At 41.9% G+C, this 57,671-nt stretch carries 54 protein-coding genes and 1 pseudogene (1 of these 55 running past the window's edge); 29 read left to right on the plus strand and 26 right to left on the minus strand.

The genetic code is table 11. The annotated features are described in order from the left end of the window. The first annotated feature begins 277 nt into the window (after positions 1–277). Genes cruF through cruG form a run of 3 tightly spaced genes read left to right on the plus strand, consistent with a single transcriptional unit; the run spans position 278 to position 2,594 of the window. Complete coding sequence (cruF, locus tag V7K32_RS26705; RefSeq protein ID WP_334997640.1) at positions 278–1,189, plus strand: gamma-carotene 1'-hydroxylase CruF; 912 nt, start codon at positions 278–280, stop codon at positions 1,187–1,189. A gap of 30 nt (positions 1,190–1,219) precedes the next feature. Next, a complete protein-coding gene (locus tag V7K32_RS26710) occupies positions 1,220–1,345 on the plus strand; it encodes a hypothetical protein (protein ID WP_334997642.1) in 126 nt (41 codons plus the stop codon). A 52-nt stretch (positions 1,346–1,397) separates the two neighbouring features. After that, entirely contained in the window at positions 1,398–2,594 is a 1,197-nt protein-coding gene (gene cruG, locus V7K32_RS26715) for a 2'-O-glycosyltransferase CruG (protein ID WP_334997644.1), read from the plus strand. Positions 2,595–2,664: 70 nt separating this feature from the next. On the opposite strand, the gene rnhA is transcribed toward cruG, so the two are convergent. The 3 genes from rnhA to V7K32_RS26730 form a co-directional block, all read right to left on the minus strand. After that, positions 2,665–3,573, minus strand: coding sequence for a ribonuclease HI (rnhA, locus tag V7K32_RS26720; RefSeq protein ID WP_334997646.1), 909 nt, complete (start codon positions 3,571–3,573; stop codon positions 2,665–2,667). A 497-nt stretch (positions 3,574–4,070) separates the two neighbouring features. Continuing rightward, complete coding sequence (locus V7K32_RS26725; protein ID WP_334997928.1) at positions 4,071–6,269, minus strand: CHASE2 domain-containing protein; 2,199 nt, start codon at positions 6,267–6,269, stop codon at positions 4,071–4,073. 126 nt (positions 6,270–6,395) lie between these two features. Further along, positions 6,396–6,680, minus strand: a complete 285-nt coding sequence (locus V7K32_RS26730) for a hypothetical protein (RefSeq protein WP_334997648.1) — start codon at positions 6,678–6,680, stop codon at positions 6,396–6,398. 555 nt (positions 6,681–7,235) lie between these two features. Between V7K32_RS26730 and V7K32_RS26735 the strand changes: the two genes are divergently transcribed. Further along, the gene (locus tag V7K32_RS26735; RefSeq protein ID WP_334997650.1) at positions 7,236–11,096 is read left to right on the plus strand and encodes a hybrid sensor histidine kinase/response regulator; all 3,861 of its coding nucleotides are present in this window, start codon (positions 7,236–7,238) and stop codon (positions 11,094–11,096) included. Between the two features lie 71 nt (positions 11,097–11,167). Here the strand turns inward: V7K32_RS26735 and V7K32_RS26740 are convergent, their stop codons facing one another. The 3 genes from V7K32_RS26740 to V7K32_RS26750 all read right to left on the minus strand — a co-directional run bounded on the left by V7K32_RS26740 (position 11,168) and on the right by V7K32_RS26750 (position 13,287). Further along, a complete protein-coding gene (locus V7K32_RS26740) occupies positions 11,168–11,401 on the minus strand; it encodes a TauD/TfdA dioxygenase family protein (RefSeq protein ID WP_334997652.1) in 234 nt (77 codons plus the stop codon). 54 nt (positions 11,402–11,455) lie between these two features. Continuing rightward, positions 11,456–12,472 carry a glycosyltransferase family 2 protein gene (locus V7K32_RS26745; protein WP_334997654.1) on the minus strand — a complete coding sequence of 339 codons (1,017 nt, stop codon included), beginning with the start codon at positions 12,470–12,472 and terminating at the stop codon, positions 11,456–11,458. 107 nt (positions 12,473–12,579) lie between these two features. Next, positions 12,580–13,287 (minus strand): TVP38/TMEM64 family protein, encoded by a 708-nt coding sequence (locus V7K32_RS26750; protein WP_334997656.1) that lies wholly within the window; start codon positions 13,285–13,287, stop codon positions 12,580–12,582. A gap of 322 nt (positions 13,288–13,609) precedes the next feature. On the opposite strand from V7K32_RS26750, the gene V7K32_RS26755 reads away from it, so the two are divergent. The 3 genes from V7K32_RS26755 (at position 13,610) to V7K32_RS26765 (ending at position 17,925) form a co-directional block, all read left to right on the plus strand. Then, positions 13,610–14,560 (plus strand): D-2-hydroxyacid dehydrogenase, encoded by a 951-nt coding sequence (locus V7K32_RS26755; protein WP_334997658.1) that lies wholly within the window; start codon positions 13,610–13,612, stop codon positions 14,558–14,560. 97 nt (positions 14,561–14,657) lie between these two features. Beyond that, positions 14,658–14,834, plus strand: coding sequence for a hypothetical protein (locus V7K32_RS26760; RefSeq protein WP_334997956.1), 177 nt, complete (start codon positions 14,658–14,660; stop codon positions 14,832–14,834). 175 nt (positions 14,835–15,009) lie between these two features. Next, positions 15,010–17,925, plus strand: coding sequence for a glycerol-3-phosphate acyltransferase (locus tag V7K32_RS26765; protein WP_334997660.1), 2,916 nt, complete (start codon positions 15,010–15,012; stop codon positions 17,923–17,925). Positions 17,926–17,965: 40 nt separating this feature from the next. On the opposite strand, the gene V7K32_RS26770 is transcribed toward V7K32_RS26765, so the two are convergent. The 6 genes from V7K32_RS26770 to cobJ form a co-directional block, all read right to left on the minus strand. Next, positions 17,966–18,538, minus strand: coding sequence for a type I restriction-modification system subunit M (locus tag V7K32_RS26770; protein ID WP_334997662.1), 573 nt, complete (start codon positions 18,536–18,538; stop codon positions 17,966–17,968). A 30-nt stretch (positions 18,539–18,568) separates the two neighbouring features. Next, entirely contained in the window at positions 18,569–18,796 is a 228-nt protein-coding gene (locus V7K32_RS26775; RefSeq protein ID WP_334997663.1) for a hypothetical protein, read from the minus strand. Next, on the minus strand, positions 18,756–19,325 hold the full coding sequence (locus tag V7K32_RS26780) for a zeta toxin family protein (RefSeq protein ID WP_334997665.1): 570 nt from the start codon (positions 19,323–19,325) through the stop codon (positions 18,756–18,758). The genes V7K32_RS26775 and V7K32_RS26780 overlap by 41 nt, the downstream gene beginning before the upstream one ends. Continuing rightward, a complete protein-coding gene (locus V7K32_RS26785) occupies positions 19,325–19,783 on the minus strand; it encodes a restriction endonuclease subunit S (protein WP_334997930.1) in 459 nt (152 codons plus the stop codon). Before V7K32_RS26785 ends, V7K32_RS26780 begins: the two co-directional genes overlap by 1 nt. A gap of 141 nt (positions 19,784–19,924) precedes the next feature. Further along, on the minus strand, positions 19,925–20,170 hold the full coding sequence (locus V7K32_RS26790; protein WP_334997667.1) for a hypothetical protein: 246 nt from the start codon (positions 20,168–20,170) through the stop codon (positions 19,925–19,927). A gap of 264 nt (positions 20,171–20,434) precedes the next feature. After that, complete coding sequence (cobJ, locus tag V7K32_RS26795; protein WP_442938812.1) at positions 20,435–22,156, minus strand: precorrin-3B C(17)-methyltransferase; 1,722 nt, start codon at positions 22,154–22,156, stop codon at positions 20,435–20,437. 179 nt (positions 22,157–22,335) lie between these two features. On the opposite strand from cobJ, the gene V7K32_RS26800 reads away from it, so the two are divergent. After that, complete coding sequence (locus V7K32_RS26800; RefSeq protein WP_334997671.1) at positions 22,336–22,584, plus strand: helix-turn-helix domain-containing protein; 249 nt, start codon at positions 22,336–22,338, stop codon at positions 22,582–22,584. A gap of 44 nt (positions 22,585–22,628) precedes the next feature. Next, on the plus strand, positions 22,629–23,255 hold the full coding sequence (locus V7K32_RS26805; RefSeq protein ID WP_334997932.1) for a restriction endonuclease: 627 nt from the start codon (positions 22,629–22,631) through the stop codon (positions 23,253–23,255). Positions 23,256–23,266: 11 nt separating this feature from the next. On the opposite strand, the gene V7K32_RS26810 is transcribed toward V7K32_RS26805, so the two are convergent. The 4 genes from V7K32_RS26810 to V7K32_RS26825 all read right to left on the minus strand — a co-directional run bounded on the left by V7K32_RS26810 (position 23,267) and on the right by V7K32_RS26825 (position 26,870). Next, positions 23,267–24,280, minus strand: a complete 1,014-nt coding sequence (locus V7K32_RS26810; protein WP_334997934.1) for a DNA-methyltransferase — start codon at positions 24,278–24,280, stop codon at positions 23,267–23,269. A gap of 355 nt (positions 24,281–24,635) precedes the next feature. Beyond that, positions 24,636–24,857 (minus strand): type II toxin-antitoxin system HicB family antitoxin, encoded by a 222-nt coding sequence (locus tag V7K32_RS26815; RefSeq protein ID WP_334997673.1) that lies wholly within the window; start codon positions 24,855–24,857, stop codon positions 24,636–24,638. A gap of 83 nt (positions 24,858–24,940) precedes the next feature. Beyond that, the gene (locus V7K32_RS26820; protein WP_334997675.1) at positions 24,941–25,330 is read right to left on the minus strand and encodes a hypothetical protein; all 390 of its coding nucleotides are present in this window, start codon (positions 25,328–25,330) and stop codon (positions 24,941–24,943) included. A gap of 40 nt (positions 25,331–25,370) precedes the next feature. Then, positions 25,371–26,870 carry an acyl--CoA ligase gene (locus V7K32_RS26825; RefSeq protein ID WP_334997677.1) on the minus strand — a complete coding sequence of 500 codons (1,500 nt, stop codon included), beginning with the start codon at positions 26,868–26,870 and terminating at the stop codon, positions 25,371–25,373. A 224-nt stretch (positions 26,871–27,094) separates the two neighbouring features. Between V7K32_RS26825 and V7K32_RS26830 the strand changes: the two genes are divergently transcribed. The 6 genes from V7K32_RS26830 to V7K32_RS26855 all read left to right on the plus strand — a co-directional run bounded on the left by V7K32_RS26830 (position 27,095) and on the right by V7K32_RS26855 (position 35,520). After that, the gene (locus V7K32_RS26830) at positions 27,095–28,171 is read left to right on the plus strand and encodes a glycosyltransferase family 4 protein (protein ID WP_334997679.1); all 1,077 of its coding nucleotides are present in this window, start codon (positions 27,095–27,097) and stop codon (positions 28,169–28,171) included. 51 nt (positions 28,172–28,222) lie between these two features. Then, positions 28,223–29,011, plus strand: a complete 789-nt coding sequence (locus V7K32_RS26835) for a WecB/TagA/CpsF family glycosyltransferase (RefSeq protein WP_334997681.1) — start codon at positions 28,223–28,225, stop codon at positions 29,009–29,011. Between the two features lie 340 nt (positions 29,012–29,351). Beyond that, on the plus strand, positions 29,352–30,293 hold the full coding sequence (locus tag V7K32_RS26840) for a DNA polymerase III subunit delta' (protein WP_334997936.1): 942 nt from the start codon (positions 29,352–29,354) through the stop codon (positions 30,291–30,293). 408 nt (positions 30,294–30,701) lie between these two features. Next, positions 30,702–31,322: a hypothetical protein gene (locus V7K32_RS26845; RefSeq protein ID WP_334997683.1), complete on the plus strand. Its 621-nt coding sequence runs from the start codon at positions 30,702–30,704 to the stop codon at positions 31,320–31,322. A 620-nt stretch (positions 31,323–31,942) separates the two neighbouring features. Further along, entirely contained in the window at positions 31,943–33,508 is a 1,566-nt protein-coding gene (locus tag V7K32_RS26850; RefSeq protein WP_334997685.1) for a glucosaminidase domain-containing protein, read from the plus strand. An 806-nt stretch (positions 33,509–34,314) separates the two neighbouring features. Beyond that, on the plus strand, positions 34,315–35,520 hold the full coding sequence (locus V7K32_RS26855) for a glutathione S-transferase family protein (RefSeq protein WP_334997687.1): 1,206 nt from the start codon (positions 34,315–34,317) through the stop codon (positions 35,518–35,520). A 41-nt stretch (positions 35,521–35,561) separates the two neighbouring features. Here the strand turns inward: V7K32_RS26855 and V7K32_RS26860 are convergent, their stop codons facing one another. Then, positions 35,562–35,723 carry a hypothetical protein gene (locus V7K32_RS26860; protein ID WP_334997689.1) on the minus strand — a complete coding sequence of 54 codons (162 nt, stop codon included), beginning with the start codon at positions 35,721–35,723 and terminating at the stop codon, positions 35,562–35,564. A gap of 95 nt (positions 35,724–35,818) precedes the next feature. Here V7K32_RS26860 and V7K32_RS26865 point away from each other — a divergent pair, with 95 nt between their 5' ends. Continuing rightward, the gene (locus tag V7K32_RS26865; RefSeq protein ID WP_334997691.1) at positions 35,819–36,037 is read left to right on the plus strand and encodes a hypothetical protein; all 219 of its coding nucleotides are present in this window, start codon (positions 35,819–35,821) and stop codon (positions 36,035–36,037) included. Positions 36,038–36,169: 132 nt separating this feature from the next. On the opposite strand, the gene V7K32_RS26870 is transcribed toward V7K32_RS26865, so the two are convergent. Beyond that, positions 36,170–36,424 (minus strand): hypothetical protein, encoded by a 255-nt coding sequence (locus V7K32_RS26870; RefSeq protein ID WP_334997693.1) that lies wholly within the window; start codon positions 36,422–36,424, stop codon positions 36,170–36,172. Between the two features lie 57 nt (positions 36,425–36,481). Then, positions 36,482–36,865 (minus strand): hypothetical protein, encoded by a 384-nt coding sequence (locus V7K32_RS26875; RefSeq protein ID WP_334997695.1) that lies wholly within the window; start codon positions 36,863–36,865, stop codon positions 36,482–36,484. A gap of 769 nt (positions 36,866–37,634) precedes the next feature. Between V7K32_RS26875 and V7K32_RS26880 the strand changes: the two genes are divergently transcribed. The 3 genes from V7K32_RS26880 to V7K32_RS26890 all read left to right on the plus strand — a co-directional run bounded on the left by V7K32_RS26880 (position 37,635) and on the right by V7K32_RS26890 (position 38,868). Next, positions 37,635–37,898 (plus strand): hypothetical protein, encoded by a 264-nt coding sequence (locus V7K32_RS26880; protein ID WP_334997697.1) that lies wholly within the window; start codon positions 37,635–37,637, stop codon positions 37,896–37,898. Next, entirely contained in the window at positions 37,859–38,356 is a 498-nt protein-coding gene (locus V7K32_RS26885) for a hypothetical protein (RefSeq protein ID WP_334997699.1), read from the plus strand. The genes V7K32_RS26880 and V7K32_RS26885 overlap by 40 nt, the downstream gene beginning before the upstream one ends. A gap of 152 nt (positions 38,357–38,508) precedes the next feature. Further along, on the plus strand, positions 38,509–38,868 hold the full coding sequence (locus V7K32_RS26890) for a helicase-related protein (RefSeq protein ID WP_334997701.1): 360 nt from the start codon (positions 38,509–38,511) through the stop codon (positions 38,866–38,868). 508 nt (positions 38,869–39,376) lie between these two features. Here the strand turns inward: V7K32_RS26890 and V7K32_RS26895 are convergent. The 3 genes from V7K32_RS26895 to mnmG all read right to left on the minus strand — a co-directional run bounded on the left by V7K32_RS26895 (position 39,377) and on the right by mnmG (position 42,885). Next, complete coding sequence (locus V7K32_RS26895) at positions 39,377–40,732, minus strand: hypothetical protein (RefSeq protein ID WP_334997703.1); 1,356 nt, start codon at positions 40,730–40,732, stop codon at positions 39,377–39,379. A 60-nt stretch (positions 40,733–40,792) separates the two neighbouring features. Then, positions 40,793–40,915, minus strand: a complete 123-nt coding sequence (locus V7K32_RS26900) for a hypothetical protein (RefSeq protein ID WP_334997705.1) — start codon at positions 40,913–40,915, stop codon at positions 40,793–40,795. 68 nt (positions 40,916–40,983) lie between these two features. Beyond that, positions 40,984–42,885, minus strand: coding sequence for a tRNA uridine-5-carboxymethylaminomethyl(34) synthesis enzyme MnmG (gene mnmG / locus V7K32_RS26905; RefSeq protein WP_334997938.1), 1,902 nt, complete (start codon positions 42,883–42,885; stop codon positions 40,984–40,986). Positions 42,886–43,552: 667 nt separating this feature from the next. On the opposite strand from mnmG, the gene V7K32_RS26910 reads away from it, so the two are divergent. Together V7K32_RS26910 and V7K32_RS26915 are read left to right on the plus strand one after the other, a co-directional pair. Further along, positions 43,553–44,425: a D-alanyl-D-alanine carboxypeptidase family protein gene (locus V7K32_RS26910; RefSeq protein ID WP_334997707.1), complete on the plus strand. Its 873-nt coding sequence runs from the start codon at positions 43,553–43,555 to the stop codon at positions 44,423–44,425. 781 nt (positions 44,426–45,206) lie between these two features. Then, positions 45,207–45,866 carry a DUF2996 domain-containing protein gene (locus tag V7K32_RS26915; RefSeq protein WP_334997709.1) on the plus strand — a complete coding sequence of 220 codons (660 nt, stop codon included), beginning with the start codon at positions 45,207–45,209 and terminating at the stop codon, positions 45,864–45,866. 137 nt (positions 45,867–46,003) lie between these two features. On the opposite strand, the gene V7K32_RS26920 is transcribed toward V7K32_RS26915, so the two are convergent. Together V7K32_RS26920 and V7K32_RS26925 are read right to left on the minus strand one after the other, a co-directional pair. Continuing rightward, positions 46,004–46,396 carry a hypothetical protein gene (locus tag V7K32_RS26920; protein WP_334997711.1) on the minus strand — a complete coding sequence of 131 codons (393 nt, stop codon included), beginning with the start codon at positions 46,394–46,396 and terminating at the stop codon, positions 46,004–46,006. Positions 46,397–46,614: 218 nt separating this feature from the next. Next, positions 46,615–48,576: a CARDB domain-containing protein gene (locus V7K32_RS26925; protein ID WP_334997713.1), complete on the minus strand. Its 1,962-nt coding sequence runs from the start codon at positions 48,574–48,576 to the stop codon at positions 46,615–46,617. Between the two features lie 447 nt (positions 48,577–49,023). Here V7K32_RS26925 and acsF point away from each other — a divergent pair, with 447 nt between their 5' ends. Then, a complete protein-coding gene (gene acsF, locus V7K32_RS26930) occupies positions 49,024–50,100 on the plus strand; it encodes a magnesium-protoporphyrin IX monomethyl ester (oxidative) cyclase (protein ID WP_334997715.1) in 1,077 nt (358 codons plus the stop codon). A 390-nt stretch (positions 50,101–50,490) separates the two neighbouring features. On the opposite strand, the gene V7K32_RS26935 is transcribed toward acsF, so the two are convergent. Next, the gene (locus tag V7K32_RS26935; protein WP_334997717.1) at positions 50,491–50,937 is read right to left on the minus strand and encodes a hypothetical protein; all 447 of its coding nucleotides are present in this window, start codon (positions 50,935–50,937) and stop codon (positions 50,491–50,493) included. Between the two features lie 556 nt (positions 50,938–51,493). On the opposite strand from V7K32_RS26935, the gene V7K32_RS26940 reads away from it, so the two are divergent. From V7K32_RS26940 to speB, 3 genes are all read left to right on the plus strand, one after another. After that, positions 51,494–51,760: a Precorrin-3B methylase gene (locus V7K32_RS26940; RefSeq protein ID WP_334997719.1), complete on the plus strand. Its 267-nt coding sequence runs from the start codon at positions 51,494–51,496 to the stop codon at positions 51,758–51,760. A 560-nt stretch (positions 51,761–52,320) separates the two neighbouring features. After that, positions 52,321–52,806: a DUF6174 domain-containing protein gene (locus V7K32_RS26945; protein WP_334997720.1), complete on the plus strand. Its 486-nt coding sequence runs from the start codon at positions 52,321–52,323 to the stop codon at positions 52,804–52,806. Positions 52,807–53,065: 259 nt separating this feature from the next. Continuing rightward, the gene (speB, locus tag V7K32_RS26950) at positions 53,066–54,109 is read left to right on the plus strand and encodes an agmatinase SpeB (protein ID WP_334997722.1); all 1,044 of its coding nucleotides are present in this window, start codon (positions 53,066–53,068) and stop codon (positions 54,107–54,109) included. A 534-nt stretch (positions 54,110–54,643) separates the two neighbouring features. On the opposite strand, the pseudogene V7K32_RS26955 reads toward speB, so the two are convergent. Continuing rightward, positions 54,644–54,802 (minus strand): annotated as a pseudogene (locus tag V7K32_RS26955) (phosphoribosyltransferase); the annotation flags it as partial. Positions 54,803–55,514: 712 nt separating this feature from the next. Here V7K32_RS26955 and V7K32_RS26960 point away from each other — a divergent pair. The 4 genes from V7K32_RS26960 to V7K32_RS26975 form a co-directional block, all read left to right on the plus strand. Next, positions 55,515–56,018 (plus strand): hypothetical protein, encoded by a 504-nt coding sequence (locus tag V7K32_RS26960; RefSeq protein WP_334997724.1) that lies wholly within the window; start codon positions 55,515–55,517, stop codon positions 56,016–56,018. A gap of 68 nt (positions 56,019–56,086) precedes the next feature. After that, entirely contained in the window at positions 56,087–56,236 is a 150-nt protein-coding gene (locus V7K32_RS26965) for a hypothetical protein (RefSeq protein WP_334997726.1), read from the plus strand. Between the two features lie 302 nt (positions 56,237–56,538). Then, a complete protein-coding gene (locus V7K32_RS26970; RefSeq protein ID WP_334997728.1) occupies positions 56,539–57,498 on the plus strand; it encodes a hypothetical protein in 960 nt (319 codons plus the stop codon). 154 nt (positions 57,499–57,652) lie between these two features. Beyond that, positions 57,653–57,671, plus strand: the beginning of a protein-coding gene (locus V7K32_RS26975) for a glycoside hydrolase family 10 protein (RefSeq protein ID WP_334997730.1). 1,244 nt of this gene lie beyond the right edge of the window; 19 of the gene's 1,263 nt are visible here — the first part of the coding sequence; its start codon is at positions 57,653–57,655; its stop codon lies off the right edge, out of view.

Raw genomic sequence — 57,671 nt, forward strand, 5'->3', positions numbered from 1 at the left:
TGAGGCTGCTAGAGTATGGCATTACTACTTTATACAACTTTTGCGCTCACTTTACTTCAACACAGTAAAAGATGTCAAATGGGTTCTATATAGCTTAGACTAGTAAATCTATCATCATATTTCTTATAGCTTCAATCAATAAGCTGTTATGCTCTTCCCAAGAAAGCCAAACAAGTTTGTAGAGAATTGCGGCACAAAGTAGTTCAATATGTTGTTAAAGATTTGTAAACTGTTAGCAGCCGAGTAGCCGCGTGTCACATCTTGTTAAGGAATTATCATGAGACAACTTGTTATTGCTGAACGCGTATGCCTGATTGGTCATATCGTGTCAAAAGCCTTTGGACTGGTAGGGATGCTACTAGTCGTACCTAATGCCGAAATACTTTTCAACTTATCGCAGGTTGGAGAAACTGCCGTACAGTTAAGTATGGCAGGTGGCGGTGTAGTTGATATCATCTTGGGGACAATAGCTGTCTCTATTTATGCTTACCGGACGCTGGGATTGGGAACTTGGCTAGCATTTATGCTGCCGGCTATGTTTATCTCCTTGGGAAGTGAACTACTGGGAACCAGTACAGGTTTTCCATTTGGTGATTATAGCTACTTAAGTGGCTTGGGTTATAAGATTGGGGGGCTAGTTCCTTTCACAATTCCTTTATCTTGGTTCTATGTTGGGCTGTCGTCTTATTTAATTGCGAGAACTGGTTTGAAAGTAGCACAAAAACCTAGTTGGGGACGCCATATTGCGGCTATAGCCGTTGGTGCTTTACTCTTCACTTGCTGGGATTTTGCCCTTGAGCCAGCGATGAGTCAAACCTCTTTGCCTTTTTGGTATTGGGAACACCCAGGAGCTTTCTTTGGCACACCTTACCAGAACTATGCAGGTTGGTTTGGCACTAGCGCCCTGTTTATGAGTGTGGCAGGATTGTTGTGGAGAAACGCTTCGATTAAATTAGAGCGATCGCAACTCAATCTACCCTTAGTCGTTTATTTAACTAACTTTGCCTTCGCCGCCGGACTAAGCTTAGCCGCTGGGTTCTCCATTCCAGTGTTGCTCGGCTTATTGTTTGGTGTAACTCCTGCTGTGGCGCTGTGGTTAAGCAGTTCAACCACACCCACTCCAGTTGCTGTTGAACCAGCAAACAAGGAAGTCTCGGTGGCAATAAACGTTAAAGTTGCCTTGAAATAAGTCTATAGATTGGGGAGTGGGGAGTGGGGAGTGCGGAAGGCAGGGGAGGCAGGGGAGGCAGGGGGAGCAGGGGAGGCAGGGCAAGAAAAACTATTGCCCCATGCCCAATGCCCACTTGCTCTGAGCGAAGCCGAAGGGATGACCAATGACCAATGACTAATGACCAATCACTAATGACTAATGACTAATGACCAATGACCAATGACCAATGACCAATGACAACGCTTTGATGGTAGAGAGCGCCATCTCTCTTTTATTGCTAATTATCCAAGTACCAGCGACGGCGATTCTGTTTTCGCGTCTGGTAAAGGGGCCTAGACGGCTTCCTCCAATAGAACCGCAACAGCCGACACTGGAGCTTTTGGGTAAGGTTAGCGTCGTCGTTCCCACGCTGAACGAGGCGCTTCGCATTAGCCCTCTGTTGGCTGGTTTAAGCCAGCAAAGCTACGAAATTCGGGAAATTATTGTTGTAGACAGCAAGTCTGTTGATGGTACACCCGACTTGGTAAAAGCGACACAACAGAAAGATCCGCGCTTTCGCGTGATGACAGATGACCCCTTACCCTCTGGTTGGGTGGGGCGTCCTTGGGCGTTGCATAACGGTTTTCTATTTAGCTCTGAGGGTAGTCAGTGGTTTCTGGGGCTGGATGCTGATATTCAACCGCATCCTGGTTTGGTTGCTGGTTTGGTAAAGACAGCCGAAGCACAGGGCTATGATCTCGTTTCCCTTTCACCCCAGTTCATTCTAAAATATCCGGGAGAGTGCTGGCTACAACCGGCTTTGTTGATGACTCTGCTTTACCGATTTGATCCTGCTGGGATCAATACAGAGCAGCCAGAACGGGTGATGGCAAATGGGCAGTGTTTTTTGTGTCGCCGCTCCGTTTTAGCTGCTGTGGGTGGCTATAGCAGTGCGAGTAGTTCTTTTTGTGATGATGTCACTTTGGCACGAAATATTGCTGCTCAAGGGTATAAAGTAGGCTTTTTAGATGGCGCAAAAGTGCTGAAAGTACGGATGTATGAAGGGGCGATGGAGACGTGGAAGGAATGGGGGCGGAGTCTCGATCTCAAAGATGCAACTTCTCGTTCGCAGTTGTGGGGAGATTTATGGTTACTCACATCTGTTCAAGGTCTACCCCTTTTAATAGTCCTCACTTTTTTGTTGATTTCTCCCCCACACCCTTACTCCCTTACTCCCCCACTTCTCTTGCTGGGACTAAATTTATTGTTGGTGGTAATTCGCTTTGCTATGCTAATTGCGATCGCACCTTCCTACGATCGCAAAAGCGCAAAAGGCAGTTGGTTATTCTGGCTTTCCCCTTTTGCCGATCCCTTAGCTGTGCTACGAATCTTCTTATCTGCGTTCCGCAACCCACGCGAGTGGCGGGGACGCAAATATAGTTAGGAGTTATAAGTTATGAGTTATGAATTTTAAACTCCTAACTCCTCACTCCTAACTCCTAACTCTTCACTCCCTATTCCTCTTCACCTCCTACTTGATCCCCACGTTCTAGTTCCCAAAGAATTTGATTTCCTTCACGGCGTACCCGTGACACTATCCAGTTTCGCCAGCGCCATTGATCTCCCCGACTGGTAACAGCGCTGGCGTGGACATCCATCAAGTCTGCTAACTCAGAACTGGTGATTAAGTAGCCTTTTTCTGAAATTTCGTCAGCTATACGCAGAGTTTCGACCAAGCTGCGGAGTTGCGAAACCCTCATTTCTGGTGGTTTTTCATCGGTTGCGGCCGCAGTTGGCCCAGTTGATGGTTCCATAACGGTTATTTCTGGTGCAGAAGTACTGATTTGTTGCGGACTTTGGTTAATTATTCGAGATTTTTTTTCATAATCAGCTACTTTTGCTACATTTAGTTCATTGGTAGAAGGTAAAGATTTATAAAAATTTGTCGGAGTTAATTGTTGTAGCGAAGGAATTTTACCACTGGCATAAGTACGAGCGATCGCATCACAACGTTCGTTACCTATGTTACCAGAATGTCCCCTGACGTGTTGCCATTTTACCTGTTGGGTATTAAGTTCATCGAGAGTTTCCAAAAGCTCTTGGTTTTGGACGGGTTTACCATCTGACTTTTTCCAGCCTTTCTGTTTCCAGCCTTTCACCCACTTGGTAACGCAGTTAATTAGGTATTCGCTATCGGTATGCAGGGTGATGGGTTGGGTTTGAAGAGAAGTTTGCAAAAATTGGAGGGCTGCGATCGCTGCTTGCATTTCCATTTTATTATTAGTGGTATGAGCAGATGCATCGCCCATTTCATGGATAGAGCCATCGCTAAAATAGACGACAACTCCCCAACCACCAGGGCCAGGGTTTCCGGTGCAAGCACCATCGGTGTATATGCTTTGGATTATGGGTTGAGTGGACATGGTTAGGGTATCGAACCGCTAAGGACGCTAAGGACGCTAAGGCAAGAGTGATTAGCTGCGAATTTTTTAAAGAACATCCAGGCTATTATACTGGTTCGCACTCCGGCAACAACTCTCCACAACAAGGCTATTGTGGTCAAAAATAGTATTTTGCTATTCGGTGGGTAACGCTTACGCTTAACCGAACCTACGAATATTCTTCAGCACTTAGGCAAAAAGGCAGTGAAAGCCTTGATTTACCGTAGGAGCAATTTATGAATTGCCCCTGAGCGCGTTTACTTTTGCGTAAGTCCTATTCTTAACCAAAATGATACAAATACGCTAGTAAGGGCTTGTCTTTGCCATACCCCTACGATAAATCTATATGTATCAAGGTTTTCGTGAATTGCTATAAACCCTTGATATTACAGACAAAACCCGCAGAGGCGGGTTGTAAACTATTAATTTTTTGTTAGCCGCACGAAAGTATGTGGGGCCGCGATTTCTAATTGCCAGGGTTACATACGTTTTAAATCTTGTAAAACTGCGGCCACTGATTGATAGCGATCGCTAAAATGATAACAAACCATTTTATCTAAAATTGCGGCTAATTTTTCACTCACTTGCACCGTTTGCCGCCACATAATATTACCTGTTTCTGCATCTGGGTGGAGGTCTTGCGGTGCTATCCCTGTTATGGCTTGAATGGCAATCATTCCTAAAGCGTAAATGTCACTGCATAAGCGCGGATGACCGGCAAATTGTTCTGGAGGTGCATAACCCCGCGTCCCAATGGCTACTGTCGCTAATTCTGTTTGCTCACTACTTGGCGGTTGCATTAATTTGACAGCACCAAAATCAATCAATACTAGCCGATTATCTTCAGCGCATCTAATAATATTAGCCGGTTTGATATCACGATGAATCACTCGATGCTGGTGAACAAATTCTAGAACTTCTAAAACTTGTTTAAGCATCTCAATCACAAATGATTCATTCTGCACATTCCGCACAGGAGGTAATTCTTCACTTAGGGTATGTCCCTCGATATATTGTTGAATCAAATAAAATTCTTGGTCATCTTCAAAATAAGCAAGTAGTTCGGGAATCTGATGATGTTTACCCAAACATTGTAATATTTCAGCTTCACTATTAAACAACCTGCGAGCAATTTGCAAAAATCGTGTATCTTGACGGGCTGGCATTAACTTTTTAACTACGCAAATTGGATTACCTGGGCGTTGAGTATCCTGTGCTAAATAAGTACGGCCAAATCCACCTGCACCGAGAACTTGAGATATTTTGTAGCGTCCACTCAAAAGCAAATCACCCGATTTTATTTCTGGTGAATCAACTGGGGGAGGAAAATCAAGAGAAGAGTCGGGAAGTGCTGTTTTATCTTCTAAGAGTATATTTAACCCTGCGATCGCTTCTTGTTGTTTTTCAACTTGCAGAATAATCGCCTGAGTTTGTCGCTGATTTTGGTAGCTAGTATAAGCAATCACACAGATACTACTAATCACCAAAGCCAGGCCAGAAGGAACTAATGGTATCCATCCAGCTTGCAAAAACAAAGCAAGGCAGATTCCTACTAACCCAAGTAGAGTTATCCCGACCACCACTAGCAACAGCAACGGATTTTGCCACCGCCATGCTATAATTCCACCTAAGAGCGACCAGCACCACACCCAAATAAGCTCCGCCCAGTCTGGCCAATACCAAATTAGAGGTCGCCCATCCAACACTGTACTAATAAGTTGACTTGCTATTTGTGCATGAATAAACAGAGCAGGCATTCTGGCTGGTTGATCTGCCAAAGCACTGTAGGGTGTATAAAAGCTATTTTGAGGGAAATTAGCTGCTGTAGTGCCAATAATTACAAGGCGATCTTTGACTAAATTGGGGTTGACTTGACCACTGAGGACTTGTGTGAGGGTTACTTGGTCGGCGAGGCTATTGGGATGACGGTAATTTAACAGTATTTGATAGCCATAAGCATCCAAATTTTGGTAACTACCGGAATTAGCTCGTAAACGCAAAAAGAGAATTTTACCTAACTGAAAATCTCCTTTATTAGTAAAATTGTATTCAATACCTTGTTTATCCAGGTAATTAATTGCTATGAGCGCACCAAATGCAAATGATGTTGTACATTTTTTGTCTGGAGAGTAAACAAATAACAAACTCCGGCGGAGAATTTGCTCGTTTTCATTGTCAGTAACTACATTGCTAAACCCAACATTATCTATAGGAAAATTTGGCGGTGGTGGAATTTCATCTTTACCCAAGGTGCTGAACAAACAGGTGCTGAAGATGTTATCTTGATTTTGTAAATTAGCCGCCAAATAGTTGTTTTCTGGTTGAAAAAGATATAAACCAACAATTCGGGGTTGATAAGACTCTATTTTTTTTAATAGCTGATTGATTCTACGATCTGATATAGTCCCTTTATCTTGTTTAAGATCCTCGTCAGTGATTTTTACGAGCAAAATCCGCCGATCGGGTGCTTCTGGTGGACGCGATCGCAACATCTGATCGTAAACTCTCAACTCCCAAGACTGCAACCATTTGAGTTCCCGAACTCCCCAAATAAAGGCGGTGACTCCTACACTGGTAACTAAAATAATTTGCAACCAGCTTTTGCTCTGGGAAATTTCACGCGAATCCTGAACTTTGACAAAGGGGACACGGAGTTTTTCTAATAGTCCACTAATCACGGCGTTGCGGCGGTAGCCTGAATTGGGTAGATGTTGCAGACACAAAAGTTAATTTTCTGACTCTAAATTAAAAGCTGATTAACCTGAGCTTCTATATTAATGTACCAATTTACTTGTTGCTTAGAGCTAATCATCCGTTTGAGATATTTGAGCATCTTCAACAGCACTGGCAATTGGGAAAGAAATAGGATTAGTAGATGGGGTTAGGGAATCTAACTGGGGTTGTTCGAGTGATGCCTCGATGCTTGAATCCGCAAAATAAGAATCAAATATTTTATCATAGTTAGAAGCAATAGCTAAAAAAGCACCACCCAAAATATAGATAGGTAATGGCAGATTAAATTCTTGCAACCAGTCAAACAGTTCTGCTAAGGCAAATAGCACAAAAAAGCAGGCAAGCCAAACCCTCATATTTTTATTACCTGGATTGAAACAATTCTATTATTAGCTTAAATTAGGTTGCATAATAGTTGATGTAGTCCATAATCATCAACTGACAACCTCTATAACTTTAGATAGATGTAGTGAGACTTATAGCATCTGCTATATTCCAATATCTACTAGAAAAATAAAAATATATTTAGCTTATGCTGTAATCGAACAGCCAAAGATTGCAGAGTTGGTTCGTGATACTCGGCAGTGCCTACAAATCACAGGTAAAACTGGCAACGATGTTAGGGGTTTTGTTTCACAGTATACATGACTTACGCAAAAACTCTCTCAAACTCTTATTACTTCGTGTCCTTTGCACGGCAGTTCCTTCAAGTCGGGAAACCGCAAGGGCGCACTGCCTCGTCCTTTGCGGTTCGTTTTTTCATAAATTTGTGTAAGTCTTATATAAACCGATGAGAAAACGGATGGACACGTCGCCGGATTTTTGAAACCTCAGGTGTCTCGGTTGAGAAATAAAATTTTCCCCTTGTTAAAGATTTAATTGATCATCTAAAAGCTCAAGAGGTTACAGATTTGCGGCAATATTTGGGCGAACACCAGCAAGTAGAAGAAAATCTGCGTCATAGTGAAGCACGCTACCGCTCACTGGCAGAAGCAAGCGCATCCATCGTTTGGAGCGCGGGGCCTTGGGGCAACGTTGTTGACGAGATTCCAACTTGGGAGGCGTTCACTGGGCAAAGTCTTGAACAATACAAAGGATGGGGTTGGGTTGAGGCACTGCACCCAGATGACCGTCCATCTGTAGCTGCTATTTGGAGACAGGCTTTTTTTGGACGCAGCGTTGCAGTTGCCGAGTATCGTGTTCTGCGGCATGACGGTGAGTATCGTTACATGAAGATCCGCGGTGTGCCTATACTCGACGAAACAGGCGAAATCGAGGAATGGGTAGGAATGTGCGTCGATATCAGCGATAGCAAGCAAGCTGAGGCAGAACGTGAGCAATTGCTGGCGCTACTGAAAACAGAACAGACTCGCTTGGTTGAAGCTAATGTTCTGCTTGATACCCTCTTCAATAACGCGCCTATAGGTATTGGTCTATGGGATGAGAAATTGAGATACGTTAGGTTGAATGACGCTTTAGCTGAAATGAACGGTTTTTCCCAAGAGGTGCATATCGGTAAGACCGTTGTCCAAGTGCTACCTGGGGTAGATTCTACGGTCATGGAAGCTTTCCACCATGTAATCGAAACGGGAGAATATATTGCTCAAGAGTCCAGTGGAGAGACACCCGCCGCGCCTGGAAAGCTGCGGCAGTGGTCGGTAAATTACTATCCGATTAAACTACCAGATAATATTACTTGGGTGGGCGCAATCTGCGAAGAAATCACCGCTCGCAAGCAAGCAGAAGTCGAGCGTCAACAGCTATTTGAGCGGGAGCAAGCGGCTCGGTTTGAGGCTGAAGCTGCCAAAGAGCAAGTTACCAAGATTTTAGAAAGTATCACTGACGGCTTTGTTGCATTTGACAGTGAGTGGCGCTTCACCTACGTCAACGAGCAGGGAAGCAGAAATCTGGGGCGTTCCTGCGAGGATTTGCTCGGAAAAAATTTGTGGTCAGAGTTTCCAGAACTGGCTGATACTAGCTTTGGTCAGCTTTATCAAAGAGCAGTTGCTTTAGGAATGCCCCTTGAGCTTGAAGATTATTACCCACCCTTTGATGCATGGTTTGCGGTTCGCGCCTATCCTTCATCTACAGGCTTATCAGTTTATTTCCGTAACATTAATATACGCAAACAGGCAGAGGCAAAACTGCGTGAGAGTGAGGCGTGTTTTCGGCTGCTGGCTGAGAATTCAACTGATATTATTTCACGCCACAGAGTAGATGGAACTCTTGTGTACATTTCACCAGCTTGCTACACAGTATTGGGATATCAACCAGAAGAACTAGTAGGTCATCCCAGCCAGGAGTTAGTTCACCCTGACGATTTGGCAGAGATTGCCAAGAATTATCCAGTCAATGCCGATTTACCAGATATTTATACTATTACTCACCGTGGTCGTCATAAACACGGACATTATATTTGGTTAGAAACAACTATTCGAGCTATCCGCGATCGCCAAACTAAAGAAATTTTAGAGATCCAAGCCTCTTCGCGGGATATTACAGAGCGTAAGCAGGTAGAGTCGGAGCAGCGTTTTCTAGCTTCAGCTAGTGGGATTTTGGCTGCATCATTAGACTACGAGACAACCTTAGCTAGTTTAGCACGTTTGGTAGTGCCTGAAATAGCTGATTGGTGCTTAGTTGATATTATTTGTGACAATCAATTAGTCCGCCGGGTTGCAGCAGCCCATGCCGATCCAAAAAAACAAGAATTGGTAGAACAGTTACAAAATTATCCGCCTGATTTGACACTGAAAAAAGGTATTGCTGAGGTAATACGGACAGGTAGATATAAAATTACTGATTTTATTTCTGATGAACAGATACAAGCGATAAGCCAAAACGCCAGTCATCTAAAAATTTTGCAAGAATTAAATCCGACATCTGGCATTAGTGTACCGCTCATAGTTCGGGGACGGGTGCTGGGAGCTATGACTTTGGTATCTTCTTCAGGTCGTTGCTACCCTACCAATAGCCTAATGTTAGCCCAGGAGTTAGCTCGCCGTGCTGCCGTAGCCGTTGATAATGCTCGACTCTATACAGAAACCCAGCAATCTCAACAGGCGGCTTTACAGGCAGCATCTCGCACTGCGCGTCTGCAAGCCATTACCGCCGCACTTTCAGAATCTCTGACTCCGGCACAGGTTGCTGAAGTAATTGTAGAGCAAGGTATGGCAGCTTTGGGAGCTAGTTCTGCTTTAGTCGCACTAGTGACTAAAAGCGGCACTGAACTAGAAATTGTCCGTGCAGTAGGTTATGAACAGGAAACTGTCGATTCATGGCGTCGATTCTCTATTTATACATCCGTACCACTGGCAGAAGCAGTACAAACCAAACAGCCCATCTGGCAAGAGCCAACAACAACAAGGGTTTCTCGTTACCCACATCTAGCTCAGGAGTATGCACGGTATAATTACAGAGCTTGGATTTCGATTCCATTGATCGTTGAGGGACGAGCCATAGGTGGAATGTCTCTAGCTTTTGGTGAAATTCAGCAGTTTAATCAAGATGACCAATCCTTCATCCTAGCACTAGCACAGCAGTGCGCTCAAGCGATGGAACGGTCCCGCCTATACGAGGCAGAGCAAACGGCACGGGAAGCAGCAGAAAACGCTAACCGGATTAAAGACGAGTTTCTAGCAGTCCTTTCTCATGAATTGCGATCGCCACTCAACCCGATTTTAGGATGGTCTAAGCTACTCCAAACCAAAAAACTTGATGAAAAGACAATCCCTCAAGCGCTGAAGACTATTGAGCGAAATGCTAGGTTACAAGCTCAACTAATTGAAGATTTGCTGGATATCTCCCGAATTTTACAAGGTAAACTTAGCTTAAATATCTACCCAGTTGATTTGGCATCTGTGATTTTAGCAGCAATGGAAACAGTGCGGCTCTCAGCCGAAGCGAAGTCAATTGAGATGCACATCCACCTAGAACCACATTTGGGGCAAGTTTTAGGTGATTCTGGTCGATTGCAGCAAATCGTTTGGAACCTGCTCTCAAACGCAGTTAAGTTTACACCTGCTCTGGGACGGGTTGATATTCGATTGGAACAAGTAGGGAGTGGGGAGTGGGAAGTAGAGGGTAAAGAAATACCAAACCACTCCCCGGTTTCCGCTCAAATTATCGTCAGCGACACTGGGAAGGGCATCGATCCCAATTTTCTGCCTTACGTGTTTGAATATTTTCGCCAAGAGAACAGCAGCACCACCAGAAAATTTGGTGGATTGGGATTAGGGTTAGCGATCGTCCGTCACTTAGTCGAACTGCATGGCGGGACAGTGCAGGTAGAAAGCAGAGGCGAGGATCAGGGGGCAACTTTTACCGTGAGACTCCCGTTAATCCAAAATCAATCAGAGATTAAACAAGACATTAGCGACTCAGAGACATCCTCAAATTTAAATGGTGTCAATATTTTAGTAGTGGATGATGATGCAGATACGCGAGAATTTATTGCCTTCTTACTAGAGCAGTATGGGGCAAATGTGACAGCAGTGACATCAGCAAATGAGGCACTAGCCGCTTTAAGCCAATCTCTGCCAGATATACTTTTAAGCGATATTGGGATGCCAGAAGTGGATGGATGTATGTTCATGCGACAGTTGAGAACACTACCAGCAGAACAAGGAGGGCAAATTCGAGCGATCGCACTTACCGCCTATGCTGGAGAAATGAACGCCAAACAGGTACTTGCAGCCGGATTTCACAAGCATCTAGCAAAACCAATAGAACCAGCCGAATTAATAGATGCGATCGCTAACTTAATAGCTGATTAAACTCAACGACTCCCTCACGAGAGCCGTTGCCCGATCGTGATAAACCTGCCTCTACCGATCGCTTATAGAGGTTAAAATGGACGACTACCTGCAAGGCTAACCCGTTTCAATACCCTTCGCTGATTCGGATCAAATGCTTGACGGTAGTGTAAGGTAGCTTGATTATCCCAGTAGACAATATCACCTATAGACCATTTATGTTGGTAGTAGAATTTGGGTTGATTTAAATGCTTACGTAACTGTTCAACCAATTTAGATCCTTCTTCCGGCTCTAATCCGACAACTTCCACTTCTGTAGCGGCCAATGCACAGGCTCTTACCCCTCCTGTCCTCACCAACTGTCCTCTGCCTTTCTTAGGTCAATACTGGTCTAGATTTTGAGCAGTAGCATCTTCTAAATTATCTAGTTTGTCAGAATTTTTCGTTGATCTGGAAGATTTGGCATAGAACCCACCTACCTCTGCCAAAGTATAGAGGGGTCTGGCTTTAACTTCTTCATAGATGCGCCCTATATATTCGCCTAAGATGCCAACACTGACTAACTGCACAGATCCCAGAAAGAAGATTGCCATCAAAATAATCGTAAACCCGGTTAAAGGCGAATGGGGGACAAAAAGCCGCCAATACAAAACTAATAAAGCCATAAAGATGGCCGCCGTCGCCGCTACTAACCCTAAGTAGGTTGATAACCGCAGTGGCACTATTGAAAAGGATACTAGACCATTAATCGCCAGCGCCAAAGATTTGCTGAAAGTGTATTTAACTTCCCCAGCAAAGCGGGGGTTGCGCTCGAACCGAATTGCTGTTTGTTCAAAGCCAACCCAAGAACGCAGACCACGGATATAGCGGGTGCGTTCTGGCATAGAATTGAGAATATCGACGATCTGCCGATCCATTAAACAAAAATCACCAGTATCAGTAGGAATCTCTACATCTGCAAGCTTTTTGAGGATGCGATAAAAGAAGTAGGCAGTAAAACGCTTAAACCATCTTTCCTTGAGGCGTTGAGTGCGTTGAGCGTAGACGACTTGATAGCCTTGTCGCCATTTTTCAATCATGTCGGGGATTAGTTCTGGTGGATCTTGTAAGTCAGCATCAAGGATGATGATAACTTGACCCCGGACAAAATTCAGACCAGCCGTAACTGCAATTTGATGACCAAAGTTACGAGCAAAGCTTAGATAGCAAATGCGCGGGTCTTTTTGATGGAGTTCTCGTAGTAGTTCTAGGGAGCGATCGCGGCTACCATCATTGATTAAAATTAATTCGACAACACCATCGAGCCGATTTATTACTGCACTCAGTCTGCGGTATAGTTCCGGAATAATTTCTTCTTCGTTATAAATTGGAACAATCAATGAATACTTTGGTAGCATCTAAGAATCTCGTTTAATTTTGAACAGCCTAAGCTGATAGACTGCTTGCGATCGTAAAGGTTTGGTTCTTAGTATACCTAGCAAGATTCAAGTCCTATCCCGATAATTTATTTGTTCTTTGGATTTATGTAATCTGAATCTGATTCTTTAAGGCTTTCTACAGCTTTTTTGGGAAAATTCCGACGATGACGATACCAAGTAGACCCTCCTACCAGGGTTCCAGTTAAGCCCAAGGCGAGTAGTAGCGGCAAGAAATCGCCTGTTTTGACTACCTTTAAACCAGAACTACCCAGTAGTACAAAAGGTAATACACTAGGAACAGTCCCAAGTGTTGTACCTACAACATAATCTTTAAAACTGATCGATGTCAGTCCAGCCACAAAGTTTACCAAACCATAGGGCATAATTGGTACTAGTCGGATGGCAAACATATAAAAAAGCCCTCCACGCCGTACCTCAGCATCCATTGCTTGCCAGCGTCCTGCTAGTCGTTTGGCAACTGTTTTCCGTCCGATAGTCCGAGTAAAAATAAAGGCAATTATTGCCGCAATGACTGCTGCAACACTAGTCCAGAAAGTACCCAGCCAAGGCCCAAAAATTGCACCTCCAGTCAAATTTAGCACTGTTGAGGGCAAAACTAACATAGTTGCCACAACGTACAAAGCAACATAAATAACAGGTGCCCAGATACCAGAAGATTTTAGCAAAGCTTGAATTTGTGCTGGTTCAATGCCGCCAAGCAGATACACTGCTATACCAGTTGCAATGATACAACTCAGTGTGAGTACTAAAATACCAGCTTTCAAGTTCCCCACTAGAATACTCCTGCTTTTTTTGTAACACAATTCATCTTTGGCAAATTTCCCTTTTAATTAATTCTTGAAAACCTTGGTTTTGGAAAGTGAGGTGTACCCGTAGCGAAAAGGGGGGTTAGAAACCGCATCTACACAAACAAAACCCACCTCCGTGGGTTTCAAACCCTTAATTTGACATGGCAATTTTATATTTGGGATTTGGGATTTGGGATTAAGCAAAAACACCAAAGGTAAAATCAAAAGCTTGATCCTTCTAGATTTATCTTTGTGAACAATCTAAAATCTAAAATCCCAAATCCAAAATTAAATGAGGGAGTAGCAAATGGTGAAACTAATATTACCCGATCATCTCATTGCTGATATTCAGCCACACCTACCATCTGATATAGATGTTGTGGAGGTGGATAGTGAAGGTAATTTTGATGGTGATGCTAGTGATGCAGAAATTTATGTCAACGGATTTTACTTGAAAACCTCTACCCATGACAAAGTATTGACAGCAGCACCCAAGCTGCGTTGGCAACAGTCACCGAGTGCTGGCGTTAATCACATCCTCACACCAACTTTTTTGCAAAAGGACATTATCCTCACTAATGGCGCAGGGGTTCATGCGATTCCAATTTCGGAATTTGTACTGGCATTCATGCTATATCACGCCAAGAATCTGGGGAAATTGCAAACTTTGCAGAATGAACATACTTGGGTAAGAGGATTGTTTCTCGAAGAGTTGGCAGATGCGAATTTGTTAATTCTCGGCACTGGGAATATAGGTAAAGCGATCGCATCTCGTGCCAAAGCGTTTGGAGTCACAGTTTGGGGTAGTCGCCGCCATCCCGAACCCCTACCAAATTTTGATAAAGTTGTGGGTGCCAATCAGTGGCGATCGCTCCTCCCAGCAGCAGATTATGTAGTTATTGCTACACCATTAACTCCAGAAACTAAAGGCTTGATCGATGCAGCTGCATTGCGCTCTATGCGTCAGTCTGCTTACTTAATTAACATCGCTCGTGGTGCGATCGTAGATGAAGCCGCATTACTCACCGCACTTCGTGAGGGATGGATTGCGGGTGCTGGATTAGATACAGTAGCTACAGAACCTCTGCCGCCGGAAAGTCCCTTGTGGACGTTGCCAAACGCCTTTATCACGCCCCATTGTTCAGCCCTTTCGCCACGCCTCAAAGAGCGCATAGCACAACTATTTATCGACAACCTCAAACGCTACCAAACCGGTCAGCCCTTGCGAAATGTCGTAGACAAGCAAGCAGGATACTAAAATATGGGGAATAGAGAATTGTGAATTGGGAAAAACAAAATAATATTGGGAATTTAACATCATCCGCAAATAGAAGGACTACAATCAAAACGGACAAATGTTTCATGCTCCAACAGAAGAGGATTACAAAGCTATGTCCGATTTAAATCGCGGAATTATGAAATTTGAGGGTGCAGATTCCCCAAAAGTAGTCACTATCTCTACCGTGTTACTTCTGGGTTCGATCGCTGCTCTGATAATCTGGGCGCTGCAAGCTGCCTATGCGCTAAACTAAAACCATTAGTAGCTGAGAAGGACACTTGTCTTAAACGGTTGCCGTCGTAACCAAGTGTCCACTCAGCAACTAGTAAATAAAAACGCCCTAATTCCCATCAAAAATTTAGAAAAACTTTAGATTTTAGATTTAAGGTTTTAGATGGAAAATTTAAATCTAAAGTCCAAAATCACGAATGTTTGAACCTTGGGGTGTCTTAGTTATTTTAATTGCCTGCCCCCTCTTGGGCGGATTACCCCTAATTGGATGGATCACTTACGCGCTAACTGGCAAGCAATTATCACAAGTTGGTACAAGAAACATTAGTGTATCAGCTGCCTTTTATCATGGCGGTAAGTTTGTCGGAATTCTGGCAGTCTTGTCAGAAGCTTTTAAAGGAGTTGCGGCAGTCTTACTCAGCCGCCTTTTTTTACCGGAAGGATCGTTTTGGGAATTGATCGCCCTGATTGCTCTAGTAATAGGTAGATACTGGATAGGTAGAGGGGCAGGTACGACAAATGTTGTCTGGGGATTTGTCGTACATGATCCTCTTGTGGCAATATTTGTATCCTTCTTTGCAGGAATTACCTTTACAATTCTGCAATCGAGAAAGGTAGTAAAATTTGGGGTTTTGCTTCTTTTTCCTGTGTTTGTGGCACTTCTGCACATTAGCGATTTCCCCAGAATGCTTGCTGCTGTCGCTTTAGCTGCTTTAATGGGCTTGATTTATACTAAAATTCCTGATGATATGAATCTGCCAGCCCAAGAGGCACAAACAGAATCTCTTGCGATGTTGGAATTTTTCCGCGGCGATGTCTACGACGGGCTACGCCAACGCGCGATGGTTTCTTTAGATGAAGAGTTGGATGCTGCCATTGTCGGAGAAAAGGCGGCTACATTATCTCAAATTAAGCGTTGGGGTTATTCAGTCCCTAAGGGATGGGTACTCGCCCCAATCGACGATCCCCAAGGGTTGACAGAATTTCTTCAGCCATCAGAATTATCTCCCTTGGTAGTGCGTTCTTCTGCCATTGGAGAAGATTCATTTCAAGCTTCTGCGGCTGGACAGTATGAAACAGTTTTAAATGTTACCAGCCCAGAGGCATTAGAATCAGCGATCGCTCAAGTTAAAGCTTCCTACAATCATCCATCTGCCGTGCAATATCGGCGCGATCGCGGCTTAAATGATACAGCAATGGCTGTGTTAATTCAACAACAAGTCCAGAGTGTATATTCTGGTGTAGCTTTCAGCCGCGATCCCATTACCCAGCAAGGTGATGCAATCATTATTGAAGCCCTCCCAGGTAGCCCGACGCAAGTCGTTTCGGGAAAAGTCACCCCAGAACAATATCGTGCTTTTGTCATTGAAACAGAAAATTCCTCCTCTGTGCAACTAGAGGGTCAAGGACGAGTCCCCCAAGCATTAATTAAGCAAGTTGCATACTTAGCTTATCGACTCGAAAAACGTTATCATGGCACTCCTCAAGATATGGAATGGAGTTACGACGGTCAAACACTCTGGGTGTTGCAATCTCGACCGATCACCACTCTACTACCAATCTGGACACGCAAAATCGCCGCCGAAGTGATTCCTGGAGTAATTCACCCCTTAACATGGTCGATTAATCGCCCTTTAACTTGTGGAGTTTGGGGAGAATTTTTTACTCTAGTTTTAGCCGATCGCGCTTTTGGGTTAGATTTTACTGAAACAGCAACTCTGCATTATTCGAGAGCCTACTTTAATGCATCCCTCTTAGGAGATATTTTTCTCCGCATGGGATTGCCGCCGGAAAGTTTGGAATTTTTAACTAGAGGAGCTAAATTAAGTAAACCATCCTTGCAGTCAACTTTGCAGAATTTGCCAGGACTAGGAAAGTTGCTGAGGCGGGAATTAAGTTTAGAAAAAGACTTCAAGCAGGATTATCACAAACGGTTCATTCCTGGTTTGTCGCAGTTGGCACAAGAAGATATAGATAACTGGGAACCAGCCAAGCTGCTAATAAGAATTGACTTTATTTTAGAGTTGCTGCGTCATGGAACATATTATAGTATCTTAGCTCCCTTGAGTGCTGCCCTCCGGCAGGGGATTTTTCGGGTAAAGGATGGGCAAATTGATAATAGCATTACTCCAGAGGTAGCGGCATTGCGATCGCTCAGTGCAATAGCAACAGATGCTAAACAAGTATTGCTTGAGTTTGAACCACAACAAGTATTTAAGCAATTAAAGCAAACCCCAGAGGGAGAAAAGATCCTGCGAGAATTTGACGAATTACTTCAGGATTACGGCTATTTAAGTGAAGTAGGAACAGATATTTCCGTTCCTACTTGGCGGGAAAATCCCCAGATGATTAAGCAGATGTTTGTACAGTTAATGCAGGGTAACGAACCACAATCAGGCGCTAAAGACGCAATTAATAGCATTTTTGCTGGTAAGCGCAAACGTGGATTTGTGCAACGGCGTGTGGATATCAAGGGACGAGTTACCGAAGTTTATTCGCGGCTTTTAGCTGAATTGCGGTGGAGTTTTGTAGCTTTAGAGAAGATTTGGTTAAAGTCCGGCTTACTTAAGAAAACAGGAGATATCTTTTTTCTAGAGTTTGATGAAGTCCGGCGTTTAATTGTGGGTGACGATTCTAGGTTAATTCAAGAGTTAGATGAGTTAGTGGAATCGAGGCGATCGCAATTTGCCCAAGATAGTGAGATCATTCAAGTACCCCTTTTAGTTTACGGCAATACACCCCCTCACCCCTTAGCTCCCTCTGCACTCTACTCTGACCAAATATTACAAGGGATTGGAGCCAGCCAGGGACAAGCTGAAGGTAGGGTAAAAGTGTTGCGAAATTTACAAGACGTGCCGGAAATTGATCGAGATACGATTCTGGTAGTACCTTACACAGATTCCGGCTGGGCACCTTTATTATTAAGGGCTGGAGGATTAATTGCCGAAGCTGGTGGACGGCTTTCTCACGGTGCGATCGTTGCTCGTGAGTATGGAATTCCCGCAGTCATGGATGTTCATGGCGCTACATGGCTACTGCAAGATGGTCAACGGGTAAGGATTGATGGCTCTAGGGGTATTGTGGAATTATCTAACGATTTAAGACCCCAATGATTACCACTTCTCTGAAAAACTTGCCAGAAGAATCAGTTTCTCACAATGCCGAAATCAAGAAAAAGCCACCAGTTCCACAAGCGGGGTCACAAATGCGTTGTCCTAGCTGGGGTTGCATGACTTCGACAATGGCTTGAATTAATGCCCTTGGGGTAAAATACTGACCTGCACCACCCTTAACATCTTCGGCGTTCTTTTGTAAAAGTCCTTTGTAAATTTCCCCTTTGATATCAATATCTAAACCAATCCAGGTTTCTGAATTGATCAGTTCCACCAGTCGTTTTAATTTAGCTGGATCTTGAATTTTATTTTGGGATTTACGGAAGATAACCCCCAGCAATCCTTTTTCTTTCCCCAGAGTTTCTAAGGTGTGGCGATACTGGATTTCTAAAGCATCTCCATCAAGAGATCGCAAAGCCTCCCAGCTATATTCAGTGGGAATAGTGGAACGTTTACCCAATGGTGGGGGGAGTTGGTTTTGTTCTTCGACCATCTTTAGGAACAGCAAATAGGTAAGCTGTTCTACATAGTCATTGTAGCTAACGCCATCATCACGGAGGACGTTGCAATAATTCCAGAGTTTTTGGACGATGGTCGAAGATTCGTTTGCCATTTAATTAAATCTGTAGATAGGGTTTAACTGTCATTCGCTATGAGTAACAGTTGAGTCAAGAGGAGGAATTTGCTCGGCGGTCAATGTCATAACTTGACCATCTTGCCAAATGCTAATAGATTCTCCTAAACGGCGGTGTCTTTCGATAGCTTTAGCAACAGCAGCTTTAACACCTGCATCAATTTTTTGATGGATTTCTGTTAGAGAAATTTGCGCTTTATTCCCTGGTTGTAATTCGATTCCAGATTGGGGGTTCATAGATAATTGCTTCCTGATTGATATTTGATGCAGCCACTAATAGAGGTTCAGACCCAGAGTTATCATAGATGATCCAAGTATCACACACAGGTAAATACAAGTTAATTAGGTTGCTGCGCCCCCGTTCGTAGCGACGGCGAATAGTATCTTCTGGGATATTGTGACCGCCACTTTCTACACGTCTCTTGACCCGTGCGATCGCTAATTCGGGACTTTGTAACGAAAAATAAATTAAGTTGATAATATAACCTTTAATTTTACATTCTCTCAAGAATCTGGCAAAGTTACGAGCCGATAAAGTTGTTTCAAATGCAAAATCAGCTTCAGCATTCACCAGAGTTTCTAGTCTTTCTAACATTAAGCGTCCGGCTTGAATGGCTACGGATTCCGGGTTAAAAGGAGAAAGTCCGGCTGCTATTTCATCGGCGTTGACGTATTCAAATACTTCTAGGAAGTAGGGGAGGATTTGCAGGGCGGCGGTAGTTTTACCAGAACCGTTTGCACCGCCGATAATGTATAGGTTGGGCATTAATCTAATGGTAATGCTAATTGTGTGGATGATTTAGGCTGAGATTTGGTCTTTTTCTTGGTTTTGGTTGTTACCTGTTTAGCTTTTTCTGCTTGGATGCGTTCTAGGAGTTTTTCGGCGGGTTCGTCGTTGGGGTCTTGGGGGAGAAGTTGACCTGTAAAGCCTTGTTTTAAGATGCTTTGGCGGAGCTTTTCAGCACGTTTGATGTTGGTGTCTATGGTTTTTTCGAGTTGGTCGATTATTGATAAACAGCGTTCAACTTCGGTAACAATTTGCTGTTGTTCAATAAATGAAGGTAAAGGAACTAAAATATTTTTTACTATACCTGTATTTAAATTGGGTTGTGCTGCACCTTGATTAATTGACCTTAATTTTTTTGTAATACTTGAAAGAAAATAGTATAAATACAGTTTTAGGGGATAGTCAATGTGTAGTAAAGCTACAGAACCGTCATTAATACATCCTCAAATTTTTACTATTTTAGGAACGCCTAAGGGACTTACAATTTAAAAAATACTCAATTACTTCGTGTGGGGTGGGCATCTTGCCCGCCCATAGCCAAAGGCGGGCAAGATGCCCACCCCACAAGATTGAAGAATTTATTTATTGGAAGTCCCTAAAGTAGCACCGCTATTAGTTAAAACTAAGGTTTCTACTTCTATATAACGACTTGCTGCTTTTCCTGCTTCTGTAACAAATTCTGACACAGAAGTTAAATATGGTTGATTATCAGCAGTTAAACAACCTACTGTAATCCAAGCTATATTTCCACCAAAAAATTTATGATCGCCAGCAGGTCTAGGTGAAGCACCTCTCACAACTTCTGATAACTGTTCTATATTCACCCGACACCAACCATTTGGTAACTCTGGTAAATCAGAGGTATCTGGTGCAACAGGTTCCTTATATTTCAGTTTCCAACTATCATCCTTGGGAGTTTTACCTTGTAGAGACGTAGCAGTGCTACGTCTTTACGTGTATTCGATTAGAGCGCAATCTGCTGTATGGGAAAGCAAAATATCGAAAATATGCGCCTAACACACCCTTGTATATTGAAAGAAGTGCCTAGCCTCCCTTGCTCTCTTGGCTGACAGCGCCGCTCATGCTTACTATTCGGTATAGCGACGCGGCGTATAAACCCAGATATTACGATCGCGGCGCTTGATGGTTCGGGTTTTTGTGGAACCGACGAGAATAATTGTCCGCATATCAGCACTTGCTGGTGTTAATTGGTCAAGTGCGATCGCTCTTACCGTCTGTCCTAGTCTACCAAGATTACGGGCCAACACTACTGGGGTATCCGGTGTTCTATGTCGCAGCAAAATATTTCTCGCTTCTGCCAGTTGCCAGGTACGCTCTTTAGAAACAGGATTGTAGAAAGCAATTACGAAATCAGCCTCAGCAGCAGCAGCAATTCGTTGTGCGATCGCAGACCAAGGTTTTAAAATGTCAGAGAGCGAAATCGCACAGAAATCATGTCCAAGAGGCGCACCAATGGCTGCTGCTGCTGCTTGCATAGCGGAGATACCTGGGGCTACATGAATGTCGATAGTGTCCCATTCGGGTTTGGCATAGCGATCGCACACTTCAAAAACTGCTGTTGCCATTGCATAGATACCAGGATCGCCGGATGAAACTACAGCTACATATCGCCCAGATGCTGCCAAATCAAGTGCAAAAATTGCCCGTGCTTCTTCTTCGCGGTTGTCAGACTCATGCCGTTGCTTGCCATCAGCCAGAGAACCGATTAAATCTAAATAAGTTTTATAACCCACTAGGTCAGTTGCCGACTTGAGTATCTCCTTCACTTCGGGAGACATCCATTGCGATCCACCAGGTCCTGTGCCAATAATCGCTAACCGTCCGCGTGGTTGACCGATGGTGTTGGGGTCAATTGGTTGAGAGGCAATAGCGATCGCTATATCGGGAGATGAGAAAGTAATGGGGGACGTGCCTGTGGCGGCGATCGCTATTGCTTGGGCAAGGCTATAACCTTGTGATAACAGACTTTCTAGCTGATTTGGGGTAAAAAATCGGGCAGGCACTCTTAAGGCGCTAGCTACGGCGTGAATTGCGGGATTGGCTGCGGCGGTGATGGATGCAAATATCCCGGCGACTGATGCTTTTTCTAATGAGGTATCAGCTAGTAGTTGCTGTACTAAAGCTACTGCATCATCAATGGTGTCAGTAATTGCGATCGCGATCGTTGCTGGGTGGTAGACAAGACAGTTGGCTGTAGGAGTTACCAAACGTTCTGTAACTTGGATGGTCAAATTTCCCTGTGGATCTATGGGTAGTTTGCGATCGCTTAACCAAGGTGCTGTGCCTTCTAACTTGACTTGCGCCCCGGCTAGCAAATCTGAGATAAATTTCTTAGCATCGTCTGGGTTTGCTAAATGGTATCCGGGGGGAGGAGACAACAGCGTTGTGCCTAAACGTAAATCGCCTGTGGTCGTAATTGCAGGTTTTACATCAAGCGCTTCAGCAATGCGGCGGGCCAAATCGTTTACCCCACCAAGTCCGCCCAAAAGGGGGACAACAGCACTACCATCTTCAGCCACAGCTAGCACTGGTGGTTCCTGTTGTTTATCTGAGAGTACGGGAGCTAGCGTCCTAATTAAAATGCCGGCAGCACAAATGCCAATTAGCGGCGTCCCTTGGGCAAATAACTCGCGCAACGTCTCGCCAAAGTTAGTAAAGCTGACATCAACTCCCGATGTGCGATCGGCTAGACCGTATAGTGTCGCCCCTGGTAGGATAGTGATTATTTTGCGTGCTACTGTCACGCTATTTTGACCTAATACTAGAATCGCGGGTGCAACGTTCATCATCATAAGTAGATATCTTGCAAAATTTGATATCCTTCAAATAAAAGCACAAATTTAGATATCCTCAAAAACCTATTTTGGGTTTATCCCATATTAGGTTTTAGAATTTAACTGAGTTCAACAATATGTCATAACTCTCATCGAGATCGAATAAACCATCGCCAGAAAAAGGGCAAGCTAAAGTGCCTAAATCAGTTTTCAGCGAAGAGTACAATCGGTTTCGCCAGCTACTTATCGAAGCCCGAAAAGCTGCCAAGCTCACTCAAGTAGAGTTGTCGGCAAAGTTAGAGCTTCCGCAATCCTATGTATCAAAGTATGAACGTGGAGAGCGTCGTCTTGACGTGATTGAATTTTTACAAGTTGCCCAAGTTCTTGAAATAGATCCGCTTGCTATTATCGAAGAACTGTTGAAATACCAAAAGGAGACATAATAATCATTATTCAATATGTTGATTTTAACGCAGCAGATACAATCATTAATACTCAATACCAGAACGAATGGCATGAGATTAGTACTACTCTCACTAGAATGCCTTTGCACATCAAAGCTTCAGATCAAGCTGGAATTCAGGGTAATGCAATATTCGAGCCAGTAGGTACAAACGAATACATTAAAGCTGCCTTTTTTCATGATGGTTGGCAATCAAATATACCTATTCCCCTAGCTTACAGATTTTTGGGTACAGAGGTTGATTTTGCCAAAGCTGGCATTATCATTGAAATTCAGTTTTCCAATTATCCCTTCCTACTCAATAACACTTTGCGTTCAGAATTGTTCTTCAAAGCTAAAACTGAATTTGTTGGATACCCAACTAATCTGGTAATTCGGGTGACAAAGGCTCTGATGTTTCCTGCTTCCAACAGCACTCTTTATTACGAGCAAGCTGTTAATCAGTTAACAGCTTTGACTAAATACCAAGTTTTTGATATACCAATCAGACTGGTTGGATTATTTGAACAACAGAATACAATAGTGCCTATCATCTGGACTGAGTATTCATCTAAAAGATATTCTAGAACTGTGAATATTAGAGTTAGTCGCCAATGCCAAATCATTACTGGACGTTCAGCCCGTAGTCGTTGTGTATTTAACTTATTGTAAAAATTAATCTATTAACTCCATAATTTTAATTCAATTTGTTCTATTTCTTCTACTTGTTTTACTATTTTATTTTGCAAAAAGGTCTTTTTTCCATTACCATTAAGCTTTGGATCTACTGGAATATCTTCACCTCTTAGATTAGCTGCAAAAGCAGATTCTTCATAAATTAATCTATCTTCCATTTCTTGCAAATGATACTCTTCTGGATAAAATTTTGCTTTGCTGCGTTCTGAAGCTTTATTTTCTACTTGCACATCAAACTTAAATTGATCAATAGATTGACCAGTTTTTTCAACATAATCGCGCAACGTTTTTAAATTTGGAAAATAACCATTTTTCTCTGGATTGCCACTAAGACGACGCAACGCGACTTGATGATATTTTGGTTCAATTTCTGATCCGATAAAATGGCGTTTATGATCTCTCGCAACCACTCCCACAGTACCAGAACCCATAAATGGATCTAAAACAATATCATTTTTGTTAGTTGTAGCTAAGATAATTCTAGCTACCAAGTCTTCTGGAAATTGGCAGGGATGTATAGTTTGTTCTTCATGGTTATGTTTAACATTCCGAAATATCCAAATATCACCGGGATTTTTACCTTCTGGATTACATGAAAGTTCACCTTTACGATTTCCCCGATAATGTTTCTTATTTTGATATTTTTGGGGAACTCTAATAGCATCTAGATTAAATTTATAGTTATCCGATTTAGTAAACCAAAGAATAGTTTCATGTCTACAAGAAAACTTTTTTTGGGCATGAAGACCATGTTGCCTAGCCCATATAATTCGGTTGCGAGGAATTAATCTGCATGACTCTAAAATCGGAAAAAAGCGAATATCCAGAGGAATCAGCATTCCTCGGTCAGAAAAAGCACCAACTTGCCAAAGTAGCGAACCTGTATTTTTGAGAATCCGGCTACATTCAAGCAAAACGGCTGTTTGTTCTGCCAAATAGATATCAAGAGCTTGCCTTAATTCGTATTCTTTGCCTAGATTATAGGGTGGAGAGGATACAATTTAGTCAACACATTCATCTGGCAGATTACTAAGGAGTTGTAAGCTATCCTCCAAGAGAATCTGGTCTAAGGGTAGATTCTCTCTATTAGTCTTCATTACGATACCTACCTTGCAAGTAATACTAAACTTTCGTGAGCATAACCTATTTTAGGTTATTAGCCAATTATTGAGGAAAATATCAATAGTAAGTAGACTACGATACCCTCCCTAGTTACTTTAATAATCTACCTTGCTGGTATAGACATACCTAAAGGCGATACCTACGGTGAGCTACGCTAACGCAACACAATTACACATATAATTTTTTCAAAACCGAGTTTTTAGTTTTTGCGCCACTCATTCTAATTCAATGGCTTTAGCTGGCATTTGCAATTACCAGTTCAACGTCTTCGGGTAGAGAACGTCCTTGTTCTTCATATTCTTCCTGAATCATTTCAAAAACATAGACAAGTTCAGCACGAGCGTCATCTGGCGTTTGTCCCCAAGCGTGACAGGCTAAAATCGCTGGTATATAGGCGACAAATGTACCATTGTTATCGGGACGGATAACAGTGGTGTAGTCTTGTAAAGACTTCATAGGGATAGCCACAAGTTTGAGTTACACCTTTAATTTACAGCGATCGCATTTCCTGAAATTAAAAAATGCGATCGCTTCTTATTTCAATTAGCTTTACGCTCTTTCAAAACTTGATCTAGCAAATTTCTAGCCGATTGTGCTTTAGCCAACGCTATTTGATGGTCATTATAAGCCCGAACAAGGCGAGAAAGACTGCTCACACCTGCCTTAAGTTGCTCAAGTTCTTCACCAGCAACCATTTCACCATCAAGCATCCGCCCGATTAACGGTTTGATGTCGCCCACTTCCTGACGGACTTTTTGGAGTTTTTCTAGACTACTCAATAAGGTTTTGAGTGAGTTCAAGATGTCGTCAATATCTTGGACATCCTCCCCAGCTTCCGGTAAATCTTCAATTGTCACTGTATCTTCATCTGATATTGTAGGCAATTCCTGTGCAGACATTTCAGTTGTAACCCCGTTTGACCGTGCCATCAAAGCTTCCTCAAGGAATTTTCCTTAGTGTATCGCTGATTCAGCCTATGTTAAGCAATTTCGCCATAGCCAACCGTTGCAGTTTCCCAGTAGCACCACGAGGTAGTTGATCTAAAATGTGAATTTGCTTAGGAACTTTGAAGTCTGCCAGCATGGTTGAACAGTAAGCTAAAAGTTCTTTTTCGCTGACTTCTCCTTTGAGGACAACAGCAGCGTGGATATCTTCTCCTAAAGATTTGTGGGGGACGGCAAAGGCTAAGGCTTCGGCGACGGCGGGATGGCGCAGCAAAACATCATCCACTTCTAAAGGAGAAATTTTTTCCCCACCCCGGTTAATCAATTCTTTAATGCGTCCAGTCAAGCGGAGGTAGCCGTCTGCATCTAGTGTGCCTTGATCCCCTGTGCGGAACCAACCGTTTACAAAAGCTGTGGCGTTAGCTTGGGGGTTGTTTTCGTAGCCATCGATGACATTGGGTGCTTTTACCACGACTTCGCCCAAGCTTCCTTGAGATAATAGGTTACCTTCAAAGTCCATGATGCCGACTTCCACACCAAAGCCATAACCGACAGTACCCGGTTTCCTGACTTTTGGCGGTAGGGGGTTAGTAGTCATTAAGTGAGATGCTTCAGTCATGCTGTAAGATTCCACCACGGGAGCATTCAGAGTTGCCTCTAGTTGTTCAATAATAATCGGAGCCAAGGGAGCGCTACTAGAACGAATGAAACGAAAGCGATTAGCTTTGACAATTTCTGTGTTGCGGCTAGCGCGGGCCAAAATTGTCTGGTGCATGGTTGGCGCTGCGGAGTACCAAGTAGGTTTGTAGGTATCTACCAGTTTCCAAAACTCCAAGGCATTAAAACCATTGGGACAAATTAATGTGCCGCCGGATGCTAGAGTTGCCAGCAGACAGCCCACCAATCCGTGAATGTGGAACAGGGGCATTAAGCAAAGTGTAGTATCATCTGCTGTGAGTGAGTAAGCACCAATGATGTTGTTAGCTGAGGCAATTAAGTTGCGATGACGAATCGGCACACGTTTGGGACGGCTGGTGGTGCCGCTAGTGTGGAGAATCATCGCCAAATCATCGGCGCTGGGGGCTGCCAGATTCGAGGATTCTGCTGGTTTTGAGCCTGTTTTGACTAATTTCAAGCTTAATGTGCCGTCAGTGTTTACCTTGGCATTAATCAGCATCATATCGGGCGTGACGGCGGCAATGGCTGCTTTTGGCGACTCAGACAACGTAATCAGTGCTTTTGCTTGGATATCTTCGTAATAAAAGGCAAATTCTTCTTGTTTGTATTTAGGATTTAAGGGTGCAGCAGTGCCACACAGGGCGACAGCCAAAAAGGTAATAGCCATTGGTGAACCGTTAGTCATGGCAATGGCAATGCGATCTGGCCGTTTCAATCCAAAGCTGTTGAGTTGCGATACCAATCCAACAATATTCTCGCGCAATTGCTTATAGGTTAGCGATCGCCCCTCAGGGGTAACTAGGGCTAGATGATTCTCTTCCCCCGCTAAAAGCTTAAATAAGTTCATTAGTTTTTCCAGTCTGTCAACGGATGATTCAATCAGTTTTAAGAATAAAGTACATGCCACGGCTAAACAACGTTTAGCCCGTCCTTGGCGACATGGTAATATTTATTACATTAAAACTGTTACTGACTATCATTGACAAATACGTAACTTAATAATAGTTTAAGTAGTGTGTACGGCACATAAATATTTGATGAATTTATCTACCCTAAATAAGCTCTTTTGTTATGAGTCCTATAAAGATTACTATGTTAGGCGAAAGCTTGGAGCGGCAAGGTGGGATAGTTTCCGTGCAAAAGCTCATCCTTGAAGAAGCTACTGAAGCGACTTCTGATATTAAATTTACACATATTACTACTTTACCGAATGGCTCTGCTCTCCAGAAAGTATTAGTGTTTTTGCAGGCAATAGGGGAGTTATTTTGGAACTTATTAAATAAAAAAGCCGACCTAATTCACGTTCATGTTTCAGAGAGAGGTAGCGCTTTTCGTCACTCCATCACTAGTCTTATTTGTTGGCTATTTCAAAAACCGCTAATTATTCATGCTCATAGTGCTGACTTTCATTTATTTTACTCTGAGCTTCCTCAATTGCTTAAGCAATGGCTGAGTTGGTCTTTTAGTAAGTGTACCCGTTTTATTGTTTTATCAGATAGCTGGAAAAAATTCTATATCGAAAATCTTGGTTTGAAGCCAGAGCAAGTTATTGTTCTTCCTAACGCGGTAAGAATTCCCGCCCAAATTCCCCAGCATGTAGATTCCAACCAGGTATTTTTCTTATTTTTAGGGCGCATTGGTCAGCGCAAAGGTGCATTTGATTTAATTAACGCATTCGCTTCTATACCTGCTGAACAAAAAAGTAAAGCAAAGTTGGTTATGGCAGGGGATGGAGATGTAGAAAAAGCTCGTAGTTTGATTCAAACTCTAAATCTTGCTGACTACATCACTATCCTAGACTGGGTAGACAAAGAAAAACGCGACGATCTTTTAGCTAAAGCTGATGTATTTGTTTTACCTTCTTACAACGAAGGTTTGCCAATGGCATTACTAGAAGCAATGAGTTGGGGTTTAGCTGTCATAACTACTAAAGTAGGAGGAATACCGGAAGTAGTTACTCAAAAGCAGAATGGTTTATTACTTAATCCGGGTGATATTCAGGAGTTGTCAGAGGCAATGCAATCTTTAATTGCAGAGAAAAATTTGAGACTATCTCTAGGAAATAATGCCCGCATAAGTGTTAAACACTTGGATATCAGCAATTATCTTGCATCTTTAAAATACATTTATGCATCAGTTGTAGGTTGAGAGCCATATTCTGAAAAAAGTTTGTCTAAATTAAACAAAAAGGAAATAACAATGAATACAAGTACTAATACGAAAACTTTCCCTGAAATAAAGTTGTTTGATACAAGATTCCATAAAGTTAAAGTACAAGAATTAATCGATTATTTAGTAGAAGCAGTCAAAAGTCCCAAAAAGACAATTGTCGAACATGTGAATATTAGAGCGATGAATTTTGCTTATGAAAAGTCTTGGTATCGAGATTTTTTAAATAATGCAGATTTAGTATTTTGCGACGGACTTGGTGTATTGTTAGCAGCTAACTTAAGCGGTTATTCGCTGGATTCTGCACATCGCATGACAGCACCAGATTATATAGAAGATTTAGCATTGAAATGTGAAAAAGAAAACATTTCTTTATTTTTATTAGCTGGAAAACCCGGCGTAGTGGATGAAGCAATTACAAAGTTAGGATCAATTGCACCAAACCTTCGCATAGGTGGGCATCATGGTTACTTTGAAAAATCAGGAAAAGAGAATGATTTAATAATAGAAAAAATTAATAATTTTCGACCCGATATTTTATATATTGGTTTTGGTATGCCATTACAAGAAAGGTGGATTTTAGATAACTTCAATAAAATTGAAGCTCGTGTATTTTTACCTTTAGGCGCGTGCTTAGATTTTTATACTAATTCTACATATCGTGGGCCGGAGTGGCTGACGAATAATGGCTTTGAGTGGTTAACACGCTTAGTTACTGAACCTACTCGTCTATGGGATCGTTATATTATAGGTAATCCATTGTTTTTTTATCGTCTATTTAAGCAAAAAATCGCTCAAAAATTGGTAGCAAATCGCTAAGAAAAACATAATTCATAATTCATACAGCAGATTACAGGATTATGAAGTACAGTACAGTCTGTAAACAAGTTTTTTAAGCTATCCAATTGTAAAATAAGCGATCGCTCTTTTGGAAAAAAAAACTTTTAGATTTACTGAATGTATCGCCTTACAATAGCATTGCATTCCTCTGTATTTAAAAGACTACAATCTTTAGGCGATAGAAGTCATTGCAACACTGCTAGTATGTCAAATATTGGCATTTTGTAGCTTCTAAGTTGTGGTTATACAAGAGAACAACTCTACTACATCAGCCCTCTGTTTTCTATATTCTTGTTTGTTTTGGCGAAGGTACTGAACTATTAACCCATTTGCACCACTTGTAGGACAACAGCAAGCCATAGAATTACTCACTCAGGCTGCCCTTCAAAATCGGGTTGCTCTAGCATATCTATTTGTGGGACCAGATGGTGTGGGAAGAAGTTTAGCAGCCAGATGTTTTGTAGAATTGCTATTTTCTAGTGAGATGGGAGTCACTGCGGCTTTACAAAACCGTTTGCGCCAAGGGAACCATCCGGCTTTGTTGTGGGTGCAACCGACGTACCAATACCAGGGACAACGATTAACAGCAGCAGAAGCGGCCGAGAAAGGACTTAAGCGTAAAGCACCACCTGTAATTCGGCTAGAGCAAATTCGAGAAATTACCGAGTTTCTCAGTCGTCCACCCTTGGAAGCGCCAAGGAATGTAGTGGTGCTGGAAGAAGCCCAAACAATGGCAGAAGCAGCAGCGAATGCTTTACTTAAAACTTTAGAAGAACCGGGACAGGCGACGTTAATTCTAATTGCACCTACCTTAGAGTCTGTTTTGCCAACTTTGGTGTCACGCTGTCAACGCATTCCTTTTTATCGCCTAGATGCACAGTCTTTGGCTGTTGTACTTACACAAAGTGGTCATCAAGAAATTTTGGCAAATCAGGCAGTATTGAGTATAGCAGCTGGCAGTGCCGGAAGTGCGATCGCATCTTACGAACAATTACAAGCTATTCCCTCTGACTTACTCGAAGACTTAAAAAAAGCTCCTGCTTCCTACCGCAAAGCCTTAGAGTTAGCCAAGAAAATTGATAAAGATTTAGATACAGAAGCCCAACTGTGGTTAGTTGATTATCTTCAGCAATTCTACTGGCAGCAGCGGCATCAACCCAGCATCATCAACCAGCTAGAACAATCTCGTAAATACTTACTTTCTTACGCTCAACCCCGGCTAGTTTGGGAATGTCTGCTTTTATATTTATGTCAAAAATAAAATTCCATTTACTAACTGTGGCACAAAAACCTCAAACTATTTATAGCGCTTTTTAATCATACAACGTACATCTTAGCCCCCTCATTGCAAGCGAAGAGGGGGTTGGGGGATGAGGGCAAATCCTTTTCATTATGGAAGAACTATAGGTTTCAAGATAGACGTGGTTTAAGAACTGTTATAACAATATTAAATGATATTACTTAAGTATCCGTAAATAGTTAGTACTTGTGTATTATTGATAGTAACCTATGTAAAGCCTCCCCTAGAAAATGCGGCGAGTTAAGAGACATTGCCTCAAGACACTGGAACTTGCTCAATTGTCAAAGCTTCATAGCAAACAAAAGTCTTGCGGAGGATGACTAATAAAGGCTGTCCAATTATTATTTTTGAACATTCTACCCCTAACTTATGATGAACTTACCGCAGACAATTCCAGTTCTTCTTTTAGGGACTAGCTTGGCTGTGATTTCACCTCAAGTTTGTCCTGCTTTCACTCTTCAAGAGGTAGCTAGTCTTGCCAAAGCATCAAGTGATTTACCACAAGTCAAATCAGCAGGATTATCCCCTGATATGGATGTACCTTGGTCGAAAGCCGTGAGAATCGTTGACCCTTTTGAAGGGGAGTTTCTTGGGGTTTTCGACCGCAACTCCTTAGGTGGCTATTTGTTGCGTGAGGGTTCAACGCAAGTTATTAGTTTGTGGACTCCTTCGAGCATTCGAGTTCTGGTAACTGTAAATTCTGGTGAAGCAAGGTCTCCTTTCTACACCGCAGGTCGTGTGTACCCCAGGCCTGACTCTCTTAGGTTTGTCACTACCAAAAAAGTCGATAAACTTTTGCTCAAGGTCAGAGAAAAAGTTTTTCAATTAGACGGTTCAACCGGCACTTTTGCTATCAGTCAAGAATTAGCCACTGCTTTGAAAAATGCTCCAGATGAGAACTTAGACATCAGACTAGTCTTGGAAGGTGGTCAAGCTGTTGATAGCGAAATTGGCAAAGGGACGGTGAAAGCTTGGCGAAACATTTATTAAGCTATATCTTTGGTGGTCACTGAGCTTTGTCGTACCACTTCGTGGAAGCAAGCTAGCAAGAGCGTCTCGTAGAGAGGTGCGGGCTACGCCTACGGATTTAAGTTAATAATTAATACAGTATAGTAAGTTAAACCGTACCTCTTAAGTTATAAAAAGGACATCAACTCTATGAAATTTGGTATTGATAAGCTGTCGGACAAATAAACTTGCATATCCTGGGCGGGCTTTTCGACCCACCCCACAAGAGTTCTGTTTAATTCGATTATGCAAATTAAATGTTTTTTAGCTTATGAGACACAATTGCCCTCCAGATACAGGGGCAACAGGCATAAAACAATTTTTGCTTGATATAGCATTATAGAAAAATATTAAGTAGGTGGGTATAAATGTAACAAAATGTAAAATCCTCAAAACCTTTGCGATTACTTTGTTTCACTGGCAATGACGTAAAAATATAGATTAGGAAACGAACCGCCAAGGACGCAAAGCAAAGAAGAAAGAGAGATATAATTTTCACGAATGATTTAGGACTGCTATATCTAATTGATTCGTCAACACCTATATCTCCGAATTTTCTAAAAATTTGGGGATATATAAAAACCTTTATATAGGAAAAAATTATGTGGTTACTAGATAATTTAGTCAAAAATTATTTGAATAAAAATTTAGCAACAATATTTACACAAGTTGGCATTGAAGGTAGAAAGATTAGCGATATTAATCGGCAAATTTTAAAAGAAGTTACCCTCGCACAATGGTTATTAGAATCTGACAGAGGAAAAAGTCAGCTTGCTGTCAATGCTAACAATTTTGCTGGATTAAAATGGCGAGTTACTGAGATGAAAGGGTTTGCCGAACCTTTTAAAATGAAAGTTCCTTCTGAGCCACAAGAAGTTGAGTTCTGTAAATTTACAGATATAGATGCTTTTATTATTGGTTATTGGAAGTTTTTAACTCGCACTCCCTATAAAGGCTTAGAAGATTATACCAACACGCCAGAAAACTTCCTTGGCTTTCTCAAGGCTAAAGGCTATTCATCTGATCCTAAATATGTGAGTAAAGTTGTGGACTTACTTCCAGAGGCGCAAAAGTTACTGGCTAACCCAGGTGGAGTTACTATTCCCGTTTCAGTGGAACAATTGCAGCTAATTCGTGCGCCAAAAGAAGTGGAAGTAGGGCAAAATTTTAGGGTTGAAGGCGTAGCACGTTTAGCTGACAGTGGCAAAGTTTTGTCAATTATAATTGACGATCAATTTCCAATCGCAAATGTAGTAATTAGTCAGGAGGGCAAATGGCAACTTGATTTCGTCTTTAAACAAGAAGGCGATCGCCGCATGATAATTGCCGTTGACAATCAAACTCTAGAGATCCGCATTAAAGTTGTTGTTCCTTTCGATAGCAAAGATGATGAAAATACTCAACAACCTACTGCATCTAGTTTACCAGGAGCGAAGTTAATTAAACTCGGTGGTAGTGTAGGAATTGGCGGAGTCAATAAAGCTGATGATGTTAAGGCTATTAAGGCGCGATTGTATGAGCTAGGCTACACATGGGTAGGCGATTTTAACAGTGCAGATAGAGACAGAGGACTATTTGACGCAATCAAACTATTTCAGTCAATTATTGCTGGTCGCAGTACTCTTAATGGTGATGGGCGAGTTGATGTTGGGGGAACAACTCATCGATGGTTGCAAGCAGCTAATGCACCACGGTGGCAGTTGATGCCAAAAAGCGATCGTGATAATGGTTTGGTTAATGGTGAACTAGAAGACATCCAAGATAAACACGATTTTGGAACACACTGGTTAGCTGATGTTATCAAAAAAATTGCCCAAGATTATCAAAACAGTTATCGTAAGACTCACCCCACAGCGGCTCCATTCGCAATTAACGATGTTAGCCTTCCTCATGGAGGCGATACTCCTGACCATCATGGACATGAAACTGGTATGATGTGCGATGTTTACTTACCCCAAAAAAATGGAAATTTCGGTGGCATCATTTGGTCGAGTTCTGAATACGATCAAGATGCTGCACGAGCTATTCTCAAGTCTATTGGTAAGCAAAAGTTATTACGGGCAGTCTTTTTCAACGATCAACAGCTAATTAAAGAAAGACTTTGTGTTCCTCTGAGTGGTCACGATAATCATATTCATTTTGAAATTAACCCACCAGTGAGGAGCTAGTTCTTGGTGACTAACGAACCCGTTGGGTAAGGACTTTAGTCTTTGATTTGAGCGCCCAAGCGCTCACTACAAGCCAAGTATTGTTGACTTGGCAAACTACTAAGCTAAAATACATCTAATTTGCATATCAAAATTTTATCAATATCTTATGGGGTGGAAGCCCTAGCTATCTAATTGGTGTTGTTTGCAGGTAAGCTGAAAAAAACACATAGCAGCAGATAGTCCTCAGTGATCGAAAAAAAACCTAGCCACCGCCCACAAAGATATTTCCCGGATGCCAAACGAATAATTGTGAAATGTGAGCGAAATTCATGTATACATTGCGACACCACATTAGTTAGCCTTCCATCTTGGCATATGCGGAAAACGATTCAAACGCTAAACGGAGCAGTGTTTGTGGCAGGCAAGGGTAAAGAATGTGCCAACGCTGAATGTGAATATTTTGGTAAACACTACTTAGCCTATGGTGTAATAAAATATAGTTTGCTATACAGAAAAAGTTACAACGTTTATGGGATAAATACGCTACTAACTTATTGCACTGCTACGATATTCCAGGCTTACCACCTGATAATCTCAAAATCGAGTCTTTATTCAGCCATTTGCGTCGCAATCAACGAGCAGATGACGTTGGTGTGCGACTAGAATTTTGGTGAGGCTCAAAGACAGCCCCATAGTTAATAATCCCTTGATGCTGGATAAGAGTTAGTTCTTTTTGCTTCCCAGAATACTATACTTTCTTCCACGTCTAAAAATATTGTAGAGTCAAGAAACAGTCCTAAGTATTGCCCTACACAACTGAGCCTATGACTACCGCACCCTTAAGCTGGCAAGAACTAGAAACCCTCACGGACTATCAAATAGATACTGTTAATGGTCTTACCAACGCTAGAGCCAGGTTGCGCCTGTTTGGTCAGCCAGAATCTGATGTGCGGGTAACGCTGTACCGCGATAACCACGCCTGGTGTCCTTACTGTCAAAAAGTTTGGTTATGGCTAGAGGAAAAACAGATCCCCTATCGCATCGAAAAAGTGACAATGTTCTGCTATGGGGAGAAAGAAAGTTGGTACAAACGTAAGGTACCATCAGGAATGCTCCCGGCGATCGAGCTAGATGGAAGGATTATTACGGAAAGCGATGACATTTTGCTCGCTTTGTCAAAGGTTTTTGCTCCATTGAACCAAGGGATGGAAGACGGCAAGGTGCTGATTCTACGTCAATTAGAACGACTTTTATTTAGAGCTTGGTGCGTTTGGCTGTGTTCTAGAGCAGGTTCTTCTCAACAAGAACAAAGCAACCGAAAACAATTTATCGCAGTGGTGGCTAAGGTGGAGGAGGCTCTGGGTCGCACCGCAAGCCCTTACTTTCTGGATAGCTTCGGCATCGTTGATGTGATTTTTACGCCATATCTCGAACGGATGAATGCAAGCCTTTACTACTACAAGGGCTACTCCCTACGGGAAGAAAACCCTCGCTTGAGCGCATGGTTTGCGGCAATGGAAAGCCGACCTACCTACTGCGGTACCCAGAGCGACTTTCACACCCACGCACATGATTTGCCGCCCCAGATGGGGGGCTGTTGGGAGAACGGCGAAACCCAGATGCTTCTCAATAAAGCGCGGGTAGATTACGGCCCCTGGTTCGGGCTACCAGATGTTACTTATCCAGAACCCGAAAACTCGCGCATGGAAGCTCTTCAACGAACTATCGAACACCGCATCAATATTATCCGAGTCAATCCCAAAGATTATAAATTGTTTGATCAAGCCCTACGTTGTGCTTTAACACACATGATGAGCGATGAAGACTGTGTACCTCCATTGGGATCTGATGTCGCTCTCCGATATTTGCGCGATCGCATTAATGTACCGCGAGATATGTCCATCTACGCAGCCAAGCGATTGAGGGAATCCCTGGAGAAAACCGCAGCCCTTGCAGGTGATGGGCAGCCAGATCCCATTCCCACTAAGCATCGACGAGATCAAGACCCGTCTAACTTTGTCATCAAGTAGGACTCAGGTATCCATCCTGGCAGATCGCGCTCCTTTAACAATTAACAGTAAACAGTTATCGAAATACTAACATTCAGGTAATTCTTAATAACCTGCCGATGCACAACAGCCAGCGCCTTAAACTCCAGCATCTGCTCATCAGACCCCCGCAGTTGAACCCCTGGCGTGAGAAACTGCAACAGATTCAGATTTTCTAACAGCAACACCCCTGGTAAGAGTTGCCTAGAGTTAAAGTCGGGTTTCCAAATCGAATTCTCAAGAGCCTCAAATTGTGATTTGGCCCGTTTAGCATCACGTTTTGTCAGAAACTCCCGCCCCACAGTCAGATAATAATGCATCCTTAGTTGGGGATATCAACCGTCATCATCTTTTTCAACCAAAAAATACAGCGATCGCAGAACTTTTTAGTCTACTGAGTGTTTTACCAGAATCCGAAATCGCCCAATTAGCAGTTGTATTATCTAGTTATACCTTGACGGTGGAGTTAAAATTATCTGGTACAAACCATGAGCAATAACGACGAACCTGAAAACTTTTTTGAGGAACGCAGCAATTTCGACTCAGACAAAATCAGAGTTGAGATCCCTGCCGAGCGAGAACCAACTTATCAGGAGAGGATTCCAAGAGCGTATGACCCGATGGCTGAGATTTACGTGAGAGGTCGAGCAATGAGAAGTATGTCTTCTAGAAGAATGCCTTGGTAGGTGCTAATTTCCGGCTGGGTATTGTTTGGAGGGTCTTTTTTATTACTTCTAAGTACTGCTATATTTTCAAGAACATTCGCTCTAACCCCATTTTTAATTATTTCTGGAATTCCTCTTTTAATTGTATTGAGAGGAACACTTGCAAAATTATCAACAAGAAAACGTAGAAGAAGATAGTTGAGGTTGAATTGCAGCTTCAATTATCCTGTCCTGGCAAATATACCTCCTGCCTCCACACGCTCCAAATATGCTTAAAGTTAATATCGCCGTTGCACAAGCACAATCAGGCACAACAATGTTAAGGCGAATAATATAAAATGGAGAAACTCATAGCCTAAATAAGGTAGCCAACTTAGCATCCAGCCTAAGCCTAAGTGAAATGAGTTTGCGAGAATCGTTAGAATTCCAACATATAGCAACAAGGTAATGCCAATACTTGAAGGAATGCTAAGTAAATTTCTTAGCGCTAAAGCAGCTATTCCCAAAAAGCCAAGGGAAGGAAATACAAATAAATATATCCAAAACCAGTAGCCTACTCTATCAGGGTTAGGAGGTGATAAAAACCAACTTAGATACAAAAAACCGTTAACCCCCATCCCACAAAAAATTAGCACGTAAAGCAGCTTTTTACCAAAAATCATATTCTCTTTTAGATAGCTGTTGTTTTTATCGCTTCAATAAGTTAGTTTTTGTAATTTAACGCAATACATTACATCAGAATTTCAATTGCTGACAATGTCTGCAAGACTCTTTCGTAGCTAAGAGTACAAAAAAAACTGCCCTGAGGCAAGGAAGGAGTCCAGAGCAGCGCTTAAAAAAAGGAATAATAAAATAAGAGATTTTTAAAATCTTATTCCTGGTTTACATATAATTCGTTTGGTATGTAATATTCTTCAGCTAGAGTTTTGTACTTTATGCAAAAAGAACGAAAAATCTTGAAAACCTCATTGTATAAGGATTAGACCCAATAAACCAAGCCCGATACAACACCATTGACCAAGTGCGTGACAACTACTGGTTGTTACGCATTTGGTCAAACATGAATGCACTATCACCTTAACAGAGCAATCGTAGGCTATCGAAAGCTGTTGTTAATCGGCAGAGGTGGGGCGATCGCATAAAGCAACTAGCCTTGAAAGCGATCGCTACCGAGAATTATTCGTCAGGTAATACCAATTTAATATGAAGCTGCATATAAACCTCATCTATTTTGAGAACCGTAGTTTTTGCCCTCACCCTAAATCCCTCTCCCAAGAAGGGAGAGGGACAACTTTGCGGCTCTCCTTCTCCCAAATTTGGGAGAAGGGGCTGGGGGATGAGGGTTTTTTCTTTTCATCCTGGAATATCTACAGGTTTCAAGATGGACGCGGTTTAATAGAGAAGTTGCAAACTCCACAAATTTAAATCCCTATGAGCCGCCGATTCAAGATGGCGATCGCAGAAAGCGAAGAGGAATTGAAAAAACGTCTACAGACAGCTAGGTTAGGAAACCAAAAAGAAAAACTTCAGATGTTGTGGTCGCTCAAAACTGGACAGATAAAGGAGCAGCAGCAAATAGGGAACGCTTGGGGAGAGACACTTCAACAGTTACAAGATGGTTACAGAAATACCGTAATTGTGGAATTTCAAGTTTATTGGAAATCAAGAAGCCACCAGGGGCAAGTCGAAAAATAAGCGATGATGCGATCGCAGCGCTTAAACACGAGTTAGAAACTGGCGTTGGGTTTAGTAGTTATGGTGCAATCGTTGAGTGGTTGGAAAAGGAGCATGGGCAATGCATACAGTATGGAGATAACCCTAGTAACAATAGCGAACAGTCAGAGATACTCCCCAGTAAAAATAACCCTAGTAAAACTAGACGACACAAAGGATTAGGTAGTGGCTCCATTCAGTGGAAAACCATCACCCTTCACGGCAAAGATTATCCCCAAGCTTGGTATCACTATGAGTTTTGGAAAGATGGCGTGAGCCTGGTTAAAAAGTGCAAGTATATTCCAAAACGACTATTAGAGAAAATAGAGAAGCTAGAAGCGGATAAAGCGCCAGTTAGAGAGATTTTGTCAGTATTGCGAGTAAAATTCTCAAAAAACCTCATCCTCAAAAAAGCCGTGCAAATCGTAAATATTGGGTAAGTTTATTACAGGCTTACAATAATGATTATCATTTTTGTTTAATAGGATGCTGTAGTTGCGTTTGTCTGTGATCCAGGATTGCAACCTATTGATAATGAAGCTGAACCTGCCCTAAGATATGCTGTCATTGCACGGCGTATTAGCTATGGTATATGGTTGGTACGCGTACCTCTGAAGGCACTTTGGCTTACTGTTCTGTCTTGGGATTCCGTCTGAATGCAGAAATCCAACGTACACTGAGGTGTTGGTCGAATGTGCTCTCTAGCGATCGCCTGACATCCACGAATTATTTGAATATTGGGCGCACCAGTTCCCAAGATACCGGAGTCACGCCAAATGCAGACGTGATTGTTGCTACTGCATCTCTGGAAGTGGGATTTAACAACCCAGAAGTTGGAGGTGTCATCCAGCACAAAGCGCCGCGAGATATGGCATCTTTTCTGCAACGGAAGGGACGGGCGGGACGACGCAGAACTATGCGACCTTGGACGGTGGTCGTGCTTTCTGACTAGGGACGCGATCGCATTGCCTATCAAGGCTCTGCTGTTTAACCCAGTTTTAGAAAAGCGATCGCTTTTGACTTCAATGATGAACGTCGTGATGAGCCTTCCATTCAATGACAACAAATTTGACCTTGGCAAGGATTCGTTTGGCAGCGTAAAGGTCGAATCAAATTATAGCAGCAGGTAAATCTAGCGATCGCCATAAGAAAATTGAAGAGTTAATGGCACACGTACGGCAACAACGTTTAATAAGCAATCAAGCGAACATGATATGAGCGAAATTTATGTATACATTGCGACACAAAATTAGTTAGCCTTCCATCTTGGCATATGCGGAAAACGATTCAAACGCTAAACGGAGCAGTGTTTGTGGCAGGCAAGGAACCGTATTGACGCAAAGAGCGCGTTCGCGCAGCGTCTCGCAGAGAAGTATAAGAGGAAAAGAAGAGAAATTTAAAACTGATTCACCTATCAAAACTAATGGGATAGACCACTAGAGAGAGGCTTAAACAGCTTATTATAATTTTTGCCCTGCGTAAATCGATCGCACTTCGCCGTTACGGCGGATTACAGCTTCACCATTACTTACATCTACTAGTGTCCAACCGCTTGAGCCAATGCTTTCACCCATATTGATGCGGCGAGTCACGCCATCAATTTTAAACAAAGCGGCAGATTTGTTGCCTAACTCTAGTAATCCTTCTAAGGTATTACTCGGAGCATCTGCGATCGCAACTGCCGGATATACTTGTTCTTGGGTAATAGTTGGTTCTGAATCTGGGACGAGGGCTGCACGTAATGGAACTACTGGTAATGCAGGCAGAGGGCTGGGTGTTTGCCGCACGGTAATCGGTGCAGTTTTCGCAGCTAGAGGTTTAAGTTCGGCTCTTACAGCCGCAGCTAACATGTTGACAGTTACAGGCTTGGCAGCTTGTCGCACCGTATTCAGGGCATTTTTCACAACATCCGGTTGAGATGCCTGTAACACACTGGCAACTTGTGGCAATGTAGGAGTACGAGGAATAGCCGGCAGTGCGTAACGCATTGGCGACGGCGCTTGATAAACGGGAACGTAGATGCGCTCAACAACGCTTCCAGAACGGTTGGGGGCTAGTGGTGTATTGTTGGCTAGAAGTGGAACTGATGGGAGATTACCAGTTGTTTGCCTGTTACCAAGGGCTATCTGGTTAGTATTTGCCTGACTGGAGAATCCAGGTATGGCAGATTTTTGATTGGGGGTTGCTTCTTGCTTATCTATAACTGCCAGGGCTTGCAGCATGTAGTCAACCAAATCTGCCTCTATTTCTACTTTTGTGGGTAACTGGGACTGGGGTTGTGGGACTAGAATAGCTGGCTGGGTCAAGTTGGGATTTAAAAGATATACGACTCCAGACTGTACCAGGTAGATAATACCAGCGATCGCCACGCCTAAAGTTGTTCCCGCTATCAGTAGTTTGCCCAAATTACCACTACTTTTCTCAGGCTTTCTAATAGATGGTTTAACGGTGGCGGTGTCAAATACAACGGTACTCAAGTGTTTGTGGTTATCTTGAGCAACTGACTGCACTGGTTGGTTCACTGCGTTTGGTAAGATAATCTGCGGTATCGTGACTCTTTGCAGCACCTTTTCTGGAGGCGACTGGGGTTGAGGTTGGGGAGAAACCCCTGCAACAGACTGGTTAGATTTCTTCTGCCTACTGTGGCTAACGGTCTGAGAAAGCAGATTACCACTAACATCCAGAATGGAGTCGATATCGGCAAAGAGTTCATCCATTAAACCATCAGCATAGTTTTCTATCGACCAAGGCTCGTTGGCGATTAAGTCTTCTGATGGTTCCGGTACTATGAGACGGGTGCTGGCTTTTTGTAACATAGACTTTCTGGGTTGTTGCTAGGACGAGGAAACGCCGCGCCTACTGCCTCTTAATTAGGATTACAGATAAAATATCCAATCCGCCCTCTGATTGAGACGAGTTGGTTGAGCGTTGGTATTAAAGTCAACTTTAATCTGGGGATTGTTGATGATGCCATTACTAATATTTATGTCATCTATCATACCAATCTCCCCCCCTACTACTATACTCAGTCTTTATCAAGTTTGTGTGAAGCTAACGCTGTAAACTCTTACTGGCTCTTGGTTCTACGCAATTCTAAATATAATAATAAAGCGTTAACGTCTGCTGGGTTTACACCACCAATACGTGCAGCTTGACCTAGAGTGAGTGGTTTTACGTGAGTTAACTTTTCCCGTGCTTCAATGGATAGAGTATCAATTGTTGTATAATCCAAATCCGCAGGTAGCGGGCGGTGCGCTTGGCGGGCAATTTGGTCAATCTGATTTTGTTGCCTAGCGAGATAGCCAGAATACTTGATGTCAATTTCTGCGCCTTCTTTCTGGGCGCGGTTGAGGTTGGGGTTTCCTAGTCCGAACCTGTCGAGGTCAACGTAATGAAATCCGGGACGGCGCAGCAAGTCGTTGAGAGTAATTGAACCTTTAATTAATTGCTGGGTATTAGATGCGATCGCTATTCCTATTTCATCATGTTCTTTGACTCGTGTAGCTTGCAATCTTTGCTTTTCTGTGGTAATATTGGCTTCTTTTTGGGTAAATAGATCCCAACGGCGATCGTCAATTAAACCAATTTCCCGCCCCAAGGGTGTCAAGCGTTGGTCGGCATTATCAGAACGCAATAGCAATCGGTACTCAGACCTACTGGTAAGCATCCGGTAAGGTTCCCGCAGGTCTTTTGTACACAAGTCATCAACTAGCGTCCCAATGTAACTTTGCTCGCGGGCAAAGACAATCATTTCTTGAGAACGAACAAATCGAGCGGCGTTAATTCCCGCCACAAGCCCTTGAGCGGCGGCTTCTTCATAACCTGTGGTGCCGTTAATCTGCCCAGCACAAAACAGTCCGGCAATCTTTTTAGTCATCAGTGTGGGGTAACACTGAGTTGCAGGTAAATAGTCATATTCCACAGCATACGCCGGACGCAGCATCACACATTTTTCCAAACCGGGGAGAGTCCGTAACATTTGCAGTTGCAAATTTTCTGGTAACCCTGTGGAAAACCCCTGGATATAAAGTTCGGGTATATCCCGTCCTTCTGGTTCAATAAATATTTGGTGGCTTTCCTTATCGGCAAAGCGCACAATTTTATCTTCAATACTGGGACAATAACGCGGTCCTTTCGCTTCCACCCAACCGCCATAAACTGGCGACAGGTGCAAATTTTCCTGAATTAAGCGATGGGTTTCGGCAGTTGTGCGGGTGATGTAGCAAGGCATCTGTTCCCGTTCTACCCACGCCTCTGGGTCAAAGCTAAACCAACGCACATCTTCATCCCCTGGCTGGATGAGCATTTTACCATAATCTACTGATCGCTTGTCTACCCGGGCTGGAGTTCCAGTTTTCAGTCTGCCGGTTTCAAATCCCAGGCGATTTAGAGTTTGTGTCAATCCTTCGGCCGCAAATTCTCCAGCGCGTCCGGCTGGCATTGATTTGTTACCAACCCAAATTTTGCCTCCTAAGAAGGTGCCGGTTGTCAAGATGACTGCTTTACATTGGAACCCGACACCAAAATAAGTTTCAACGCCGATAACTTCACCGTTAGCACCCAGCGCCAAATCTGTCACCATACTTTCGCGGATTGTCAAGTTTTCTTGGTTCTCGACAATATTCTTCATCACTGCTGCATATTCGCGCTTGTCTGTCTGGGCGCGTAACGCCCAAACAGCAGGCCCCCGTGAAGAGTTGAGGATACGTTTTTGTAGGTAGGTGCGGTCTGCTACCTTACCAATTTCGCCGCCGAGTGCATCTACCTCATGAGTCAACTGAGATTTGGCCGGGCCACCCACTGCTGGATTACACGGTTGCCAAGCGATTCTATCCAAGTTGAGCGTCAATAACAGGGTACGACAACCGAGGCGGGCAGAGGCGAGAGCTGCTTCGCAACCGGAGTGACCTGCACCGACGACTATGACATCAAAAGCGTCTTGGAATTCAACGGAATTGTGCATGGTCATACTTACAGGATCAGCAAGCTGAGAGTTCTTTTCAATTTTAACTGTTCCAGTGGTTTCAGGGATGTAACTTTCTGATAAAAAAGTTATCAAATTTACTAGTACTGAATTAAAAGGAATTTTATTTTTTTAAACTTGAGTATTAAGTAAAAATATAATAGAGCATCCCAATTTTGCCAAAAGACACAGGATTAGTACAAAAACCCTGTACAAACCTCTTTTCTTTGCGTTCTTTGCGTCCTTTGCGGTTCGTTATTTCATTCTCAGCCTGAGTTTAAATACCGTATAAAAATAAACTTGCACATTTGGGATACTCCCAAATATGATCTTTTTAAAATTTGTGACAACCTTCCGGGTTGTTTATCACAATTATTGTTCACATATTTAGCAATTAAGACCAATTTGATTAATTATTGAGAGGCATTAGATATACATTAAATTATAGTCTATTTAATTCGTGAAAAATAGAAATAAGAAAACGAACCGCAAAGTACTGGCTTTGGGCGCAAAGGCAATAAATAAGAAAGAGATATATAATTTTCACAAATCATTTAGGAGTGCTATATAGCTTAATGTAAACGACTAAGTTTTCTTTTTAACTCATTAATAATAAATATCTCTCACGGATTTATTAACTTTATTCTGGAATCAATTCAGGAATTACTTAGGAATGAAACTTACTCTCAGAAAGCAAAGGAATATTACTAGATTTCTCAGAAAGACCACTTTCATCAGTATAGTTATTTTGATGATTTTTGTATTAGTAGCTAGTAATGAGATTACCCACCACCAAGTTGCTATAATCACCCAACCATTAAACGGATGCTTGAGTACTGATTTGTTACCTTGTAAAGATATCTCTAAAAAGACGACATCAGAACCATTTATTCCCGATCCAAAATTAAATGCTCAACAGCGTTTTTTATCTGCGATCGCTAGGAAGTTACCCACAGTTCCCCAGCCTGGTACTTATGAATATATTTTGCTACGAAACTATGGCGCAGTCTTTGTAAATCAAGATGTCGGAATTAAACTACCGCAAAAAGATATCTTTGCTAATGAACAAGAAACCCAAGAGTTTCAAGGTAGTTTAACAATGGATCATGTTGATGGCACTAAAGACTGTTATTTACAAAAATCGGCAGCTGATGCTTTAAAGAAAGCGCGAGTTCGGCAACAAATACCACTAAAATCTGGTTATGGCTCTGGTGATTGTACTCGCACTTTCAACACGAATTTAATATTTTGGCAAAAATATGCTAATAATCAAATTTTGGCAAAAGTTCAACAGGGCAAAGAAACAAAAGTTCTCGGTTTAGTTGCACCTCCTGGAACTTCACAACATCTTTGGGGATTAGCAATTGATTTACACGTAAGTAGTAAAGAACAAAGAAAAGCTCTTAATCAAAATGGTTGGTTTCAAACTGTACAAAATGATCTTCCACATTGGACTTATGTAGGTTTAACTGAAGATAATTTACCTTTGTTTGGTTTTAAGAAACAAGTTGTCGGAGGCATTACTTATTGGATTACGCCACTATAATTTTTAGATAGCATGAAAACTTGGGAATAATAACCTTAAATGTGTATTGTCAGGGATTTAGCTATGGCAAACGAAGCTGCTAACCAAGAGCAAGCCTTCTTAATCGAATTATTAAGAGCAACTTATCAAAATTAGGAAGTACATTCAATTCTGCAACATAACTTAAGCAAACTCAATGATAATTTAGCTTTTAAACCTCATCTAAGTTGAGAACCGTAGTTTTTGCCCTCACCCTAAATCCCTCTCCCAGATATGGGAGAGGGACTTTGAAATTCTGGCTCCCCGAATCCCAATTTTGGGATTCGGGGTTGGGGGATGAGGGCAAATCCTTTTCATCACTGAAGAACTACAGGTTTCAAGATAGACGCGGTTTATATTGCGAAAATGGGTAAGCGTAGACGCGTAGCGGCTTGTCGTCAGACATCGCTTTGCTAAAGAACCTGGCAACGCTATTAATATAGCTAGAGTTATTATCCAACTAAGTAGAGTTAACTTTAGGCTCTAATGGCTCATCAAATAAAACTTTAAATGGTGGTACACCTCATTTAAGGACTAAAGTGCTTACTACAAACTCCGTTAACCTGTTATAATCGCGCTTGGCAGACTACTAGTACAGCACGGCAAAAGCAAATCACCCCTTACAAATCAATGAAATCCTTGCGGTATAGGAATTATAAATTAGGAATTACGCGCAAGGGTACTATTATGTCAAAATGAAAATACCCGATACATCAAGGTGAGCGATCGCTCCAAAAGCTAGATTAAAGGATTGACCTGAGCAATGGCAGACCCAACCAATCACAATCAAGCGGGAGAAATAGCTCCCAGCACTGTTGACAAGCAAGCTCCCAGTGTGGCTGAAGAACACGCTCCTAGTACAGACTCACCCGAAGCTACAGACCTTCCTACTGCTAATACGCCAGATCCGAAGGCTGCAAACCCTGAAGATAACCCTAATGCAGCTAAACCAGATGCTGCATCACCCAAGCGAGAAAAACCCGCCGCCGCAGCAACAGGAGAAAAACCCGCAGCCGCAGCTAAAGCCGCCAAAAAGGAAAAAGCCCCAGCTGTTGAAGATAAGCCATTTGTAGAGTTCATCGAGCAAGACTACTTGCCAGCTTTACAAAAAGCGATCGCTCAACAAGGCGTGAAAGATTTACAGGTGTCTTTTGCCAAGCAGAAACTACCAATCACTGGCTTTGAATCTGCTGAAGAATGCTGGCAAATTATCGGCAGTTGGAAAGAAACAGGTCTGCGTCAGTTTAACCTGTATTTCCCCGAAGAAGATATTCAAGGAAAAAAGGGATTTTCCTGTAATGAAGGCAAAAAACCCAGCACTCTTGAATCGTTCTTAATCGATGAGCGCAAAACTACCCTCGATTTGTTGGTATATGGCTTAGTTCAGCGTTTAGGGGGTCAAAAGTGGTTAGGTATAAATTAGTCATTAGTTATTAGTTTTTTTTGCCAAAGGACTAATAGACATCTCCGAAAATGAATGTAGAGACGCTTTCTTCGTAGCGGCACGAAGTGCAATTTCGCGTCTCTACAACTGTTATGGATAACACATATTTAACTCAATCAATTATTTACAAAATTAGCTGCAACAGCAACTGATTCTATAGTATTACTTTCATTGTCTATATTATAGGTAACGACTGCTTTGATGCGATCGCGTCCTGTATAGCCGCTTTTGTTAGTCAATTCCACAAGAATTTCCGAATTTTCTAGAGGTTTTAACTCAATTTCTTTATACTGAGACTGAAAATTTTGTAATTTGCCATCTAAGACATTGCGAACTTCAACTTTAGAAATTTTGACAATGACAGTGTGAGTTTGAGAATTTTGCAAAACAATAAAGACAGAAGCAAAACCAATATTGCGTTGTGGATTATGAACAATACCCAAAGGCGGTAAATTTTCTTGTCTGGCAATTAGAGTTACTTTTTTAATCAAACTATTATTATTTTTCATAGTTGTTCTCTGTTTAGATGCAGAACGAATTTGATTTTGAGTATGAGTAGAAGCGATAGCACAAATGTTAGTTGACCCGAGTACAACCAGTAAAGCAATACAAGTTATCAAAGATGCCTTAATCATAAATCCTAAAAAATGATGTATGGTAAAATTCGGTAAATATTAATAGCTTCATCTTTACCGAATTCTAGAAAAATGCTCCCGCTTAATCAGAGTTAAGAGTTTGACCAGATAAAATATGTTTTGAGATTGAGCAATTGATCCCATGTTAAATTTGCGTCTTGAACTCCCCAAGGATTTCTCATTCTAAATGTTCCACTTGTTGCATTGTAACTACTAACGGAATAGGCATGATTATTAACTACGCCGTAATCTGCACCATTAACAAACCCAGCAGTTAATACTTTGTTGGAATTTACTAAATCAATTAGCTGAGTTTTGCTCATGTTAGTAACTTGTTGCTTGGTTGCATCCAAACCTGTTACTTGACGAGTTACATAATCCATCCAGCCACCCTCAATAGAACTGTAAGCATTGGTGGTATTACCAGGACGACTCCAACCTAACTCGCCTAATTGAGCATAGGCTTTTTCTGCTAATCCTACCCACAATTCATTACTAGAATTATTGTAAGAACTACCTGGACTAGCGTAGATTAACTGTCCTGAAGTATCAGTGGGTAAATATTGATCAACTGTGATATAGTTGCCTACACCATTATTAAAGAAACGAACGGTGAAGGTATTATCACCATTATCAATAAACATATTTTGGATGTAGTTAGATTTTTCTTGAGCTATGGAAGACAAGGTAGACACATAATAACAATCCCCTAAAGCACCTTGCTTAATATCATCTGCACTAATGCCATTTTGGAATAAAGAACCACTGATTGCTTTATAATTGGCGGTGCTGGATGCTGTGGGGCGATCGCTTCCTAAAAACCACTTACCAATCAATTTTTCCATTTGTGCAGTACTACTGCCAGCATAAAGGTTTCCTAGTGTTGTCTTACTTGTGCTACCTCCTGTCCAATATTGGTTCGCTGTATTCCCATTTACTACATTACCTGAGAGAAAGCGAACATAATCTAACATAGTAAAGCGGCTGGCATTACTAACAATAGTGCGAAGATCAACCAATTCAGTAGCATCAATTACGCTGTTATCTTCGCCATCGCGGAGCAGAGAAATCATATCATTTCTACTTAAATTTCCGTCTGCTGCCAAAGAGCGAGTTAAATTAATCAATCCTGCATCTTTCAAGTTTTGACTATACCAGTCACTATTAGTCCCTTGCACTGCAATAGCAGTAGCAAAAACATTATTGGTTTCATTGCTTTCAGCTACAAAAGCATAACCATCAGCTTGAGAAAGCAGATAATAATTACCAGCCGCAGTACTATTGCTAATGGTAAGTGTGGCTGACTTGGAACTAATAGCACCAGCGCCAAGATTAGCAACAGAATCAGAGTTCAAAAACACATCGTCATTACTAAAAGTGGCATCTTTAGAGAGATAAAATTTGCTCTGGCTAGAACCTGCACTAGCATTACCTTGGTTTTTGACTTGATAGTTAAGTTGGACGGTCTTACCAGCTATTGTAGTGCTTGGTACAGAGACATTTTGAACTATTAAGTCTGGTGCCGGTTTCGTCACAGAAATAGCACTAGCGAAAACATTATTGGTTTCATTGCTTTCAGCTACAGAAGCATAACCATCAGCTTGAGAAAGCAGATAATAATTACCAGCCGCAGTACTATTGCTAATGGTAAGTGTGACTGACTTGGAACTAATAGCACCAGCGCCAAGATTGGCAACGTAATCAGAGTTCAAAAATAGATCGTCACTACTAAAAGTGGCATCTTTGGAGAGATAAAACTTACTGTAGCTAGAACCTGCACTAGCATTACCTTGGTTTTTGACTTGATAGTTAAGTAGGATGCTACTACCAACTGTTGCGCTACTTGGTGCAGAGGCATTTTGAACTATTAAGTCTGGTGTAAATGCCGTCTGACAAATGGCACTAGCAAAAACATTATTGATTTGAGAAGCAGGAGCATAGCTATTGTGATTTACATTTAACCCATAGCTATTATCAGTGTTATGTAAATTGAGATTTGAATTATTTCCGAGACTACTATCTGTATTGATGGGATTATTTTCACTTGAAAACATAAATTACTCCTTTTAAAGTTAGGTATTTTGGCAAAACAAATCCGATAGCCTTTGAAACTGCAAAGGTTAAAAGTCAACTATTTGTTAGTGGGAAAAATAAATCCGTCTTACTGATGCTTATATATTACATAAAATCACAAAAATATACTGTAAAATTTGTGTAAAACATTACTTTGTATTTAGTCTAAGTGCGTAAAATTAATTTGTAAAATTAATACATTGTGAATGCCATTGTGCCAGTTGCCTAAGTCCTGTCTCCGATTTTTGATTCAGTAAACATTGAATGATTGTTGCAACTCTTAATGTTTTACTTACAAATTTCTAACCCGCGCTTGGTAGACTGAACTCTATACAATTGCATTATTGTGGGCTGTTACGCCTTGCCAGAGCTTTAACCTTGGGTTTCTGGTCTACTTAAGATAATAAAGACGAAAGAGCAATCAAGACATGGTAGATTCCCTCAAAAAACCAGGCTTTGAAGAAATCCGGCCAGGGATTAAAGTCCCGGCAAAAGAAACCCTGTTAACACCTCGGTTTTATACTACCGATTTTGATGAAATGGCGCGGATGGATATTTCCGTCAATGAAGACGAGTTACAAGCCATTCTCGAAGAGTTCCGCACCGACTACAACCGCCATCACTTTGTTCGGGATGCCGAGTTTGAACAATCCTGGGATCATATTGACGGGGAAACTCGCCGCTTGTTCGTTGAGTTTCTAGAACGTTCCTGTACGGCTGAGTTTTCCGGCTTTTTGCTGTATAAAGAACTTGGCCGTCGCTTAAAAGGCAAAAGCCCCGTCTTGGCAGAGTGTTTTAACCTGATGTCACGGGATGAAGCACGTCATGCTGGCTTTTTGAACAAAGCTTTGTCGGACTTTAATCTGTCCCTAGATTTAGGGTTTTTGACTAAGAGCCGCAATTATACCTTCTTTAAACCGAAATTCATATTTTACGCTACTTATCTTTCTGAGAAGATCGGTTATTGGCGCTATATCACCATTTATCGCCATTTAGAAGCACATCCCGAAGACCGGGTTTATCCAATCTTCCGGTTCTTTGAGAACTGGTGTCAGGATGAAAACCGTCACGGCGATTTCTTTGATGCGATCATGAAATCCCAGCCGCAAATATTGAATGATTGGAAAGCACGGCTGTGGAGTCGGTTCTTCTTGTTGTCGGTGTTTGCGACAATGTATCTCAATGACATCCAACGCAAGGACTTTTATGCGACCCTTGGATTGGATGCGCGAGAATACGACATCCATGTAATTAAAAAGACTAACGAAAATGCAGGTCGAGTGTTCCCATTGATGCTGGATGTAGAAAATCCAGAGTTTTATCAACGCTTGGATACTTGTATAAGCAATAACGAGAAGCTGGGTGCGATCGCTAATTCCAGCACTCCCAAATTCCTGCAAATTTTCCAAAAACTGCCGCTTTACATCTCCAATGGCTGGCAGTTATTGCGCCTGTACCTGATGAAACCGATTGATACTGTTTCTGCTCAAGGGGCAGTTCGTTAAGTTATAACAGGTTTGCAAAAGCTTTAGTGGTTCTGCTGATTGCAGAGCCACTTTTTTTGTTTTAAATATTACAGGTCATTAGTAATGCGATCGCTAATTTCCTGGCAGGCAAAAATCCCAAATAAGTATTAGCCTGTAACACTCATGACCGATATCCCGCCCAGAACTAAAGTTCTGGGCTAATAGCTCAAGTCCACTTAAGTGGACTGAAGTTTTCTCAAACATACAGAGTCTAACTATCTACATAACTTAAAATCTTGTATTTAGTCCTTTTGAGAGGACTTAACCTATTAGCCTTGGAATAAATTGCAAGGCGGGTTGGCAACGAAGCCAGTGATTAAAAAGATATGGGTAATCACAAGGATTCATGCGTGGGGTCTTTAATACAAGCTAACTTGTCGCTGCTGCTTTGCTGCCATTTTGGCTGCCATTTTTGCTGCCGTTGCCGTTCACACTGGCAATGAATGACGGTTGCTGTAAACTGAGAACTGGTGACTCACCTCGCAATCCCTTGCGGCGTTGGTTCTTAGGAACACCTCCCGCCATGCCGTACTCTACACTGCTTTTACCATATTGAGTAGCAACTCCCAACAGCATGTGTTCTGCCATATCAGCCAAATCGCGCTCTGTTTCGAGCATTTCATGGTATAACTTATCGATGTTAGAAAGAGCAGTGTTATATAAATGCTCTCTAGTTCGCATCGTCTCAATTAGGGTTGAGAAGGCTGGTAGGCTGAGTCCATTGCCGACATTTAAATTCGGATCAATTGAGTTGATGCCAGCAGCACGACGCACTGCTTTTTCTAACACCTGAGACGTTCTTTTTCTCCGAGCCATGATATGAACCTTGTAATTTAATACGGTTAATATTCTTTACTTTAAAGAACTTCCATATTGATCTGCTTGAGAGAACTTTGGCAATTATTAAATGCTTTTTGTTACATAGCGATCGCTGTTATGAATGCGCGATATACCGAAATCAGAAAGCAATCAAGCTTTTAAGTAAGCAATATTTGTTTTTGCTTGCTGAATTTACCGAAATCTGAAAGCAATCAAGCATTTTGAATAAGCAATATCCCTTTTTGGTTGCTGAATCTACTTAAATAAATGCGCGATATACCGAAATCAGAAAGCAATCAAGCATTTTGAGAAAACAATATCCCTTTTTGCTTGCTGAATCTACCCAAATCAGAAAGCAATATGCCTTTTTGCTTCCTGAATCTACTGAGATGAGAAAGTAATATGCTTAATTGCTTATTGAAGCTGAGTTACTTTTGCTGTCTGTGTCTAAAGTCTAGTAAAATCGATTTGCGGGTTTGACTTGTTTTGGTTGTAATTGTGAGAATAAGTCTAACTCGCTACGATCGCATTAGAAATTTATCGCATCTGATTTATGGCAAAGCAGGACGCTCCACTCACAGGGGAAGCGCTAATTAAGGAAGTCTGTCGGCGGATTCGGGTAGCCCGCAGCTATTGGGATGCTCACAATAACCCTGCCTGTCGGGGTGAACGCGATCGCGCAATCTTCCTTTACAATACACTGAGCAAGGAACAAAAAGAGCAGATTCCGCAAGTGTTGCGGGTGTGGCTGCGCTATCGCAGTGAGAAGTACTTTGGCGCACACCGAACACCGCCCAAATCGGCACGAAAATCAAAATAGTCCTTATTGGGCTTTATTGGGTAAGATATTCAGTGCATCACAGCTAGAGCAAGTAAAAAAAGTAAAACTAACAAAACATTACAAATTACTAATTAAACCACGTCTATCTTGAAATCTATAGTTCTTCCATGATGAAAAGGATTTGCCCTCATCCCCCAACCCCGAATCCCTCTCTCTGGGATTCGGGGAGCCAGAATTTCAAACTCCCTCTCCCAGAGAGAGGGAGAGGGATTTAAGGAGAGGGTGAAAACTACGGTTCTCAACTAAGATTTGGTTTAGTATAAACTTGTTTTGGCAGTAGCGATCGCCCTGACTTCAAATTTTATAATGCCAATTTTAAAATTATTCGTTTTTTGCATAAAACACAAAATTTGAGGTGAGTAGTATTGTAGGCTTCTCTAGTGTTTTTTTAGTTTATACAAGGGAATATTCCTGCTGTTACGAAGGCTTGGGGATTCTCTGTATCAACTGCGCCAACTTCTATAAGTGATTTCAACTCTCTGAAATCCTATTTAGTCACACTGAAGTTATAACTCAACGTTAGTTAACAAAGGATTGATATGCGCTTACCTATTACTATTGGTGCAATCTTGGTAGCATCTTTCAGTTTTAACGTTCCAGTAATGTCTCTGACTCCTACGCAGGGAGTAAAAACAGAGATTAATAACTCGAACTTAACACGGCTAAGAATTAATCGCCAATTGTGGAATCGACAAAAAATTAACAACTATCGTTACAAACTTAGCAATGATTGCTTTTGTATTCCCGATTTCAGAGGGCCAATAATCATTGAAGTACGTAACGGCATCACAAAATCTATCACGAATGCTCAAACTGGTAAGCCAGTAAATTCAGAGCTATTACAACAATATAGTACAATTCCTAAGCTGTTTAATTTGATTCGGAATACGATTAACTCTGGAGAATCACAACTAACTGTAGTGTACAACCCAAAACTTGGTTATCCAACCCAAATTAATATCGGTAATCTAGCTGCCGATGCCGGAGTATTTACTACAATTAGCAATTTTGAAGTACTTCATTAGGGATGAGTGGGAAGAGTACACCCAACAGGTGTAAGTAATTGGACAAGATTAATTACACAAAAATCTGGGCTGAAATCCTTGACTGGCAAAGAATTGGTAAATAACTAATATGTAATTAATTCTGTCCAGGTACTTATCGCCGCAATTTCGACCAAGTAATAGAGGCGCTGTAGTTTACAGTCTGTAAAAAATTTTTATTACAATGCAGATGTCCACTAGGCGGCGTGCTGTCTATCCACGTAAATCGAGAAGATAATCGATGAGTAATCAACTACAAGACTACAATCCTAGCGGCATAGGTGAAGTAAATGGCAACCTCTTAGGTTTGCCCTGCGATTATGAGTCTGCAAACCTGATTGTCTTTGGTGTGCCGTGGGAAGTCACTGTTTCTTATGGCGCAGGCACTGCTAACGGCCCACAGCGAATTCTGGATGCTTCGACTCAACTAGATTTATTCGATTTTGATAACCCTGATGGTTGGAAGCAGGGAATTTTCATGGTGGAAATTCCCCAAGATATTTTAGAGAAGAATACATATTACCGCACCTTGGCAGCAAAAATTATCGAGCGATTAGGCCAAGGTAAACAACTCTCAGACACACCAGATTTAACACCTGTCCTCAGAGAAATTAATCAAGTTTGTCAACAGGTTAATCAATGGCTGTTTAAAAATTGTCAAGAAGCAATTAATAATGGTAAGCGAGTTGCCGTCCTTGGTGGAGATCACAGTTCGCCGTTAGGTTATTTGCAAGCATTAGCGGCTAAGTATACAAATTATGGCATTTTGCACATTGATGCCCACGCAGATTTACGCGATGCTTATGAGGGATTTGAGTTTTCTCATGCGTCTATTATGTTTAATGCGATGAAAATACCGCAAATTTCCAAGCTAGTGCAAGTGGGTTTGCGTGATATTAGTCATGATGAAGTGCAAATGATTGACCAATCTAGCGATCGCATTATTGCATATTACGACCCAGCCATTAAACAAAAGCTTTACTCTGGAACAACTTGGCTTGATTTATGCCGAGAAATTATCAGTCATTTACCTGAGTCTGTTTACATTAGCTTTGATGCAGATGGTTTAGATCCCAAACTCTGTCCGAGTACAGGTACTCCTGTTCCAGGTGGGTTGGAATTAGAGCAAACTTTTTGTCTGTTCCGGGAATTGGTCAATAGTGGCAGAAAAATTATTGGCTTTGATATCTGCGAAGTCGGTGATGGTGAGTGGGATGGTAATGTTGGGGCGCGGGTAGTTTACAAGCTGGCGAATTTGATGGATTTATCTCAACATAATTCGTAATGACGCTCGTTCCTCTCTACGAGACGCTGCGCGAACGCTAACGGTTTATATCATGTCCGGTTAAGGGACTTCCAAATAAAAAAATACTCAACTATTTCTTGTGGGGTGGGCCGAAAAGCCCGCCCATATACAAGGGCGGGCGAGACGCCCACCCCACAAGATTGGGTAATTTATTTGTTGGAAGTCTCTAAAGACTTATCATTAGACATCTCCGAAAATGAATGTAGAGACGCGAAATTTCGCGTCTCTACAAGGGTTTCAGATTACGCATATTTAATTTCTGGAGATGTCTATTAAGAGCGCAGTTCTTGCTGGGGGCAGGGGGGGAAAGAGTTTTCAGATTTTTGCACAGATGCAAGAATCATAACTAATCAGCCGGACATGATATTATTTGGTGGGTAAAATATTCTCAGTCTTATTCATCTTAACGATGTGCGATCGCCACATATAACACAAGTTGTTGAGTTAAAAAGGGCGTATGCGTAGCCCGCACAACGGCCGCGCTCAGTGACCATCCGAGACATCGCTCGACCTCAAAACATCTAAGGGAGCATTTAATGCTTTGGCAACCTCAAAGGCAACAGGTACGCCACCCCTTGGTAGTCCTAATACCAGAACATCTGGGCGGTTAGTATAAGCGGCTAACTCTTTAGCCAAAACTTGACCCGCAAACCTCCGGTCTTTGAATCGCATGGTAACAGTATTGAGACGGGCGCGATTTTGCACCTCTGCAATAAACTCATCGTCTTGCATTTTACCTCCAGATTTGTCTTAATGCATGACTTGTTAGATTTTCAGATGTTCTTAACTGATCTTAGAAAGCTAAAAATTCCGTGTCCTCTGGCTAACGAAGCGACATCTTCGATCTACAGTTCTATCAAACGGATGAGTTAATTTTAATGGAGGGAGATTTTTGGATTTTCGGCTGATCCCATTTCACTACTCTATACCCGCCCCAAAATAGTTTGGTAAGGGAAAAAGCTTACCGTAGGCGACAGTAAACCAGTTGCCGGTTAACTTTTTCCCACTTCCCAATGTTTATTGCTAAACTTATACTGAGTATTCTTTTAACTTTATATTAAGAAACAATTACTTAACCAATGGTAGATGCGAAAATCTAGAGAAATACAGTGATAATTCAATTGCTAATTCGTCAACTGCTGCCTTATGCTTGCATTATCTTTTACTTACATGATTTTGATATTAACTTTACATTATCCTTTAATTATTAAGTGTGGGAGAATACAAGATATACTCCTTGGTTAGAAAATGCGTAGTATTATGCTTGGTATTAGAGAAAAACTTCATGCAAATTACTCGGTTAACACTTTTAAATAAAAATTGATAGGGTAGAATAACTGAAATATTGCTCAGATATCTTTAAAATTCAAACCAGGATTTTTTAATGATCAGCTTAATTAATTCGGAAAACGGCATAACTAACAGCACAGCAGTCACTAAAAGACTGGCAAGGGCGATAATGGTTTCTGGTGGGGAGTTCTCACTGATATTAGCTTGTTGTAACTGTCTTCAAAGGCAGCAGCAAGTGTTAAATGTGTTAACAGAATTTTCATCAGCAGACATCCACGAAATCCTGCTCTCACCTGCAACAGACACATTGTATACAGCTATTACAAGTGCAATTGGTGCTACTCAACCCGAAGCTTTAATGGTACGAGGTTTAGAATCTGTAATAGAAATTAACCAATTAATCATCAGTACCAACATCATGCGAAATCAGTTTCGGAAACAGTTCGAGTTTCCGTTGGTGTTGTGGATAAATGATGAAATTCTACGCAAGCTAGTCTGGCTAGCGCCCGATTTCAAAGACTGGGCAGCCAGTACCATTAGATTTGATGTACCTCACAATCAGTTAGTTAAAGCTGAACAACAAGCCATCAGCGCCTAATAAGGAACAAATAATCACTACATCAGCGTCTGTCTTTATATCTGTTTCGGAAGACAGGTACTAAGGGAGTGACAAATAAAAAATATCCAACTATTTATTGTGGTGTGGGACGAAAAGCCCGCCCAATAACCAAAGGCGGACAAGACTTCGGCGCGATCGCTCAGTCGAAAGCTGCCCACCCCACAAGATTGGATAATTTATTTCTTGCAAGTCCCTAAATTAATTCCAACGGGTGAAGTTATGCAATTATATAAATAAGTCGTGAGAATAAATCAAACTAGATTGAGTGATCTAAAAAGTATTGAAATTCTTTCGTAGTGAGCGGCTCCAGCCATCTTATGAAGACTTTAGTCCTCACTCAACGGGTTCGTTAGTCGCTCATGGGAGAAACCCCTAAGACCGCACTAATTCACTACAAACCTTGAATTATTCACGCCGTACTTACTTTATTATATGTTATTCGCTGAATACTATTTATGAGTTTTATAACTCTTGACTATCCCTATATTACTATGAAATCATGCTGAAAAACTACTTTAACCCTAATCAAACGCGAGTTTTCACTATTTGGATTTTGACTGGAATTTTGTCTGTTGCTAGTGGTTTAACATTTATCAAAGGTGCTACGGGCGCTACTGCAAAGTTATCGCTTCAAACAAGCAATGAAGTTATCAAAGAGAATATTAAACCAAACCACTTGGCACGTCCAGTAGCTAACGCAATACTGCCAGATTTAGGGTATAACAAGGGGCGATCGCTACGTTTAGCTTCGGCAAACACTCCCTCAAACAATCTGCATAAATTACCCGCATCTGTAAAAAATGCTGTTTTCCAAGCTGCCTCCAAACGTTTGCAACAGCCAATTTCTCAGCTAAGAATCATTGAGTTTCAACAGCAAACTTGGAGAAATGGCTGTTTAGAATTAGCTAATGCTGATGAATTCTGTACCGAAGCTTTGGTACCAGGTTGGCGGGTGCTTGTAGGCATTGGTGAACAAACCTTAGTTTATCATACCAATCAAACAGGTTCCGTACTCAGGCTGAATCAAAAGGCTAGCTCAATTTCACTAGCCCCTGTGCGAATTTCAGTCAGCGATTTACCACCACCATTAGCTGGATATGTAGTATTTCGGCAAATTTCTAGTGGTGGTTTTATTGGCACAACTTACGAGACTGTTTTACTCAAAGATGGGCAATTGATTCGGGTGCGGATTGGTGATGCCAATGATTCTGAGCGTAGTGTTCGCCGCGTTTCTGTGCAACAGGTGCAACAATTTGTGCGATCGCTAGAACGTTTTCAATTTAGTAAATTCCAGAATCTGAGTTACCCAGCCCCCAGTGGTGCTGCTGATTATATCACTTACACTCTTACTAGCCAAAAGGGTACGGTTCAGTACAACGATATTTCTCGAAATAACCTACCAAATAATTTACAAGCAGCAGTCAAAACCTGGAATGATCTCATAGCTAGCGCCCAGTAGGGACTTTTAAATCAAAAAATATCCCATCGTTTTTAGGGTAGGGGGCAGGGGCAGGGGGATAAGGGAGTGAGGGACAAGAATTAATAACCAATGCCCAATGCCCAACGATAATTATTTACGCCTACCTACTTAATTTGATCGTGACTGTAACTAAATGATAAAAAGGTTTGTAA

The organism is Nostoc sp., assembly GCF_036917635.1.
Classification (GTDB): domain Bacteria; phylum Cyanobacteriota; class Cyanobacteriia; order Cyanobacteriales; family Nostocaceae; genus Nostoc.

Bases quoted from the DNA above. Each gene is read 5' to 3' on its own strand.
- V7K32_RS26895 (WP_334997703.1), bottom strand. From the start codon at position 40,732: ATGTTACAAAAAGCCAGCACCCGTCTCATAGTACCGGAACCATCAGAA.
- V7K32_RS26940 (WP_334997719.1), top strand. From the start codon at position 51,494: ATGGCAAAGCAGGACGCTCCACTCACAGGGGAAGCGCTAATTAAGGAA.
- V7K32_RS26960 (WP_334997724.1), top strand. From the start codon at position 55,515: ATGATCAGCTTAATTAATTCGGAAAACGGCATAACTAACAGCACAGCA.
- cruF (WP_334997640.1), top strand. From the start codon at position 278: ATGAGACAACTTGTTATTGCTGAACGCGTATGCCTGATTGGTCATATC.
- V7K32_RS26775 (WP_334997663.1), bottom strand. From the start codon at position 18,796: ATGAACCCCCAATCTGGAATCGAATTACAACCAGGGAATAAAGCGCAA.
- mnmG (WP_334997938.1), bottom strand. From the start codon at position 42,885: ATGACCATGCACAATTCCGTTGAATTCCAAGACGCTTTTGATGTCATA.
- V7K32_RS26850 (WP_334997685.1), top strand. From the start codon at position 31,943: ATGTGGTTACTAGATAATTTAGTCAAAAATTATTTGAATAAAAATTTA.
- speB (WP_334997722.1), top strand. From the start codon at position 53,066: ATGAGTAATCAACTACAAGACTACAATCCTAGCGGCATAGGTGAAGTA.
- V7K32_RS26835 (WP_334997681.1), top strand. From the start codon at position 28,223: ATGAATACAAGTACTAATACGAAAACTTTCCCTGAAATAAAGTTGTTT.
- V7K32_RS26925 (WP_334997713.1), bottom strand. From the start codon at position 48,576: ATGTTTTCAAGTGAAAATAATCCCATCAATACAGATAGTAGTCTCGGA.
- V7K32_RS26815 (WP_334997673.1), bottom strand. From the start codon at position 24,857: ATGAAGTCTTTACAAGACTACACCACTGTTATCCGTCCCGATAACAAT.
- V7K32_RS26880 (WP_334997697.1), top strand. From the start codon at position 37,635: ATGAGCCGCCGATTCAAGATGGCGATCGCAGAAAGCGAAGAGGAATTG.
- V7K32_RS26920 (WP_334997711.1), bottom strand. From the start codon at position 46,396: ATGAAAAATAATAATAGTTTGATTAAAAAAGTAACTCTAATTGCCAGA.
- V7K32_RS26825 (WP_334997677.1), bottom strand. From the start codon at position 26,870: ATGAACTTATTTAAGCTTTTAGCGGGGGAAGAGAATCATCTAGCCCTA.
- V7K32_RS26760 (WP_334997956.1), top strand. From the start codon at position 14,658: ATGTTTCATGCTCCAACAGAAGAGGATTACAAAGCTATGTCCGATTTA.
- cruG (WP_334997644.1), top strand. From the start codon at position 1,398: ATGACCAATGACAACGCTTTGATGGTAGAGAGCGCCATCTCTCTTTTA.
- V7K32_RS26945 (WP_334997720.1), top strand. From the start codon at position 52,321: ATGCGCTTACCTATTACTATTGGTGCAATCTTGGTAGCATCTTTCAGT.
- V7K32_RS26855 (WP_334997687.1), top strand. From the start codon at position 34,315: ATGACTACCGCACCCTTAAGCTGGCAAGAACTAGAAACCCTCACGGAC.
- V7K32_RS26970 (WP_334997728.1), top strand. From the start codon at position 56,539: ATGCTGAAAAACTACTTTAACCCTAATCAAACGCGAGTTTTCACTATT.
- V7K32_RS26765 (WP_334997660.1), top strand. From the start codon at position 15,010: ATGTTTGAACCTTGGGGTGTCTTAGTTATTTTAATTGCCTGCCCCCTC.
- V7K32_RS26755 (WP_334997658.1), top strand. From the start codon at position 13,610: ATGGTGAAACTAATATTACCCGATCATCTCATTGCTGATATTCAGCCA.
- V7K32_RS26770 (WP_334997662.1), bottom strand. From the start codon at position 18,538: ATGGCAAACGAATCTTCGACCATCGTCCAAAAACTCTGGAATTATTGC.
- cobJ (WP_442938812.1), bottom strand. From the start codon at position 22,156: ATGATGAACGTTGCACCCGCGATTCTAGTATTAGGTCAAAATAGCGTG.
- V7K32_RS26875 (WP_334997695.1), bottom strand. From the start codon at position 36,865: ATGATTTTTGGTAAAAAGCTGCTTTACGTGCTAATTTTTTGTGGGATG.
- acsF (WP_334997715.1), top strand. From the start codon at position 49,024: ATGGTAGATTCCCTCAAAAAACCAGGCTTTGAAGAAATCCGGCCAGGG.
- V7K32_RS26910 (WP_334997707.1), top strand. From the start codon at position 43,553: ATGAAACTTACTCTCAGAAAGCAAAGGAATATTACTAGATTTCTCAGA.
- V7K32_RS26780 (WP_334997665.1), bottom strand. From the start codon at position 19,325: ATGCCCAACCTATACATTATCGGCGGTGCAAACGGTTCTGGTAAAACT.
- V7K32_RS26820 (WP_334997675.1), bottom strand. From the start codon at position 25,330: ATGGCACGGTCAAACGGGGTTACAACTGAAATGTCTGCACAGGAATTG.
- rnhA (WP_334997646.1), bottom strand. From the start codon at position 3,573: ATGTCCACTCAACCCATAATCCAAAGCATATACACCGATGGTGCTTGC.
- V7K32_RS26830 (WP_334997679.1), top strand. From the start codon at position 27,095: ATGAGTCCTATAAAGATTACTATGTTAGGCGAAAGCTTGGAGCGGCAA.
- V7K32_RS26890 (WP_334997701.1), top strand. From the start codon at position 38,509: ATGGTTGGTACGCGTACCTCTGAAGGCACTTTGGCTTACTGTTCTGTC.
- V7K32_RS26730 (WP_334997648.1), bottom strand. From the start codon at position 6,680: ATGAGGGTTTGGCTTGCCTGCTTTTTTGTGCTATTTGCCTTAGCAGAA.
- V7K32_RS26845 (WP_334997683.1), top strand. From the start codon at position 30,702: ATGATGAACTTACCGCAGACAATTCCAGTTCTTCTTTTAGGGACTAGC.
- V7K32_RS26915 (WP_334997709.1), top strand. From the start codon at position 45,207: ATGGCAGACCCAACCAATCACAATCAAGCGGGAGAAATAGCTCCCAGC.
- V7K32_RS26935 (WP_334997717.1), bottom strand. From the start codon at position 50,937: ATGGCTCGGAGAAAAAGAACGTCTCAGGTGTTAGAAAAAGCAGTGCGT.
- V7K32_RS26900 (WP_334997705.1), bottom strand. From the start codon at position 40,915: ATGATAGATGACATAAATATTAGTAATGGCATCATCAACAATCCCCAG.
- V7K32_RS26745 (WP_334997654.1), bottom strand. From the start codon at position 12,472: ATGCTACCAAAGTATTCATTGATTGTTCCAATTTATAACGAAGAAGAA.